Below are 57671 nucleotides of genomic sequence, written 5' to 3' on the forward strand. Positions count from 1 at the left end.
ATCAACGATTTCAAAATATTCGACCGAAAGATATGGGTTTTTATTGATTTCATCAACTACCCAATCTCTCAATTCGTTTACACTTAAATCGGCTGCTAAGTTACAAGCTTTAAATAAAGTTTCAGATATTTTAGAAGCATTTTTTCGTTGTTCTTCTGTTAGTAGTAAATTTCTGGAACTCATTGCCAAACCATCTTCTTCCCTGATAATAGGGCATGGAACGACATTAACGTTTAACTTAAGATCTTTCACCATCTGCTTAATAACAGCTACTTGTTGAAAATCTTTTTGACCAAAATAGGCATTGTGCGGTGTAACAATGTCGAAAAGTTTACTTACAACCTGGGCAACTCCATTAAAATGTCCTGGACGATTTTTACCTTCCATTACATTATCAAGGTGCCCAAAATCAAATACACGAGTATCTGGCTCAGGATACATTTCCTCAACTTCAGGAATAAAAATCAAATCCGGATTGTATCTGGAAAGTTTTTCAAGATCTTCCTCAATGCATCTTGGGTAAGTTTTTAAATCGTTAGGATTATTAAACTGCGTTGGATTCACAAAAATACTTACAACTGTAATATCATTCTCTTTTACTGATTCGGCTGTAAGTGACAAATGGCCGTCGTGTAAAGCCCCCATGGTTGGTACGAATCCTATACTTTTTCCTTCCTCTATAAACTTGCTGATTTTTGCTTTTGTTTCAGCAACAAGTTTTACTATTTCCATCCCGTTTTAAAAATCTTACAAAACCATTTCGGTTTTTGGTTAAGACTGCAAATAAAATAAATAATTAATACTTGAGAAATAATAAGTGCATATAATTGTTTTGTAGGTGCTTTAACCCTTAATAAAGATCAGGTTTGTTAAATATTTTTATTAATTTTGCGCAGATAATCTGTATTAATATTTAGCGACTATATGGAAAAGACAAAAGTATTGTTTGTTTCACAAGAAATTACCCCTTACCTTCCTGAAACTGAAATGTCTGAAATTGGAAGATATCTTCCACAAGGAATCCAAGAAAAAGGAAAAGAAATTAGAACTTTCATGCCACGTTACGGTTGCATTAATGAAAGAAGAAATCAGTTACATGAGGTAATCCGCTTGTCTGGTATGAATTTGATTATTGATGATACGGATCATCCGTTGATCATTAAGGTTGCTTCTATTCAGGCTGCAAGAATGCAGGTATATTTCATTGATAACGAAGATTACTTCCACAGAAAGCAAATTTTGACGGACGAAAACGGTGATGGATTTGCAGATAATGATGAAAGAGCGATTTTCTTTGCTCGTGGAGTTTTAGAAACTGTTAAAAAATTACGTTGGGCTCCAGATGTAGTTCACTGTCAAGGATGGTTTACTGGATTGACTCCATTGTATTTAAAGAAAGCATTTAATGAAGATCCATTATTTACGGATACAAAAGTGGTTTTCTCTATTTACGATGATGAATTCCCAACACCATTTAGCTCTGATTTCAAAGCAAAAGCGATTATTGAAGGAGTAGAAGAAGATGACGTAAAAGTATTGGAAGATGCGAATTATGTAGCTCTTCACAAATTGGCAATCGATCAATCTGATGCGATTATCATGGGTAGTGAAAATATTAATGAGGAAATTAAGGCTTATGCTGAAGCTTCAGGAAAGCCATTTATGCCTTATAAGAACAAAGAAGAATACGTTACTGCTTACTCAGAATTTTACGATGAGTTAGTGGCTGAATAGTAGGAATCTAAAATATATTTGAAAGTGCATTTAAACTTTGGTTTTTATGCACTTTTTTTATCGATATAAATTGCGGTTAAGTTTGGTGAGTAAGCTAACTTATTATATTTTTAGGAGAAATTTATTGATAATTGAAATGAAACTGTAGGTTTGAGGCTAACTTTCATAAAATTAAGCTTATAGTGTGATTTTCAATTTAGATTTATAAACCAATCTTGAGTGGTACCGAGATTGAAATTTATGTATTTATGTGTGGAATAGTTGGTTACATTGGCGATAAGGATGCTTATCCTATATTGGTCAATGGCTTAAAAAGATTAGAATATCGCGGATATGATTCTGCAGGTATTGCACTTCGAACAAACCAAACTCAAGTATTTAAGTGCAAGGGTAAGGTTAATGATTTAGAAAATCATGTAAAGGGACACGACATTTCAGGTTCCATAGGTATAGGGCATACTCGTTGGGCGACTCACGGAGAACCAAATAATGAAAATGCTCACCCTCACCGTTCAATGAATAATAAATTTGTAATTATTCACAATGGTATTATCGAAAACTACGCCTTCTTAAAGGAAAAACTAGTAAAAAGAGGTTATACATTCCAAAGTGAAACAGACACTGAGGTATTGGCAAACCTTATTGAATATATCTACCTAAAAGGTGAAGTTACTGCAGAAATAGCTGTACGTTTGGCACTTACTAAGGTAATTGGTGCATATGGATTGGTTGTTATTTGTGAAGATGAACCAAATCAATTAATTGCAGCAAGAAAAGGTAGTCCACTTGTTGTTGGTGTTGGAAACGGTGAGTATTTCCTTGCTTCAGATGCAACCCCAATTATTGAGTACACTCAAAGTGTAATCTATCTTAATGACGATGATGTTGCAATCATTAATCGTGATGAGTTGGTATTAAAAACTTTACAGAACGATAAATTAACACCTCACGTTCAGCAGTTGGATTTGGATATCGAACAGATTGAAAAAGGTGGATATGAGCATTTCATGCTTAAGGAAATTTTTGAACAAACCAGTTCGATTCATGACACCATTCGTGGTAGAGTTTCACCTCAAAATAAAGAAGTTTTCCTTGGTGGGATTAACGATGTAATTCCAAAATTAGTAAATGCACGACGAATTTTAATTATTGGTTGTGGTACTTCTTGGCATGCTGGTATGGTTGGTGAATATTTGTTCGAAGAATTTGCCAGAATCCCTGTTGAAGTAGAATATGCTTCGGAGTTCCGTTACAGAAATCCTGTAATTTTTGAAGATGATATTGTTTTGGCAATTAGCCAGAGTGGTGAAACTGCAGATACATTGGCAGCAATTAAGTTGGCAAAACAAGCAGGTGCAACCGTTTTGGGAATTTGTAATGTTGTTGGTTCAAGTATTCCAAGAGAAACTGATGCGGGTGTTTATACTCATGCTGGTCCTGAAATTGGAGTTGCTTCTACCAAAGCATTTACAGCTCAGGTTACAGTGCTTACCATGATGGCTATGTTGGTAGGTTACAGAAAAGGAACATTGCCAAAAGAAGAATATCACAAGCTAATTGATGAATTTGCACATCTTCCAGAGAAAATAGCTAAGATTTTAGAGAAGGATCAGGATATTAAAGAATTATCGAAGAGATATATTGAATCTACAAATGCACTTTATTTGGGTCGTGGCTTCTTGTTCCCAGTAGCATTGGAAGGAGCTTTGAAATTGAAAGAGATTTCGTACATCCATGCTGAGGGTTACCCTGCAGCTGAAATGAAACATGGACCAATTGCTTTAATTGATGAGCACATGCCAGTGTTTGTAGCAGCTACCAAGGATAAATCTTACGAAAAGATTGTAAGTAATATTCAGGAAGTGAAAGCTCGTAAAGGTCATGTTATTGCTATTGTTACCGAAGGAGATACTGTAATTGCTGATATGGCAGACTATGTGATTGAAATTCCGGAAACTTTAGAAGCATTAGCTCCTTTATTGACTGTAGTTCCTTTCCAGTTGATTTCTTATTACATTGCTGTATTACGCGGATGTAATGTTGATCAACCAAGAAACCTTGCAAAATCGGTTACAGTAGAATAAATTGAAAGTATCAGATATAAAAAGAGCGATGTCAATTGACATCGCTCTTTATTTTTTATCTTTTTTCGTACTGCTGTTCGTAGTACTTTTCGTAATCTCCGGAAAGGATGTTTTCCAACCAGTTTGTATTTTCAAGATACCAATCGATAGTTTGCTCAAAACCTTCTTCGAATTGAATGCTAGGTTCCCAGCCCAATTCATTTTTAATTTTGGTGGCATCAATTGCATAGCGTAAATCATGACCAGCACGATCTTTTACGAATGTAATTAGCTTCTGTGAAGTTCCGATTTCCTGATTTAATTTCTTGTCCATGATATCGCAAAGCTTTCTTACCAAATCAATATTTGTCCACTCGTTGTTTCCACCAATATTGTAGGTTTCTCCGGTTTTGCCTTTGTGATAAATCATGTCAATTGCTAAGGCATGATCTTCTACGAATAACCAGTCTCTAACATTTTCGCCTTTACCGTAAATAGGAAGAGGTTTAGAGTTTTTAATATTGTTGATTACCAATGGAATTAACTTTTCAGGAAATTGATTTGACCCATAGTTATTCGAACAATTTGATAGAACTACAGGCATGTTGTATGTGTGGAAATATGCTCTCACCAAATGATCTGAGCTGGCTTTTGAGGCAGAGTATGGACTTCTTGGATCGTATGGAGTAGTTTCCAAAAATTTACCAATTTCACCTAAAGAACCATAAACTTCATCGGTTGAGATATGGTAGAATCTCTTATCCTCCATGTTATCTTTCCAAATTTCTTTTGCAGCATTCAGAAGGTTAACTGTTCCAACAATGTTGGTAGTTATAAATGCCAAAGGGTCAGAAATGGAACGATCAACATGAGATTCTGCAGCCAAATGCAAAACTCCATCGAACTGAAAATCTTTGAACAATTCAGTTACAAACTCCAAATTGGTAATATCACCTTTTACAAAAGTGTAATTTGGTTTAGAATCAATATCCTTAAGATTTTCTAGATTACCGGCATAGGTTAAAGTATCAAGATTTACAATTTGGTATTCAGGATATTTGTTTACAAATAACCGAATAACATGAGAACCAATAAAACCAGCTCCACCTGTGATTAATATTTTCTTTTTCATGAATATAAGTTTAAGTATATGGTTTATTTTTCTTCTTGTGCCAAGATACTAACTTGCCAATTCCATGCAGAAAGTAATGTATCATCAAGTGTACTTTCCGATTTCCAACCTAATGTTTTATTCGCGAAGGAAGTATCGGCATAAATTTGCTCTACATCTCCAGGCCTTCTTTCAACAATTTTGTGTGGTACTTTTTCTCCTGTAGCTCTTTCAAACCCTTCAATAATTTCAAGAACGGAAACACCTTCTCCGGTACCAACATTAAAATATTCGTAGTTCGAATCGTTTTTATCTTGTAGCAAACGTTCAATTGCAATAACATGAGCTTTCGCCAAATCAACTACATTGATGTAATCTCTAATGCAAGAACCATCAGGAGTGTTATAATCATTTCCAAATACACTAAGTTCCGGACGTATACCAGCTACGGTTTGTGTAAGGAAAGGAATTAAATTGTTTGGAACTCCCAATGGTAATTCACCAATTTTAGAACTAGGGTGAGCACCAATTGGATTAAAATATCTTAGAGCAATTCCTTTAAGGTTTGGATGAGCTTTAACCGTATCGCGAATGATATCCTCACTAATTGATTTGGTATTTCCGTAAGGAGATTCAGCTTCTTTTCGTGGAGTTGATTCTGTTACAGGAAGTTTATCAGGTTGACCATAAATCGTACAAGATGACGAGAAAACCAAGTTTGGAATATTGTGTTCCTTCATGGCCTCTAAAATATTCATCAACGAATTTAAGTTGTTGCGATAATACATTAATGGTTTTGCAACCGATTCGCCAACCGCTTTATTGGCTGCAAAATGTATAATTGCAGATAAGTTTGGATACTTTTTGAAAAACTCAGCAGTTTCGTCTTCCTTACTAAGATCTATTTTTTCGAAGATCGGTCGAATTCCTGTTATGGCTTCAATACCATCGAGAACTTCGATTTTTGAGTTTGATAAATTATCAGCAACAATAACTTCGAATCCGCTGTTTTGTAATTCAACCGCAGTGTGAGATCCAATATATCCCGCACCACCAGCAACTAAAATTTGTTTTTTCATAATAACAATTCGTCTATCTGTTTAATAAGTAAAATTAAGTCCTTTTTAGTGAAAGGATTGAGTAATTTAATTAATTAAAAATTAAATATGGAATATGTTGATTTTTAATCGATTGGTTCTTATACGCAAATAATCAATTTGAGTGACATTTATTTTTAATTATATTTGTCTATTATGCATGAGATATCAAAATACATACAAGACTTATTGTTTGTGCACGATTGTGTGATTTTGCCTGGTTTTGGTGGGTTTGTAGCGAATTATCGTTCTGCCAGGATTGATGAAAATCAACAAATGGTTTTTCCTCCATCGAAAGATTTAGGATTCAATCGCAATCTAACACAAAACGATGGTCTTTTGATAAATCATTTGGCAGACTTGGAGAATTTAAGTTATGCCGAAGCTGAGAAAGCTGTGATGTTTTTTGTAGAAGACATTCGAGTTAAAATTCAGCGTGGAGAAAAAGTTGTGATTGATGGTATCGGTTCATTTTGGAAGGACAAGAAGCACAATTTGCAATTCGAACCTGTGGCAAACTTGAATTATTTGGTTGATAGTTTGGGGTTGGAACAATTTGAACTTCCAAAATTGCATAAGCGTGTTGAAGAAAGAATTCCTTCAATTGTGGATCATCAGGTTAAAGGATTTTTTACTACAAAGAGAGTTTGGTATGCTTCTGCAGCGGCTGCAGTATTGTTAGCTGTGGCATTATTGCCTTTGAATTCTGAACGTAATTCTGTTTTAGATTCAGCCTCGATGGGATTTTCGGGAGATAAAAATTCTTTAACAGAGAATCATGTTCAATTAAAACCACAAATTTCCCCTCCAGAAGAGTTGGTGAAGTTCGACCCGAAAATTGAAAAAAAGAAAGTCCCTGTCAAGATTTCTAAAACGAATAAAGGGAAGTTTTATTTGATTGCTGGAAGTTTTACAACTGTTGAAAATGCTAAGATTTTGCAAGAAGAGTTAATTTCGAAATCTTATCCTGCAGTGATCATTAAAAATAAGAATTTGTTTTCTGTTGCAATCAATCAATTCAGTAATAGAAAAGCGGTAGACCAATTTAAGAAAAGGGCCATTGCAGCCAATCCAAAATCATCGTATTGGGTTTTGAAAAAATAAGAATAAAACTTATCGATATAAAAAAAGCGCTTCCTTTTGGGAAGCGCTTTTCTGTTTGTATTTTATTTCTTATCTAATTTCAGAACCTGGTTTCACAGCTTGATCAGGAGAAACAAAAGATAGTTTTCCATCAGCATCTTCAGCCATTAGAATCATACCTTGCGATTCGATTCCTTTTAATTTTTTAGGCTCAAGGTTTACCAAGATACTTACTTGTTTGCCAATAATTTCTTCTGGCTTATAATGTTCGGCAATACCAGAAACTACTGTTCGTTGATCAATACCTGTATCAACAGTTAATTTCAATAGTTTCTTAGTCTTTGCAACTTTCTCAGCTTCAGTGATGGTACCAACTCTAACATCCATTTTCATGAAATCATCGAAATTGATGTTTTCTTTTGCAGGAGTAACTGGTTTATTAGCAGCTTCGTTTGCAGCTTTTGTAGCTAATAATTTATCAACTTGAGCTTGAATAGTGGCATCTTCGATTTTTTCGAACAACAATGAAGCTTTGTTAATTTGGTGACCAACTTCAATTACATTTTCGCCAATGTTCTCCCAAGCCAGAGGTTCAATGTTTAAGAACTCTCTCAATTTGTTAACAGTGAATGGCAAGAATGGCTCCATTAAAGTAGAAAGGTTGGTAGAGATCTGAAGACAAATGTTCATGATCGTCTTAACTCTTTCTTCATCTGTTTTAATTACTTTCCAAGGCTCTGTGTCTGCAAGATATTTATTTCCTAAACGAGCTAAATTCATTGCTTCTTTTAAAGCCTCACGGAAATGGTAAGTTTCCAGATTTTTCTCTACTTGTGCTTTGATTGTTGGAATTTCAGCTAATGTTTCTTTATCGAAATCATTTAATTCTCCAGCAGCAGGAACTTTTCCATCGAAATATTTATGTGTTAATACCAATGCGCGGTTCACGAAGTTTCCAAGAATTGCAACCAGTTCATTGTTGTTTCTTGCTTGGTAATCTTTCCATGTGAAGTCATTATCCTTGGTTTCAGGAGCATTAGCTGTAAGTACATAACGCAATACATCTTGCTTTTCAGGGAACTCTTCTAAATACTCGTGCAACCAAACTGCCCAGTTTCTTGAAGTAGAGATTTTATCTCCCTCTAAATTCAAGAATTCGTTTGAAGGAACATTTTCAGGTAGAATGTATGACCCTTCAGCTTTAAGCATTGATGGGAAAATGATACAGTGGAAAACAATATTGTCTTTTCCAATGAAATGAACCATTTTAGAATCTTCAGCTTTCCAATATTTTTCCCAGTCAGGAGTATGTTCTTTGGTTGCTGAAATGTATCCAATAGGAGCATCGAACCAAACGTACAATACTTTTCCTTCACCTCCATCTACAGGAACTGGAACTCCCCAGTTTAAATCACGTGTTACTGCACGTGGGTGAAGTCCATTGTCCAACCATGATTTACACTGACCATACACATTTGGTTTCCATTCTTTGTGTTCTTCAAGAATCCATTGTTTTAGGTATGGTTCATATTTGTCAAGTGGTAAATACCAGTGCTTGGTTTCTTTTAATTCTGGCTTATTTCCAGTGATTGATGATCTTGGATCGATAAGATCAGTTGCATTTAATGAAGTACCACAGCTTTCACACTGATCTCCATATGCACCTTCACTTTTACAATGAGGACAAGTTCCGGTTATGTAACGGTCAGCAAGAAATTGATTTGCTTCAGCATCGTAATATTGCTCGCTGGTTTTTTCAATAAACTCACCTTTTTCATGTAAAGTTTTAAAAAATTCTGATGCCGTTTCATGATGAACTTTGTTACTTGTTCTAGAGTAAACATCGAAAGAAATACCAAATTTCTCGAATGAATCTTTAATGATATTGTGATACTTATCAACAACATCTTGAGGAGTAATACCTTCTTTTTGAGCCTTAATAGTAATAGGTACACCATGCTCATCGGAACCTCCAATTAAAAGAACATCCTCGCCTTTCATCCTTAGGTATCTTACATAGATATCGGCTGGAACATATACACCTGCCAGGTGTCCAATATGAACAGGACCATTGGCATATGGAAGAGCTGTAGTTACAAGAGTTCTGTTAAATTTCTTCATTTGAGATATTTTTTACACATGGAACAAGAGTTATAAAAATCTGTTCCAACTATTATTTTGGTTACTTTTTTAGTTGATTAGCACCTTATTTAGCAAATCGTTGGCAAAGATAAGATAGAATTATCAAAAATATTGTTCTTGCTTTGTAATTTATTCTTAATTTGAACACAGTTTACAATAAAAACTAAATAAATATGTATCAGCCTACTGCTTTAGAAAAAGGAGATAAAATTGGGATTATTTCACCAGCAGGAAAGATAGAACCAGAGAAAGTGGGAATTGCAGTTACAATGCTTGAACGTTTGGGCTTAAAGGTAGTTTTGGGCAAACATGTGTTTGATGAGTATCACCAATTTGCAGGTAGAGATTTAAATAGATTGAAGGATTTTCAACAAATGTTGGATGATCCGGAGATAAAAGCAATACTTTGTGCAAGAGGTGGATATGGCTGCGTGCGAATATTAGAGCATGTAGATTTTGACTTATTTCTTCGCAAACCCAAATGGATTATTGGATATAGCGATATAACTGTATTTCATAGCTATTTGAATAGTATATTGGATGTTGAGAGTTTACATTCAGTAATGCCTATTAATTTTATAGATGATGAAACTGGAAAATCGGTTGAAACATTATTTAGTGCGTTGATGGGAGATTTTGAGGATTATAAAATTAAACCTCATGAATTGAATCGTTTAGGTGTTGCTGAGGGGGATTTGATTGGAGGAAATTTGTCCATTTTATATAGTTTACGTGGTACTAATATGGATTTTGAAACTCATGGTAAAATTTTGTTCATAGAAGATGTGGGTGAAGAATTGTATCATTTAGACAGAATGATGCATAACTTAAGAATGGGAGGAAAACTGTCGGAGCTTCAGGCTCTAGTGGTTGGTGGTTTTAGTGGTATGAAAGAAGGAGATCCTAAATTTGGAACATCTGCTTATGAAATTATTAATGAAGCTGTGGAAAGCTATACTTACCCGGTTGTTTATGATTTTCCAGCTGGGCATATTAATAATAACTGGACATTGCCTTTGGGAAGATATGTAAAAATAGCGGTGGACGAGAAAGAGGTAAGTTTTAATTGGTACAAACGATAATTCAATAATGGCAAAGCACAACGATTTAGGCAAATTGGGAGAAGATTTGGCTGTAAAACACTTAATGGGATTAGGTTACCAGATTCTTGATAGGAATTGGCTTTACCAAAAAAAAGAGCTTGATGTTGTTGCCTTAAAAGATGATTTTTTGATTGTTGTGGAAGTAAAATCCCGATCGACAGATTATTTTGAACATCCAGCGGATGCCATTACTTTATCGAAAATTAAATTTCTGGTAAAAGCTACACAGGCATATGTAGATTTAAAAGAAATTAAACAAGAAGTCAGATTTGACGTTGTTAGCGTAATTAAAAAAGGAGAGAATTACGTAATAGAACACATCGAAGATGCATTTATTGCGCCAGTAGATTAGTCAGTAAGATATTTGTCAATTGTTGCTAGTAACTCTTCAAAACGAATTGGTTTTGCCAGATAATCATCACATCCTGCATCTAAAATTCGTTCACGATCACCTTCCAATGCATAAGCAGTTTGAGCGATAATAGGAATTTCACTATGACGTTTTTTAATTCTTCTAGTTGCTTCGCAACCATCCATTATTGGTAAGCGAATATCCATTAAAATAACATCAACATCATCAGTAACTTCAACGATGTCAACAGCCTCTTTGCCATTTTTTGCCCAAAGCAATTCTGATTCGGTTCGACTTAGTGCGGCATCAAAGAACATGTTGTTAATTTCCTCGTCTTCAACAATGAGAATTCTCTTGTCCTTCCAGTTATATTTTTGAGTGTAGCTTACTTGATTCATGATTAAATCTACTTTTAAAAAGCGTTTTTGATGTTATAAATATACGAAAACAAGACTAGTTATAAAAAAAATCATTTTAAGAGCTCTTACTCGTATTTGTAGTCGTATGTGGTATAGCTCAGTAGATTGGGAGTGTGTGTGGCGTAGTAAATTAATTCTTAAACAAGATTTAATAAATCATAATGTTTATATGAGGAGGGCTTGTGTGGAACTTTGGTTTATGTTGATGAACAATTATCATTTCTTTGTATCCAAATGTTATCGTTTTATCAAAATTGAGAGAATTGGAAAAAATATTTTACAAATTAGAAAGTAACTAACTATTATGAGAGTAAATTTTGCCTTTATAATTTTAGATTAGAATTAAAGATATCTTTGAAACTCTTTATATTTGGATCTTAATTTGCAAAGTTTTTATAAACGATTACATTATGAATATTGAAGAGCTAAGACTGTATTGCCTATCGAAAAAAGCAGTAACAGAGAGTTTCCCTTTTGATGAAGAGACTTTGGTATTTAAGGTTTTAGATAAAATGTTCTTGCTTACGAATATCAATAAAGAATTGAGCATGAATGTAAAGTGTGAAGAGGATTTGGCAATTGAATTAAGAGAAAGATATGCTGCGGTTCTACCAGGCTATCATATGAATAAAAGATATTGGAATACTATAATGATAGATGGAAGTGTATCGGATGATTTATTAAAAGAATGGATTGATAAATCATATAGATTGGTCGTTGAGAAAATGCCGAAAAAGAAACAGTTGGAATTAGAAAATTTGTAAAAATATACCTTTAAACTTAAACACAAACAAATGAACAAATTACTCCTTACTCTATTGTTGGTTATCGGTTTGCATGTGACAAATGCACAAGAACAACAAGAAGAAAAGAAATTTACTACTGTTACAGAAGTAAAAACAACACCAGTTAAAAATCAACAAAGTACAGGTACTTGTTGGAGTTTTGCAACGACTTCTTTTATTGAAACGGAATTATTAAGAATGGGAGCTCCCGAAATGGATTTATCTGAAATGTATATTGTGCGTGAAGCTTATTCAAAAAAAGCTAAGCGATATTTTAGGTTGCATGGAAAAGGTAATTTTAGTGAGGGTGGACAAGCTCATGATGTAGTTAATGTTGTAAAAACTCACGGATTTGTGCCGGAATCCATCTATTCTGGCAATCAATATGAAGGAGATTTTCATATTCATAGAGAAATGGTGAAATCAACAAAGGCCATGTTAGATGAAATTGTTAAGAATCCTAATAAAAAAATTACACCGGTTTGGTTTGCAACAGTAAATGGGGTTTTGGATACTTATATGGGAAAACTACCAGAATCTTTCGAGTATGATGGAAAAATGTATACTCCGCAAGAATTTGCCAAAGAAATGGGATTTAATCCTTCGGATTATGTAGAGCTTACATCTTACAATCACCATCCTTTTTATTCGAAAATTAATCTTGAGATTCCAGATAATTGGTCAGGTGATTTATACTATAATGTACCAATATCCGAATTGATGGAGGTTATGAATCATGCAATAGAAAACGGATACTCTGTTTGTTGGGATGGTGATGTGAGCGAAAAAGGCTTTTCTCATAGAAAAGGATATGCTGTTTTGCCTGCTGTTAAAGAAACGGATATGAGTAACTCAGAAATTGCAAAATGGGAAGATGGTGTTGCAAATAAAACAGAAAAAAATAAAGAAAATACCAATGAGCCTAAAGTAACGCAAGAATTGCGTCAGAAAACTTTTGATAACTTCCAGACAACTGATGATCATTTAATGCATTTAACAGGTATTGTAAAGGATCAAAATGGAACGATTTACTATAAGACTAAAAATTCTTGGGCTGACGATAGTAATAAATTTGGTGGATACTTGAATATGAGTGAAGCATACGTTAAATTAAAAACAGTTGCTATTATGGTGCATAAAGATGCCTTGCCAAAGTGTTTAAAGAAAAAATTAAATTTGTAAGAGATTTCAAATTGTTAAAAGGGTGTCTGTTTTAGACACCCTTTTTTCATTGTACAACTTGCTATTTAATTGATTTATCTATATCCAAAATATGCAATTATTGAAATCAGAAATTATTTTATAATATTGTCTGTCCATTTGTAAATAAATCCTATGCCAACAACTGCCAACATATCCATCGAGAAATTCAGGAGTGGAAGCCAATCTGCTTTCAAGAGTTTGTACGATAAGTATTATGAAGCATTGTTTTTATTTGGTCAGAAATATGTGACCAACAGTGAGGTTGTTGAGGATCTAGTCCAAGAGAGTTTTATAAAGGTTTGGGAAAAAAAATCGTCCTTTTACCATGAGGCACCACTTAAAGCTTTTTTATATAAAACAGTTCGTAATTCTTGCTTAAACTATCTAGATCATCAGAAAGTTGAAAGAAATTATGAGGCTCAGACGAAAACTGATGTTTTGTGTGAGGATTATTTTTTAAACAATGTTATTGAAGAGGAAGTGAATAGAATCATTGCTGATACTGTTGGAAAACTCCCTGAATCGGCGAGAGCTATTTACTTATTAAGTTTGAGGGGACTTAAAAATGCAGAAATTGCAGAGGACCTAAATATTTCTATAAACACAGTGAAAACTCAAAAACAAAGAGCAAGTAAGTTTCTAAAAGAGAATTTAAAAGATTTATTTACAATGTTGATGTTTTTGTGAAAACATATTTTAAGAATTCAATGGTGACAAAATTTAAAGTGTTTGTCACCCTTTTTTTGAGAAAAGCTGTTATAGTACATGTAAACGTAAAAATGAAGATGAAGGATTTAAATTCAGGATTTAAAATTGCTGATTTAATCGTTAAACGATTGGAGAATCGATTAACAGAAGAAGAATATCAGTACCTGGAGGAATGGAAGCAAGCCAATAAAAAAAATGCAATTCTGTTCCAAAAGCTTTCTATGGATCCCCAGAAGCAATATCTGGATCGAGAATCAAGATTGGAGAAATCCAACAAAAGTGCAAATTGGGGTAAAATTCAGGATAAAATTAAAAAAGATAAAGTTAGAAAGTTAAATATGAACTTTCTAAAAATTGCTGCAGTACTTATTTTGGCAATAGGTTCTACTCTCTTTTTTTCAAATTTACTGGATAATAACGTTTCAAATGTTATTAACCCTGGAAAACAACAGGCTATATTGATTACAAGTGATGGTGAAAGATATGAACTGGATGAAGAAGTTACAATTAAAGATGGCGCAGTATTTATCTCAAATAAAACTCAGGAGTTAATTTATCAGAAAAAATCAAATATTACCAAATCACAATTAACCTACAATACAATTATTATTCCCTTGGGAGGTGAATATAAGTTGACACTAATGGATGGAACCAGAATCTGGCTTAATTCCAATTCGAAACTACGGTTTCCATCAGAATTTGGATCGGGGATAAGAAAAGTTGAGCTTAAAGGGGAAGCCTTCTTTGAAGTTGCTAAAGATTCTGTTCATCCATTTGTTGTCGACGTGAATAAAGCACAGGTTAGAGTACTTGGTACATCATTTAATGTAAATGCCTACTCTGATTTAAATGAAATTGTAACTACTTTAGTTGAAGGCAAAGTCGAAGTTAGTGATACTTTGTTTGGAAACAAGGTGAAATTGTTGCCAAACGAACAATATCGTTTTAATGAATCGACGGGAAAAACGATAAAGCAGATAGTTGATACTGAAATTTATACTGCTTGGAAAGATGGTAGATTTGTTTTTGAAAATGAGAGTTTGGAAGATATAATGACAAGACTTTCAAGATGGTACAATGTGGAGGTGTCTTTTATAAACGAATCTGTTAAAAAATTAAGATTTTCAGGAGATCTGACTAGATACGATAATATCGATCAAATATTAGAGTTGATTGAGATTACACAAAAAGTGAAATTCACAATAAAGGACAGAAACCTTTTGGTTGAAGAAGTGTAAAAAAAACCGAGATTTGCTGCTACAAATCCCGGTTAAAGCCAATAAACACTTTTTTCACTAAAAAGTGTAATACTAACCAAATCACAACTCAAAAATATTAAAAAAAATCGGAATTAGAGGTTTATGCAGAAAAGAAAAGAGTTTTTTGCAATAAGACTCCTGTTTTTCTTCTTTCTATTTGTGTGTTTTGGACATAAATCTAAAGCATTACCACAAGAGGAAAGGTTAGAGTTGCGAATGAAAGATTCAAGTTTGATCGAGGTTATGTCCGAGATCAAAGAAAAGACAAATTATACATTTTTGTATAATGTTGATGATATTAAGAAAATTCGCAATATTAATCTTTCTGGTATTCCTAAAAGTGTAAAGGAAATTCTTAAAGAATGTTTACTCGACTCTGGCTTGACCTACGAAATTCGTGATAAGGTAATTATTATAAAACCTGATCCTCACATTAAAATTCCCGACCCAAAACTCAATGAAGCGATTCAAAAAGTAAAAAAGCTTTATGGGAATGTTACTGATAATAAAGGAATGATTCTGCCAGGAGTATCTGTTCGGATAAAAGGAACATATTTTGGCACTTCAACCGACATTAATGGTAATTATTCCTTTGTTACATCCAAAGACCCTGATTTAATATTAGTGTTTTCGTTTATAGGAATGAAAACCAAAGAAGTGAGTGTTGGTGATTTGGAAAAAATAGATGTTGAGTTGTTTCCAACTGATGAAAAGTTAAGAGAGGTTTTGGTGACAACGGGATTTCAAAAGATTGACAGAAATTTATTTACTGGATCTGCCAATAAGCTAAATCAAATTGATATTGCCTTAAGCGGTATTGCTGATGTTAGTAGGTCATTGCAAGGTCATATTTCAGGAGTTCAAGTCGATAATATTTCGGGAACTTTTGGAATATCTCCAATCGTTCGGATTAGAGGGAAAGCATCCATTAATGGTAGTAACAAACCTCTTTGGGTAGTTGATGGTGTAGTTCAGGAAGACATTATTGAGTTAACCAATAATGATTTAACCTCAGGCAATCTTTCCACCGTTTTGAGTTCTGGTGTTGTTGGTTTAAATCCTGATGATATTGAATCATTTCAGATATTGAAAGATGCCTCGGCCACAGCTTTGTATGGTGCAAAAGCAATGAATGGAGTAATTGTTATTACCACCAAAAAAGGAAAAACAGGAAAATTAAAAGTTACTTATTCAGGAAGTGCCATTATAAGACAGAAGCCCAATTACTCACAATTTGATATATTATCTTCTGATGAGGAAATGGAAGTTTATGAAGAGTTATATGATAAGGGATGGATTGATATTGCGAAAGCATCATCAGCAGCAAATCATGGAGCCATGAGCAAAATGTTTTATGAGATTGCTAGCAATAATGTGAGTTGGGGACCCGATGGCAGTTTGAATTATCAATTCTTATCAAAGTATGCCAATTCAAATACAGATTGGTTCGATGTTTTGTTTCGCAATTCTTTATCGCAACAGCATTCTTTTAGTATCTCAGGTGGATCGGATAAAGCAAGATTTTATTCTTCTCTTGGACATTACAATGATGAAGGACAAACTGTTGCTGATAATGTTAAGAACTATACAGCATTGGTAAAAGGGGATTTTGATGTGTCGAAACGCTTGAAGTTAGGATTTAAAGCTTCAGGTAATATAAGAGATCAGAAATTACCAGGATCAAAAGATAGAAAATTTGAACCAATTGACGGGCTTTATGAGCGTAATTTTGATGTCAACCCATATAACTACGCATTGTATACTAGCAGAAGCATTAGGCCATTTAATGATAATGGTAGCTTAGAATATTTTAGAAGAAATTATGCTCCATTTAATATTTTGTATGAGCTAGATCACAATTATGTGAATGTGGATGTGGATGACCTTTTATTTCAGGGAGAGCTGCAGTTTGCAATTTCTTCTAAATTGAGATTTAGATCTACTTTTCAAGGGCGTTGGGTAAATACCTTACGAGAGCAAAAGATCCATGAAACTTCTAATCATGCCGAAGCATATAGAGCAGATGACCCTCTCTTTGTTAATAGGAATAATTTTCTTTTTGATGATCCAGATCATCCAGAAAAAGAGCCATATACGGTTTTAGATCAGGGAGGATTTTACAATACCACAAAGAATTCATTGACAAGTTATTTTATCAGAAATATAATTGATTGGAACCTGAAATCAGATCAGAATCATATTTTCAATCTTTTGTTCGGGCAGGAAATAAAATATACAAATAGAAAAGAGACTCATAACGAAATTTGGGGTTATTTATACGATAAAGGAGGAGTTAGCAATACTAATCCAATGGTTGCAAAATATCTAAAATTTCGTGATCAAACAGATTATTATAAGAGAAAAGAAAAATATAGGTTTGCGGGAGTATTTTTAACTGGAGCATACTCTTACAAGGGGAAATACATTCTGAACTCTACTTTTAGATACGATGGAGACAATAGACAAGGGAAAAATAGTGATTCAAGATATTTGCCCACATGGAATGTTAGTGGAGCTTGGAATATTCATGGCGAAAACTTTATGAATTCAATAAGCTTTGTGGATCGTTTAAAGTTAAAGGCAACTTACGGATTATCTGGAGATAATGGAATTGGGGCGAGTCCCTCTTTAATTTTAAAATCAGGAGAACCTTTGAGACCAAATGATCAAGATGGAGAAGATGTATTGTATATAGACGAGTTGGCCAATAAAGATCTTACTTGGGAAAAGTTATATGAATTAAATTTAGGTCTAGAATTGGAAGTGTTTAATGGAAGATTTTATACTGATATCGAGTATTTCAGAAGAAGATCTAAAGATTTACTTGGTTTTGTTACAACAAGTGGTATTGGTGGAATAAGAAAGAAGTATGGTAATGTTGGCGAAATGAAAATTAGTGGAATTGAGTTTACACTTAGCACTCAAAATGTAAAAACAAAATATTTCAATTGGGATACGCGTTTTACTTTTAGTTATGCCAAGGATAAAGTTACTAAATACTTTGATGAACCTAGAATTGCAGATGCAATTCAGTCGTTGGGAACCAATCTTGAAGGTTACTCTTCAAATAGTTTATTTTCGATACCATTTGCAGGATTAGACGGAAACGGAGTTCCTCAGTTTTATGGACCAAATGGTAAAATAATTCAAAAGCTTAATTTACAGAAGAGATTAGATATCTTAAAGTATCTGAAATATGAGGGACCTACAACACCTAAAGGTTTTGGTGGTTTGGAAAACATTTTTCATTACAAAAATTGGACTCTATCAATTGGTTTAAATTATCGATTTGGAAATAAAATTAGACTTGAAGATGCATTTAGTAATAGCTATGATGATTATTCAAGCCTTCCAGGTGGACTAAAGAATCGATGGAAAAAAGCAGGCGATGAGAATAGAACCAATATTCCAGTTATATTAACTCGATGGAAATCCGAAGAATTAAATGATGCAGGATTAAATCCATATCAACTTTATAATAAAAGTACGGCTCGTGTTGCAGATGGAAGTTTTGTTAGACTTAAAAATATTGGAATAGTATATAAATTGCCACAAACTTGGCTAAATTCAATGAATTTGAGTTCGGCTAGTTTAAAATTACAGGCTTATAATATTGCCTTACTTTATTCGGATAAAAAGTTAAATGGAGTTGATCCTGAGTTTTTTCAGTCAGGAGGAATTTCACTTCCTATGTCCAGAACTTACAGTTTTTCTGTTAACTTAGCCTTCTAAGTTTAAACTGCTAGCTCTTTCATGAATAGAATTTTTGGCATATTACTCATAACTGTACTTTCAATTTCTTGTGATTCTTATCTTGATGAAAATCCTGATGACAGAAAGGAGCTGAAAACCGTTAAAGATGTTGCCAAGTTAGTTGCTAATTCGTATAATGAAAGTACATATCTTTTTATCGAATGGATGACAGATAATGTGTCTGCCATTCCAGATAATACCCAAAGAGATCATATGACAGAAGCTTTTCAATGGAGTTCAATGGATTCTTATGAAGCTCAGGAGTCTACTACTTATTTTTGGGAAAATTCATATTATGCGATCGCTCATTGTAACGAGGCTTTGGCTGTTATTAATAAAGTTTCAGGTGATGATGATTTTAGAGCGGTTGTGAGAGGTGAAGCATTAATATCGAGAGCTTATAATCATTTTATATTGGTGAATGTTTTTTCTAAACATTATAAAGAGGAAACATCACAAGATGATCTTGGTATTCCTTACGTGGAAGTAGTAGAGGATGAATTGTTTAAAAACTACTCAAGAGGGTCGGTAAAAGATGTTTACGATAAAATTGAAAGAGATTTAATTACTGGACTCTCTTTATTAAAGGATGATTATTTTATTGGATCCAAAAAATATCACTTCACAAGAAAAGCAGCGTACGCCTTTGCTGCACGATTCTATCTCTATAAAAAAGATTACTCAAATAGTTTAAAGTACTGTAATTTGGTTCTTGGTGATGAACCCAATGCTTATGTGAGGGATTTATTTAAAATTTACCAAGGGACTACTTTTGATGAAATGGCGGCTAAAAATTCAGATGTAAAAGAAAAATCCAATTTAATTGCAATACGAAAAGAATCGTTTTATGCCAGAGCTAATTATGGCTATAGGAGTGATAAAAAGATTTTCAATAGCCTTTTTAATAATAATATTCAAAATGAATTTGATGTTAGGGATCAGAGGTGGAATTATAGTACTGGAGCTATTGTCGCCCCTAAATATCATGAACTATTCCGTTATACAACTTCCAATACTGGTTTTCCATATTTTATTCAGAGCGAATTGAAAGGGGAAGAGGTGCTATTGAGTAGAATGGAATGTTACGTTATGCAAGGAGAATATGAACTTGCATTAAATGATTATCATACTCTTGCGGCAAAAAGATATTTGAATGGAGGTAGACTGGATTTGAATAAAATAAAAGAACATTATTCTCTGTCAGATACAAAAAATGCCATGAAACTTTTTTTATTGGATGAAAGAAGAAAAGAGTTTTTAGATGAGGGATTAAGGTGGATTGATATTAAAAGATTTGAACTTTCGATTACTCATGTAGACATTCAGAATAATACCTTTCAACTTATTCCAAATGATATAAGGACAGCAATACAAATTCCACAATCTGCTATAATAAATGGTTTATTACCTAACCCAAGATAGAGATGATATACAGGAACTTTAATATTGGATTTTTTTTAACTGGTATTGTAATAGCAATTTTTATTACAGCATGCAATAAATCAACAGATGTCGAATATAAAGCCCCGGACGTAGAATTGTCTAACCATCCAAATGATATTTACATAAGGGAGAATATTCTTAACAGATATGGAACTGCAATAAGATGGGAGTGGGATCAACGATTTTTGAATAAAGATCAGACTGCAGATCCAATTAAGGAAGATTTGGTTATTCCAGTAACTAAATTGATAGAGGAGCTATGGATAAAACCTTTTCTTGTATTATCTGAAGACTCAAAAATATTCATTGAGGAATATATGCCGAAAGAGTTGGTATATATAGGATCATATATCTATGAAAGTGAAGGGGAAAGAATGTTGGGTTATGCCGAAAGTGGTGCCAGAGTTAGTTTAATAAACTTAAATGCTTTTGATTTGGATGATCGAATTTGGTTAGAAAATCAATTGATAACTATGCATCATGAATTTTCCCATATTGTTCGCCAAAAAAAAGGGGTGCCCATTGGGTACAATAATGTATCACCCACAGGATATATAGGGGAAGGTTGGCGAAATGGTGTGTCTTTATCAGATGCGATTAAGAGAGGGATGGTGAGTGCTTATGGTACAAAAAATCAATTTGAAGACTTTGCTCAACTTACATCTCATTTTTTTATTCAGGATACTGTATATTTTAATTCAACTTACCTAAAAGATTGGAATTGTGAGGATTTTTCTGACCCTAATACTTGTGAGGAACTAAATATGGGGAAGGAATTAATCAGAAGAAAGTTGGATTTGATCAGGAAGTTTTATTCAGAGGAGTTTAGTATTAATATTGATGTGCTTAGAGATACGATTCAAAGTAGAATGTCAGCTTACAAGAATTAATATAGAATCTTTCATCTACCATACTGGTTCGTATCAGTTGGGAAATTGTTACCTTTGTATTTATACGCATGCAAATAAATACAATTAAGATGCCTTCTAAAATATTTAATGTAACTACTGATTCGGGCATTCCGAAATACAAACAGCTAATCAACTCTTTACTACAATCTATTGATAAAGGACTTGTAAATGTTGGGGATCGGATACCTTCGATTAATGCAATTTGTAAAGAATTTGGTTTATCCAGAGATACTGTTCTTGTTGCATATAATGAGTTAAAAATTCGGGGAGTAATATCTTCAGTTCCTGGCAAGGGTTACTACTTGGCAAGTACCTCAACTCGATTTAAGAAGAATATATTTCTACTCTTCGAAGAATTTAATGTATTCAAGGAGATATTATACAATTCATTTATTGAGAATTTGAACGATAAGGCAAATGTTGATATTTATTTTCATCATTTTAACCGTAAAGTTTTTAAAGAGTTAATTGATAACAATAATGGCAAGTATACTTCTTATATAGTTATGCCTGCAAAGTTTAATGATGCATACAATGTATTACAACAGCTGCCTGAAAATGAAGTTTATATTCTTGATCAAACTAATGCTGCGTTAAAAAAACATTACCCTGCGATTTATCAAAATTTTGAAAAGGATGTATTTAATGCGTTAGAATCTGGACTAAACCTGTTGGAAAAATATAAAAAAATCTATTTTGTTTATCCTGGAGGAAAAGAACCAATTGGACAATTGAAAGGCTTTAAAAAGTTTTCTACTCATTATCAGGATAAGTGGGAATTTGAAGTAATTGAAACTCTAGAAAGTCATGAAATTACAAAAGGTGAGGTTTATATAGTTCCTAGCGATAATGATTTGGTGACACTTGTAAAGGAAGCAAAGTCTGAGAAATTAAAAATAGGTTCGGACATAGGTATAATTTCGTATAATGATACGCCATTAAAGGAAGTCGTTGCTGATGGCATTACTACAATTAGTACTGATTTTAAAGAAATGGGAAGGTTGTTGGCTGATATGGTTATTAATTCTAAAAATGAGTTGATAGAAAATCAGTCTAAGTTGATAAAAAGAAATTCCTTGTAAAAAATAATTAAACAAGTTGTGAAGCTCTGATTCTAAAGAATTAGAGCTTTAATTTTTTTAGATCGTTTGTATTTATATAAAAAAGATTTAAATTTGCCTACCAGTACCAACCAGTAAGAAAATAATATGCAAGTTAAAGAATTAAAGGCTGAGTTTGAAAAATTGTATGGGCAAGGTGTTTGTCATGTGTATTTTTCTCCGGGTCGTGTAAATTTAATTGGAGAACATACAGATTATAACGGAGGATTTGTTTTTCCATGTGCATTGTCATTTGGAACCTATTGTTTGATTAGGAAAACAGACAATAATTATATCCAACTTAGATCTTTAAATCAGGATAAAACCTACAAATTATTACTTGAGGAAATAAATAATCCATTAGAAAAAGGAAATTGGGCTAATTATGTTCTTGGTGTAATTGCTCAATTCAAAAAAGATGGATTAATTCCTGACTGCGGTGCTGATGTATTATTCTGGGGAAATGTTCCAAATGGAGCTGGCTTATCATCATCAGCTTCTTTAGAGGTTGTTACAGGAGTTGCAATTAACGAGGAGTATAATTTTGGTAAAGATCAGTTGAGTATAGTAAAATACAGTCAAAAAGCTGAACATGAATTTGCTGGTGTAATGTGTGGTATAATGGATCAATTTGCTTCAGGAATGGGACAAAAAGATCATGCCATATATTTGAATTGTGATAATCTTGAATACGAATTGGTACCTGTAAATTTAGAAGGTGCTAAAATAGTTATTGGAAACACCAATAGTCCTCATAGTTTAGATGAAGGAAAATACAATGAAAGAGTTGCTGAATGTCGGGCAGCAGTAAAAGCAATCTCTCCCTCCAAAATGATTGCTAATCTGGGTGAATTGTGCCCGGCAGAATTCAACTCATTGAAAAACCTTATAGATGATGATGTGATTAGAAGAAGAGCACGTCATGTTATTAATGAAATTGAAAGAACACAGAAAGCTGTAGTAGAACTTAAAAAAGGAAACTTAAAAGAGTTCGGACAGTTAATGAATGGTTCTCATGATTCTCTTCGTGATGATTACGAAGTTACAGGCCATGAATTGGACACTATGGTTGATGCAGCCAGAAAAATTGAAGGAACAATTGGTTCCAGAATGACTGGTGGAGGTTTTGGAGGTTCTACAGTTAGTCTTGTAAAAGATGAATATGTAGAAGACTTTATCGAGAAGGTAGGTAAGGAATATACTGAAAAAACCGGTATTGTTGGAGAGTTTTATGTTGCTGAAATTGGTGACGGAGGAAAAAGAATAGAATAATCTAGAAAGTATTTCAGATGACGAAATTTGATTACATTGAAAATCCACATCGCAGATATAATCCTTTAACAGGTGAGTGGATATTGGTATCACCTCACAGGTCGAAAAGACCATGGCAAGGTCAGGTTGAGAAAGTAGTTGAGGAGAAAAGACCTGAACATGATCCACAATGCTATTTGTGTCCGACTAACGAAAGAGTGGGAGGAGAAAAAAATCCAAATTATGAGGACGTTTATTCATTTCAGAATGATTTTAGCGCCTTGTTACAAGATACTCCTGAAGGAGAATTCTCTGATGGTGATTTGTTTAAAGCAGAAAGTGAATCTGGAATTTGTAAAGTAATTTGCTTTAGCCCAAACCATAGTTTAACGGTTCCTGAAATGAAGGTGGAAAATATCCGTAAAGTAGTTGACCTTTGGTGCAAGGAATACCAGGAATTAGGAGATAGAGAGGATATTGGCTATGTGCAGATATTTGAGAACAAAGGTTCTATTATGGGATGTTCTAATCCACATCCTCACGGGCAAATTTGGGCTTCTAAATTGGTGCCTCTAGAAACTTCAAAAGAATCTGAAAATCAATTGGCTTATTTCGAAAAACATGATAGAACTATGTTGTCGGATTATCTAAAATCGGAATTAGAGAAAAAGGAAAGAATTTTGGTTGAGAATAATTCTTTTGTAGCTTTAGTACCGTTTTGGGCAGTTTGGCCTTTCGAAACGATGATTATTAGCAAAAGAGCAGTATCAAGTCTACTGGAACTGACAGATGAGGAGAAAACAGATTTGGCTGATGTTTATAAGAAATTAACGATTATGTATGACAACTTGTTTGAAGTGTCGTTTGCATATTCGGCAGGATTGCATCAAGCTCCAACTGATGGAGAAGAACATCCTGAGTGGCATTTACACATGCATTTCTATCCACCTTTGTTACGCTCGGCTAGTGTTAAAAAATTCATGGTAGGATATGAAATGCTTGGTACGCCACAACGTGATATTACTGCCGAAGGCGCAGCAAAGAGATTGAGAGAACTATCAATAACACATTATAAATTGAGGTAATAATAAAGGTGAAATGGATGGGAAGTAGATTATTCATATTTCTAGCTTCAACTTCTAATAAAACCTTAATCTCAACTAAAATCAAATACAATGGCTAATACATTTTCTTTTCTCGATTATGTGATTTTTATCGTTTACGGTATTGTAATCGTGGGAGTAGGTTTATGGGTGTCGCGCGATAAAGAAGGACATCAAAAAAATGCAGATGATTATTTTTTGGCATCAAAATCTTTGCCTTGGTGGGCAATTGGCGCTTCCTTGATCGCTGCTAATATATCTGCCGAGCAATTTATCGGTATGTCAGGATCTGGTTTTGCAATTGGGTTGGCAATTGCTTCTTATGAGTGGATGGCTGCTTTAACTTTGATAATTGTTGGTAAATACTTCCTACCAATTTTCATTGAGAAAGGACTGTATACAATTCCAGAATTTGTAGAGAAGCGTTATTCAAAAAACCTAAAAACCATATTGGCTGTTTTCTGGATTGCATTGTACGTCTTTGTAAATCTTACCTCTGTCTTGTACTTGGGAGCTTTGGCTCTTGAAACCATTATGGGTATACCAATGATTTACGGTGTATTAGGATTGGCTTTGTTTGCTGCTAGTTATTCATTATATGGTGGTTTATCTGCTGTAGCATGGACCGATGTAATTCAAGTTGTTTTCTTGATTTTAGGTGGGTTGGTAACTACTTACCTTGCATTAGATACTGTTTCAGGAGGAGAAGGTGTACTTGCAGGGTTTAAGCACATCTACGAAGCAGCTCCAGATAGCTTTCATATGATTTTAGATAAGGCACACGATCAATACAAAAATCTTCCGGGGCTTGGAGTAATTGTTGGTGGAATGTGGGTTGCTAACCTTTATTATTGGGGATTTAACCAGTATATCATTCAAAGAACTTTAGCAGCTAAGTCATTGCAAGAATCTCAACGAGGGATTGTATTTGCTGGATTCTTGAAGTTAATCATTCCTTTGATTGTTGTAATACCTGGAATTGCTGCATATGTAATGGTGAACGATGGAACAATTATGACATCTTTAGGAGATGCTGCTCAAAATAATGTTCCTACAATGGAATCTGCTGATAAAGCATATCCATGGTTGTTACAGTTCTTGCCAACAGGATTAAAAGGTGTGGCGTTTGCAGCATTGGCAGCGGCTATAGTATCGTCATTAGCATCTATGCTGAATTCTACATCAACCATTTTTACAATGGACATTTACAAACCGTATTTTAATCCTAATGCAAGTGATAAACAAACGGTAAATACTGGTAGAATTTCTGCTGCAGTTGCATTATTAATTGCAGGATGTATTGCTCCTCAATTGGCAGGTTTAGATCAGGCTTTCCAATTTATTCAGGAATACACAGGAGTAGTTAGTCCGGGTATTCTGGCCGTATTTATGTTGGGATTATTCTGGAAAAAATCAACAAATAAAGGTGCTATTGCAGGGGTGTTGGCATCTATTCCAATTGCCATGTATTTTAAAGTGGCTCCTAATGGATGGGTAGCTGGTACAAGTCTTGAATCTATATTTGTTAATGTTCCATTTATGGATCAAATGGGATATACAGCAGTTCTTTCGGCATTGGTTATCATGTTGGTTAGCTACCTACAGAACAAAGGAGCTGATGATGAGAAAGGGATAGAGATTAGCAGAAAAACATTTGCAACAGGCAAGGTATTTAATATTGTTGCTTATACCATCTGTATTTTATTGGTTGCATTGTACGCAATCTTCTGGTAGAGAAAAAATAAAACAAAATATTGTGATGACACACTTTTGCTAATATAAGTGTGTCATTGTTGTAAAGTATTGAACTATAAGGATGAAAAAAAAGGTTATAGTTACTGGAGGAACTGGTTATATAGGTTCTCACACTGTTGTAGAATTGCAAAATAGTGGATTCGAAGTTGTAATTGCTGATAATCTCTCAAATTCAAAGATTGAAGTTTTGGATGGAATCGAAGTCATCTCAGGCATTCGACCATTGTTCGAAAAAATCGATTTAAGTGTAGAGTGTGAATGCAATGAGTTCTTTAAAAAGCATACAGGAATTGATGCCATTATTCACTTTGCAGCATCAAAAGCTGTAGGAGAATCGGTTGAAAAACCTTTGCTGTATTATCGCAACAACTTAAATTCGTTGATGAATATTTTGGAAGCGATGAAAGAGAACAATATACCAAATTTGGTTTTCTCATCATCATGCACCGTTTATGGACAACCTGATAAACTGCCCGTAACTGAATCGACTCCACGAAAAGAGGCCGAATCTCCTTATGGAAATACCAAATCAATTTGTGAAGATATTATTCGAGATACAACAAAAGCTCATCCTGAACTGAAGGGAATTGCTCTAAGATATTTTAATCCAATTGGAGCTCACCCTAGTTCAAAAATTGGTGAATTGCCATTGGGTGTTCCTAATAACCTTATTCCTTTCTTAACACAAACAGTGGCAGGCATTCGCCCAGAACTTAGTGTTTTCGGAAATGATTACAACACAACTGACGGATCGTGCATAAGAGATTACATTAATGTGGTAGATTTGGCTAAAGCACATGTGGTAGCCATTGAGCGTTTGTTGCAAGATAAGAATACATCGAACTACGAATATTTTAATGTTGGAACAGGATCTGGTGTTTCTGTACTTGAAATTATAGAATCATTCGAAAGATCAACAGGTGAGAAAGTTCCTCATAAAATAGTTGGAAGAAGAGCTGGAGATATTGAGCAGATTTATGCAGATACTTCATATTCTAATAGAGAGTTGGGATGGCAATCGGAAAAAAGTCTTGATGAAACTTTGCTTTCGGCCTGGAATTGGCAGAAAACATTGTAAGCTTTCGCAATATTAAAAGATAATCATGCAGGTTTATACACTCAAAAATAAAAGTATAGAGATTGATTTTATTGCTCGTGGCGGTCAAATCATTTCAATTAAAGTTCCTGATGCAAAAGGCAATGTTGCCGATGTTGTGGTGGGGTACGATACCATTGAGGAAACCCTTAATGGCGATGCGTATTTTGGCGCCCTTTGTGGTCGTTATGCCAACCGCATTGTAAATGGCGAATTTGAAATTGAGGGAGAAAAATTTCAGTTGGATTGCAATAACGAAACCAACCATTTACATGGTGGTGTGGATGGATTCAATCAAAGAAATTGGAACGTAAGTGCTGTTGATCTTGATAGATATGTACAGGCCTATCAATTAAGCCTAATTAGTGAAGATGGCGATCAGAATTATCCAGGAAAATTGGAGGTTTCAGTAATATATGGATTGACTGGTGATAATCAATTTGTTATTGAATATGAGGCTGAAACATCAAAACCAACAGTTATTAATTTAACAAGTCATGCTTATTTTAATTTGAATGGTGCAGGTAATGGATCGGCAATGAATCATGAATTGCAATTAAATGCTTCAAATTATACACCTATATCTGCGGGTTTGGGGACTACTTCAGGAGAGATTGCTTCGGTAAAGGATACGCCATTCGATTTTACAATTGAAAAAACAATAGAATCAGCATGCGAAACAGATCATGAACAGATCAGGATGTTTGATGGTATTGATCACAATTTTGTATTGGATGATTTCGATGGAACGGTAAAATTGGCAGGAGTACTTTCAGATCCTGAATCGGGGCGAAAAATGGAAGTGTATACCGATCAGCCTGGTATTCAAATTTATACTGCTGCACATTTCGATGGCTCGGATATAGGTAAAAAAGGTGCACCAATTGTGCAGTGTGCAGGTATTGCAATGGAAACGCAGATTTTTCCAAATTCTCCCAATTATGAGCATTTTCCGAATGCAATTTTAAAGCCAGACGAGAAATACAAGCATGTTTGTATTTATAAGTTTTGCTAAAGAATAATTTAAAAACGAATCGAAAATAAAAAGTAGTTGTATTGTTTAACGACATTGTACAATTAAAACTCAATAAATAAATAGTGTAACAGGCTAATTTCCTTTAATAAAAGGATGATTAAAACATCAAACAGAGTGGTTTACATTCATTTAATCTCTGTTTGGTGTTTTTTTATTTACTGATTTTGAGGATTAATAGATTAACTATAATTTTTTGATTTAGGAAGGGGTGTTTTTGAGTTTTTAATGGGTAGAAGATTGAAATTCATGCCTTTTTTGGAAAATAGCATGAGTTTAATATTGATTTTCAAGCCTTGAAGTTTGAATTTGATGGGTTTATCATCGACAATCAATCCTTTAGTTTTGAATTTGATCAATTTAGCTTTGATTTTCAATCTTAGAAGCATGAAAAATGAGCTTTTAGCTGTGAAATTCTATCCTAAAGGAGATAAAATCTTGGGTAAAGGGATGCGAATTAAGCTTTAAGCATTGTTTTTCAATCTTCGAGTTAAGCCGATCAATACTTTTAGGGGGTGAAAAACTGATTTATTCGTTTATCAGTAGATTGCAACCACGAATATCAGAATGGTCGAATCGTCCAAGAATTTCAAAGCTTCCATTTTCGTGAATTTTACCAAGATCCTGTGTTTCTATAAATGAACAGGAGTGTACATTGGCCAAATCGATCACATTCACACCACCTGTTCTTCCAGTTTTTTCATAGCTGAATGGATCGTATGCATCACGAATCATGATTTTCATCCAATGGGGAGTCTGGAATAGGCTATGACCTTTAGAATACGCTTGCGAAAGCAATTCGGTCATTCCATATTCAGAATGGATTTCACTTACACCCAATCGAGAACAGAGAAATGCATGCAACTCTTCACGAGTAATTTCTTTTCTTCGGCCTTTCATTCCACCGGTTTCCATGATGATTACATCGGAAAGGTTTAGGGTATATTTTTCAGCCAAATCGAGTAGAGCAAAGCTAACCCCAAGCAACAGTATTTTATGATTCGATTTTTTCAAATCAGCAATGCACTCAATCAATTCCTCATGATTGTGCAGGTAAAATCCACTTTTAGCATGATTGCTATCTTTAATAAGGTGTTCCATCATGTAGATTAAAGATGAACCTTCACGTTCTAGATAAGATGGAAGCAGAGCCAGAACACAGTAATCTGTTATTGGTCCATAAAAATCTTCGAATCCTTTCTTAAAGCTCTCTTCGTAAATGCTGATATCGGGAACAAAGTGCCTGCTGGTTAAGTTACCAGTTGTTCCGCTGCTAGTAAAAATTTCCTTTGCAGGATCGTTGGAAGAAACCACCTTTCTGGATTTAAAAAACTCTATGGGAAGAAAAGGAATATCTGTAAGCTTAGTAATTTGATTGATATCCTTTTTCAAATGTTGAAGAAATTCACGATACACCTCGTTATTTTCCGCTTGATAACGAAAAATTTCCAGCGCTACTTGTTCAAATTCAAGTTCATTGTTAATCGAAAATATCTTGTTCTTCCAGTTCATTTAATCTTTTCTCTAATATTAAGGCTGCAAATTTAATTCATTTTTAATTGGCTTTTGGTTCTTAATTAAAACTAAGTAGTGTCTCTTTTTGAAAATTATTCTTGGAAAAATATTCCAATCGGACTTGGAGTGTCAGTTATTGTCATGGTAATTTCGCTACTCTGTGCAGAACATCCTAAATTGTCAATGGCTTCAGCTTTTATTTTATCACCATCAGCAAGTGTACTGATAGTAAAAGTATTTCCTGTAACTCCTGAGTTTTGCTCTACATTATTTACATAGAACTTGTAGGTATAACCAGGATTTCCATTCGATGCATTTGCTGTAAAAATAAGCTCTTCTCCTTCACATCCTTGACTTCCTGAAGGTCCGGAAATTGTTGCACTTAAATTTGATGTAACACTTATTTGTACAATGTGAGTAGTAATATTGTTGTGAATATCTTCTATGGTCCAAGTTACATTTGTTATTCCATCGGGGAACGATTCTCCATTAAGACTTGTTCCTCCTCCATTGTAGTTGTGAGTAAGTGATAGAATTCCACAATTATCTGTTGCGGTAATATCAAAGGCTGTGCCACTAACCAGATATTCACACCCTGTGGTGTTAGGATTTAAGTTACGATCTGAAGTATTATTTAAAGTTGGTTTTTCATCATCTGTTACGGTAACTGTGAAACTTGATTGAACGGGAGTATTTCCTGAAGCATCTGTATATTCATAAGTTACTGTAGTAATTCCAACCGGAAAATTCGAACCACTTGACAATCCAGAAATTAGAGTTCCACTTTGATCTCCATCACAATTATCAGTGAAGACAGGACCAGTATAATTTACTTTGGCTCCACAAATGCCTGATTCTGCTGTAATGGTAATATTATCTTGAGCAGTTTTTACGCTTGGTGGGCTGTTATCAACAACGGTTATATTTGTTGCACAAGTTGTACTTGATAGGTCTTCATCAGTTACGGTTAATGTTACGGAGACAGTTCCTTTATCTGTACAGTCAAATGTGTTTGGAGCAACCGATAATGTTACGGTTCCACCATCATTATCATCGTTTGAGCCATTGTCTATTTCTGTTGGATCAAGTGTGTAATTACCGGTTGCATCTAAATAAATTGTAACATTACTTTTGCAAATTGCAACCGGAGGATCGTTGTCAACAGTAATACTAATGGAAACAGATGCTTCGTTTGATTCTGCACCGGAATTATCTTTAATTGTGTAGGTAAAGTTATCCGATCCGGTGTAATTGTTATCAGGAGTATAAGTAACTTCTCCAGTAACAAAATTTTGAGATAAAGACCCATTGGATGGACCAGATTTGATTAACACACTTGCCTTGTCTATGGTTTGGTTTCCATCAATGTCGGAATCATTAGCCAAAACATCAATGGTAACTGCCGTATCTTCGTTAGTTGAAGTATTATCATCTACCGCTACAGGTGCTGCATCATTATTGAAAACAACGGTTATGTTTGCACTTGCCTGAACAGCATCACCATTGCCATCTGTTATTTCATAGGTAAACCCATCAGTTCCAAAAAATTCAGAATTTGGCATGTAAGAAAACGTACCATTAGCATTCAGAGTTAATGTTCCATTACTTACATCGCTCACAATGCTGTATGTTATCGGTAAATCGAAAAGGTTATTGTCATTAGAACTTACATCATTATTTAGTTGCGTGTCTTCAGGAGTTGAATATGTATCATTGCTAGCAACAGGAACATCGTTAATTGGGTTTACGGTAATTGTAACTGTTGCGCTTGATTGATCACCATCAACATCCTGGATGGTATAGTTAAATGTGTTGGAACCGTTAAAATTTGGATCTGGCGTATAAGTAAAACTACCATCGTTATTAAGTGTCAAACTACCATTTGATGGATTTGTATTGCTAACAACAGTAACCGGAGGATCACCAAGCCCAAGATCATTTGTCATTACATTCTCGCTTAAAGCGACATCTTCATCTATTGAAAAATTATCGTCTCTTGCATCAGGGGTATCATCATCATCAATAATAGTTCCTGTAGCTGTACTAATTCCAATGTCAACTTTTGAAGGAGGATTGCCGATTTCAATAGCAAAATTTTCATTGCCTTCTTCGTCGGTATCCTGAACTGTATTAATACTAAGGTTTATATTAGTTTGGTTGGCTGGAAGTGTAATAGAAGTCCATCCAGTGCCATTAAAATCGGCTGGGGAATTTGCTGTTCCATTTGTTGTTCGATATTCAAAATTAATATCGGTACTTCTTACCGGACTTACAGTAATTGTAAAATCTATCGAGTTTCCTTCTGTTGCTGATGCATCGGATATCGATAATGTTGGGTTTCCTTCATTATCGAGTATTGTACCAATAGCTGAGGTATTAACCAATGAAGCATTATTAACTGATGAGAAGTTCACAACAAACTCTTCAGTTTGCTCATTGGCATTATCATCTTTGGTTACAAAAATTGGGAAATCAGCACTTGTTGAACCTGCAGGAATAGTTATAGTTCCTGTGGAAAATGTAGTAAAATTTATAAAATCATTTTGTTTGGCATTTCCAGGTCCATTACTTAAAACTGTTTGATAATCAAAAGTTACATCAACAGCAGAAGGATGGCTTAAAATTGCCTGGAATTCAATGTTGGTACCTTCAATTTCACTTGCATTAGAAACTGTAATTGTTGGCAATACTTCATTATCGATAATTGAGATTGTTGCATTGGTATTTCCTGCTGCGGCATTTGATAAACTGCTTAGTTGTACATTAAATGATTCATTTGATCCAGGTTCGTAAATGTTGTCATCAACAATCGAGATGCTAATGTTTTTGTCTTTTTCTCCAGGATTGAAACTGATTGTTCCAGAGTAATTGGTAGCTGAGTAATCTTCTGGCTGTGTTGCAGTATTGTCAACAATATTATAGTTGACACTCACTGTTTTACCACTTTCCGTATTTAAACTAACTTGCAAACTTATTGTTCCAGCATCTTCATTAAAAGTTTGATCATTTACTGAGATTGTTGGCAGGGCATCATTATCCTGAATGGTCGCTGTACCCGAAACAATACTTTCAACTGCTTCAATTACATTAGTAATCGATAAGGTAAAATCTTCATCAGTTTCATTTAGAATATCATTTGTGATTGGCACTGAAATGTCGACAAATGAATCACCCGAAGCAATTGTTGCTGATCCGGTAGTTGGACTAAAATCCTGACCACTGGCTGCAGTTCCAGCAGTTGTATAATAATCGAAAGTAACATCAACATTATCTTCTTCTAACCAAGGGTGAGATAGTTCAACCCTAAATACTGCATTTAAGTCTGTTCCCTCTGTAACGGTAATGTCTGTGCTAGTTACTGATAAACATGGCAATATCCGAATTTCGTTTGAAGGGAAAGACTCTGTATTTGAATCGCCACAAGGAGATAAGCCTGTTACTTTGTACCTTCCCGGACTATTGGGTTGGTAAGTTGAATTGTTTTCATCTGCTATTAGGCCTCCATCTTTATACCAATTATAAGATGTAAACCCAGATGCTGTTAGAACAACATTGTCGCCACATAAGCCTTGTTCGGCAATGTCAGGACTCTGGTTTACTTGAGGAATGTCTCCAAATCCCGAGAAGTAACCACCTCCACCAACATTTCCACTTTGCACGGCAAGCATTGCATTTAATGCCCCTGTTGATGAAACTTTATAGATTTGATCTGAACCACCATTATATACCAATCTTTGAAGCTCCGATTTAGGAATATTATAGGATTCCCAATGGGTATTATTTGGTACATCTCTACGGTAATTGTTTACATTTTGAAGATCAACCCCATTTAATTGTATCTGTGACCCGCTTTGAGTAACCAGTTTTAGCACAGGACTAACAGTTAAACTGGAAAGTTTATCAGCATATGCAATTGTTACTTCTTTGTCAGCTGTACACTTTAAAGGGGGTATAAAACAAAGTCCGGCAGTTTGATTTTTATCTGCTCCTGAAAGAGTTTGATAAACAAAAATTTTCTTGTTGGCGGTAATATATAAGTTTTTATCTACTGAACTAACAAATTCATTGTGTCCTGTAAAGTAGTAACTACCAGGAGAATTCAATGTTTTGGTTTTTGTAATGAGCCTAATGGACCCATTACTCCTACGTTTATTATAGTAATAAGTAACAGTAGTATTAGCTTCTGTGGCTACAATTAAAGCTCGTTCATTGTATTTAGGACCTGTACTAACGCCTTCACCTTTAATCAAAATATATTCTTGTCCAACAACATCAGTTGGAACCAGTTGGTCAAATCCAATATCACGTCCGTTTCCTTGAGCTTTCAAATGACCAGTTGCACACCAGGAACCTGAACTTACTGCTATGGGTTTGTTTGAACTGATATGAGTACCATTTACATGATTTAAGTTTTTATTCTGATTTTTAAGCTGGTTTATACTTACCCCAATTACAACAGACTGTCCTTTCTGAAGACTTTCTGTAAATGTATTTTGAGACCTGTTTGAAAATTTAACTCGTGGATTACTAAAGGTAATATTTGTATTATTTTCAGTAGCCATAACAGAAATAAAATGACCATTGTAGTTGTCGTAAGTTCCTGTTTCTGAGCGCATGTGTCCACTGTAAAAATCAGTCCCCAAACCAGTGGTTCCTTTGGATGTTAGTAAATCTCCTTGAGCACCAGATTTTTGTTGAATATTAACAAAGAATTTTTTTGGCCCAGATACGATTAAACCCTCGGTATCCAAAATTTGATTTAGCTGTGAAGTTCCTATAACACCTTGGGAATTAAGTCTTCTTCCTGCTGTTTGAGTAGATGAGGTATAGACAGAGAAATTTAGACTTATTTTTTTAGGCGATGTATTTGATAAACCAGTTACAGTTCTAACAAAAGTTCCATTGTTATTTGTAATGGTTACGTCAAAAGGATCGCTTTCAGTAGTGGTAAGTACCATTTGGTGATCGTCAACATCTGAACTAGATGATGTAAAAGAACACATTGGCGGAATATAGTGTAAACTGTCAACTTGTGCTTTTGATTCTTGAAACATCAAAACAAGAGACGAAGTAAGAACAATATGAAAGAGTAGAGGTAGAAATCTTTTCATGGTTACTATTTAGGGAATAATATTAAGATGCTACGAAAATTAATACAAATTGTTTAAGTTTTGTTAAGATAAAAAAAAAGCAGCCTCGAAAGACTGCTTTAAGAATCCCTGAGAAGGGAAATATTATGGATCGTTAATTACCCTCTAATAGCTGCAACACCTGGCAATTCTTTACCTTCGATGTACTCTAAAAGAGCACCACCACCAGTTGATACATAGCTTACTTTGTCAGCCAAGTTGTACTTGTTGATCGCTGCAACAGAGTCACCACCACCAATTAATGAGAAAGCACCTTTTTCAGTAGCTGTTACAATTGCATCAGCAATTGCTTTGGTTCCTTTAGCGAAAGTATCCATTTCGAATACTCCAACAGGACCATTCCAAAGAATTGTTTCTGATTCTTCGATAACTTTCTTGAAGTTTTTGATGGTTTCACCAGCAACATCTAATCCCATCCAATCAGCTGGAATTTCTGAAACGTTACATTCTTTAGTGTTAGCGTCGTTAGAGAAATCGTCAGCGATTAATGCATCAACTGCCAAGTGAAGTTTTACATTGTTTGCTTCTGCTTCACTCAAAATTTCTCTTGCGATATCTAACTTATCATCTTCAACCAATGAGTTACCAATCTTACCACCCATCGATTTAACGAAAGTGTAAGTCATACCACCACCAATAATCAAGTGGTCAACTTTAGGCATTAAAGTTTTAATGATATCGATTTTTGAAGATACCTTAGCACCACCCATGATTGCAGTTAAAGGACGTTTAGAGTCTTTCAATACTTTATCAACGCTTGATAACTCACCTTCCATTACGTAACCAAACATTTTGTCGTTAGGGAAGAATTTAGCGATAACAGCAGTTGAAGCGTGAGCACGGTGTGCAGTACCAAATGCATCGTTAATCCAAAGGTCAGCCAAGTCAGCTAATTTTTTAGCGAAAGCTTCGTCACCAGCTTTTTCTTCACCGTAAAAACGAAGGTTTTCTAACAATAGAACTTCACCTTCTTTTAGGTCAGCAGCCATTGTTTTAGCACTTTCACCAATACAATCATCAGCAAATTTCACATCAACACCTAATTTTGCAGAAAGGTGAGCAACGATGTGTTTCAATGAGAATTTTTCATCAACACCTTTTGGTCTACCAAGGTGAGACATCAAAATAACTGATCCGTTTCCTTCTAATACCTTTTTGATAGTTGGAAGTGCAGCACGGATACGTGTGTCATCAGTAATTTCGAACTGATCGTTCAAAGGCACATTAAAATCTACTCTGATAATCGCCTTCTTTCCTGAAAAATTGTATGAATCAATTGTTTGCATTGGAATATGTCTTTATATTTTTTTCTTCCAAACAAAGGTATGTTTTTATTCAAATTGCTGCAAAAAAGAAAGGAAATTCACTTTTAAACATCACGAAATCAGATGTTAATAGCTTGTTGATCTTTGACTTTGAAACGATTGCATAAATTTTCCTTATTGCAAATTAATGGTCAAAACGTCATTTTTTCCTCAAATGGCTTTGATCTTAAGCTATAATGATAAAGCTCTCCTTAATTTTTTTAACTTTGGATACCCCGATGTACCTTTGCACCACATTCGGGATTAAATGATTTTTGATCAGCAGATGAGGTTTAACCTTATCTGTTCGAAACCATTTCATATTGAAAATTCATGCAATTTAAAGATATAATTGGCCATAAAGAGGTCAAACAGCGTTTTATTCAAACCGTTAAAGAAAACAGAGTTAGCCATGCACAATTGTTGATTGGTCCCAAAGGAGTTGGGAAACTATCGATGGCAATTGCATTTGCTCAGTTTGTTTCCTGTTTAGATAGAAAAGACAACGATTCGTGTGGGCTTTGTTCATCGTGTAAAAAATATGCGAAATTGGTTCATCCCGATCTTCATTTTGTTTTTCCGGTTGTTAAAGGGAAAGGATTTACCAATCCAGTGAGCGATAATTTTATTGAATTGTGGCGTTCGCAATTCGAGAGTGATTCTTATTTTGACATTGGAGATTGGTACAGAACCCTTGGAGTGGATAATTCACAAGGGATGATTTATTCGGGCGAAAGTAACGAGATTATCAGGAAACTGAGTTTAAAAACTTACGAATCGGATTATAAGGTAATGATCATTTGGTTGCCTGAAAAAATGCATACTTCATGTGCCAATAAGCTTCTGAAAATGATTGAGGAGCCACCGTCAAAAACTTTGTTTTTTATGGTGTCAGAAGAGCCTGATAAAATACTTCAAACCATATTGTCGCGAACACAATTGATTAAAATTCCAGCAATTGATCAGGAATCATTATCTGTTGCGGTTAAAAGTGAATTCAGCCTTAACGAGCAGGAATTAAAGAATGTGGTTCGTTTATCGGAGGGAAGCTACCGCAAGGCAAGAATCCTTATTCAGAATTCGGATGAAAATGCAGAGAATTTCGAGAATTTCATAGCCATTATGAGAAGGTGTTATGCCCGTAATGTAACCGACATTATGGAATGGGCCGAAGAGATTGCGACAATTGGCCGTGAACGCCAGAAAAGTTTCTTGAATTATGCGGTTAGAATGATACGTGAGAATTTTATTCTAAACCTAAAGCAGCCTGAGATGGTTTATTTAAGTGGCGAGGAGATGAATTTTTCGCAGCGCTTTTCTCCTTATATCAATGAGGATAATGTTTGGATGATTTCAGATGAGCTTTCGAAGGCTTATACAGACATTGAAAGAAATGCCAACGCAAAGATCGTTTTTCTTGATTTGGGTTTAAAACTGGTTAAATTATTACGTCCCTAATCACCAATAATTTCTCGAAATAGTTACCTTTAAAGGTTTGTAAAATAAATTAGCTAATTTTGCGGTCGATTATCGACTAATAATCAATATATATATGACAGAAAATAAGGAACCAAAAGGGAAATGCGCAGGCTGCGCATCCAATAAAAGAGACCATCGTCTTCTGGCTGGTAAGCTCGATGTTTACGATTGGTTGCAAGATGTTCCTGAAAGTGCACAATGTCCAGATGTTGTTGAAATAAAATTTAAGAATACCCGTAAGGGATTCTATTCAAATACAAATCAATTAAGATTACAAAGAGGTGATGTGGTAGCAGTTGAAGCATCACCAGGACATGATATCGGTATTGTATCCTTAACAGGCGATTTGGTTGTGGAGCAAATGCGCAAACAAAAGCTTGATCCGAATACATACGAGGCAAAAAAAGTCTACAGAAAGGCAAAGCCTGTTGATATCGAAAAATGGCATGAAGCTATTGCACTGGAACACAAAACAATGATTAAAGCTCGCCAAATATCTGCTGAACTGAAGCTAGATATGAAAATTGGCGATGTTGAATACCAGGGAGATAAAACAAAAGCAATTTTCTACTATATCGCTGATGATAGGGTTGACTTTAGACAGTTGATTAAAGTATTGGCAGAGCAATTCAAAATCAGAATCGAAATGCGCCAGATTGGTGCAAGACAAGAAGCTGGACGAATTGGAGGAATTGGCCCTTGTGGTAGAGAGCTTTGTTGCTCAACCTGGATTACCAACTTTGTTTCGGTAACAACAAATGCTGCTCGTTATCAGGAGATTTCCTTAAATCCTCAGAAACTTGCAGGACAGTGCGGAAAACTGAAATGTTGTCTGAACTTTGAGTTGGATTGTTATATCGATGCTCAAAAGGATTTCCCGAATACAAGCATTCCGTTGGAGACCAAGGATGGAACAGCTTATCATCAGAAGACAGATATTTTCAAGAGACAAATGTGGTATTCATTCGATAAATTCAATTCGATGAATATGGTACAGGTTTCTGTTGATAGAGTGAAGGAGATTATCCGCTTGAACAAGAAAGGAATCAAGGTTGATAAATTGATCTCTGAAAAATCAATTGACAACAAAAAATCTTTGGACTACGAAAATGTTGTAGGCCAGGACAGCTTGAATCGATTCGATAAGAAGGAGAATCCAAATAAACGAAAAGGGAAAAGAAAATTCCGTCGTAAACCAAGAAAACCAAACAAGCCAACAAAGTCATGAACAAATTGATTTGGATTTTTTGCGTGGCAGTAATTGCACTGGCAACACAATCGTGCGATTCCAATCGTGTTTATGAAGAGTATAAAGAAATTCCGGATTATAGTTGGAACATGAACAATACTCTTCGCTTTGAAGTTGATGTAACCGATACCATCAGTGTTCACAATTTGTATATCAATATTAGGAATACTGGTGGATATGCCTACAGCAATTTGTGGCTGTTTGTGAAGAGAACTTCGCCGGATGGAAATGTACTCGAAGATAAGTTCGAATGCAGTTTGGCTACCGAAAAAGGAAAATGGTTCGGTAGCGGATTTGGTGATATTTTCGATTTAAGAATTCCATTCAAACAGAATGTGGTTTTTCAAAAATCGGGAATATACGTATTCGAAATTGTGCAGGGAATGCGCGATGAGGAATTGAAAGAAGTAGTGAATATTGGCTTAAGACTTGAGAAAGCAAATCAATAAAATTTTTAGCGTTTAGTCGTGGGAAAGAATAAATTACAGCGTTTTGCTGAGATGGATACATTTGATAATGTTTTTCAACCAACACATAAAGAGGTTTGGGAGACAAATTATCATTTGAAAGGAAAGTGGAATAAAGAAGTTTTTAAAAACGATAATCCAATTGTATTAGAAGTTGGATGTGGAAAAGGAGAATATACCGTAGGTTTAGCTCGTAAATTTCCGAATAAAAACTTTATTGGGATTGATATAAAAGGCGCAAGAATGTGGCGCGGTGCCAAAACGGCTATCGAAGAAGGCTTGGGTAATGTAGGATTTATCAGAAGCAAAGCAGAATTGCTTGAGTCGATTTTTGAATCAGGCGAGATTTCTGAGATCTGGATCACTTTTCCTGATCCACAAATGAAAAAGGAAAGAAAAAGACTTACTGGAACACGCTTTCTGAAACTTTACTCGAACTTGTTGACCAAGGATGGAATTATTCACTTGAAGTCGGATAGTAATTTCTTGTATGAATATACTTCATACGTGATCAAGGAAAACTCTCTTCCAGTGGATGTTGATACCAATGACTTGTATAACTCAGGAAAGGCTGATGATATTCTTTCGATCAGAACATTCTACGAACAGCAATTTCTTGACAGGGGAATTCCGATTAAGTATTTAAAATTCATGCTTGATGGAAAAACCGAATTTGTTGAGCCGGATGTTGAGATTGAATTGGATTCGTACAGAAGTTTCGGTAGAGAAAAGCGCAAACAGTAAATGTCTGATCTCTACGATAAAATTTACGAAGTAGTTCGGCAAATTCCTGCCGGAAGAGCTACCAGTTATGGTGCAATTGCCAAGTTTGTAGGATCTCCCAGAGGTTCGAGAATGGTTGGCTGGGCCATGAATCAATCACATGCTAGCGAAGCATATGTGCCAGCCCATCGGGTTGTAAATCGTTTGGGCATGTTGAGTGGAAAGCATCATTTTCCTGGCGAAAACTTAATGCAAGAACTTCTCGAAAATGAAGGAATTGTTGTGATTGATGACCAAATACAAGACTTCGACAAAATATTTTGGGATCCCATGAAAGAACTTGATTGGGATTCTATTTAAATTCAGTCTAAATATATACCTTTGTTGGTATCTTATCGAATTCAATATCAAATTGAAAGGAATTCGATTCAATACCGATTTTTAATCAGTAAAAGTCATTTATTCGTTTTTTCTCTAAATGACTAACAGATTATATATCGGCATTTCAATTTAATATTTCATCGTTTCGCCAGTGGCTCACGCTGAGAGTTAAATTGGTTAAAAATATTTTAAAGAATTAATATTCATAAATCATGAGTTACACTCAAAAGCAAATTACGGACGCTTTAAAATTGGTTCAATATCCTGGTACCGATAAGGATATCATGGGGTTGGATATGGTTCGTAATATTAAAATTGAAGGAAAGAAAATTGGTTTCGATTTGGTATTCCAAAAATCAGACGATCCTAATATCGTTCCATTGAAAAAAGCCTGTGTTTCAGCCATTCTAAAATTTGTTGATAGAGAAGCTGAAATTAAAGGAAACATTAAAGTAAAGGCAATGCATGTGGTTGAAGAACCAAAAGTTTTGCCAAAAGTTAAAAATATTATTGCTGTTGCATCGGGTAAAGGTGGTGTTGGAAAATCAACTGTATCATCGAACCTGGCAGTTGCATTGGCAAAAGCTGGAGCAAAAGTAGGTTTGATTGATGCCGATATTTATGGTCCTTCGGTACCATTGATGTTTGGCGCTGAGTCAGCTCGTCCTAACCTGGTTAATGTTGATGGTAAGGATTTGATTGAACCACACGAAGCTTATGGTGTAAAAATGCTTTCTATTGGTTTCTTTGTTGATCCTGCTCAGGCAACTGTTTGGCGTGGACCAATGGCTTCCAATGCATTAAAGCAGATGATTGAAGAAGGAAACTGGGGAGAGTTGGATTACGTATTAATCGACTTGCCACCAGGAACCAGCGATATTCACCTTACTTTGGTACAAACTGTTCCTGTAACTGGCGCCATTGTGGTAAGTACGCCACAAGAGGTTGCTTTGGCTGATGCCGTTAAAGGAATTAGCATGTTCGAAGGACCAGGTGTTAATGTTCCTGTATTGGGAATGGTTGAAAATATGGCTTGGTTTACGCCAGCTGAATTGCCAGAAAATAAATACTACATTTTCGGTAAAGATGGATGTAAAAAACTTGCTGAAGAAAAAGGAATCGAATTGTTGGGACAAATTCCAATTGTTCAAAGCATTCGCGAAGGTGGTGATAGCGGTAAACCTGCTGCCGTGAACGAAGATTCTGTAGTTGGTATGGCTTTCGCCGATTTGGCAGCTAAATTGAATGCAGCGGTTGATGCTAGAAACCAAAAATCAGCACCAACTGAACGTGTGAAAATTACACGATAAGGATATAAAACCATATAATGAGTAAAGGAGCATTTATTGCTCCTTTTTTTATTCCTTGAATAGAACTATTTTTAGATTTTATTTAATAAATTTCAGCTTTTAGAATAATAAAAATCAATAGATAGCAGTTATACCATTTTGGGAATCTAATAAACTCAGAATAATATCGGTAGCCTTGGTGTTTTAAACACTAAGATTACGGTGTTATCAAACAAAACATTTAGCCTTGACTCGTAAAACAATTCAACAAGCCTTAACGATAATAGCCATTCTGATTTTTGCATATGCATGTTCTAATCAGAAAAATACTTTCATGAGCCGTAAATATCATGCTCTTACCACACATTACAACGTTTATTTTAATGGTAAAGAGAGTTTGAAAGAAGGCCAGCAGAAAATTAAAGACGGACTTCAGGAAAACTATACCATTTTGCTGCCCGTTTTCGAATATCAGGATCCAGCTGCGAGATCTCTGTCTTTTTCTAGCATGGATAGAGCTTTGGAGAAAGCAACAAAGGCAATTAAAGTTCATTCCATTACTCGTAAGCCGAAACGTAAAAAAGGAAATCAATCAGACAAATACAAAGAGTTTCGTAAAAAGAAAGAATACAACAATTGGATTGATGATTGTTACCTGCTGATTGGGAAAGCCCAATTTTACAAGGGAGAATATCACGTTGCCGAGAAAGCTTATGATTTTATCATGAGAGAATATCCTGAGTCGGATTTGGTTCCAGAGGCTAAACTTTGGAAAGCAGTTAGTTTAATTGACAGAGGAGAATTTATTGCAGGTGGTGAAATTTTGGAGAGGCTTTCGAATGACAACAACTTGTCGAAAGATGATTTGGTTCGAATTGAAGCTTTGCATGCCGATGCTGCAATAAGACAAGAGCAATTCGAAGATGCCATTCCTGCATTGGAAAGATGTATTGCCATATCGAAAGATAAACACTCAAAATCAAGATATTACTATTTGTTGGCTCAAATTCACCAAAAGCTAGGTAACCCGAGCGAGGCATCTAGAGCTTTTCAACAGCTGATTGATTTGAATGCAAACTATGAAATGACTTTTAATGCAAAAATCAGCCGTGCTTTGTCCTACACAGGTGCCGAAAATGGAGAAGAAATAAGAAAAGGCTTGCGCAAAATGTTGCGTGATGAGAAGAACAAGGAATACAAAGATCAGATTTACTATGCAATGGCCGAAATGGATGTTGTTGATGAGAATATGGAATCTGCAATTACCAATTATTGGGAATCAACAAAAGTGTCTTTGTACAATGAGAATCAAAAGGCAATTTCGTTCTTAAAGTTGGGTGATTATTATTTTGGAGAGGAAACTTACCCGAAAGCTCAGATGTGTTACGATAGTTCGATGACCTATTTAGGGAGCGATTATCCAAACTACAGAAAAATATCCGAAAGAGTTGGGAATCTTACCGAATTGGTGAATAATCTGAATATGGTTGTTCGCGAAGATAGTTTGCAAAGAGTTGCTTTAATGAGCAAGACTGATAGAGACAAGTTAATTAATAGCTTGATCAAGAGGATTAACGAGAAGGAGAGAGAACAGCAATTAATGGAAGCTGAAGCGCAATCCGATAGAGCTTTCTTTGCTCAAAATAACATGCTGGGAAATAACAATTTCAACAGAAATCAAAGTCAAGGGAATTGGTATTTCTATAATCCAACCAATATAGGTCTGGGTAAATCGGAATTTCAACGCAAGTGGGGACGAAGAAAGTTGGAAGACAACTGGAGAAGAAAGAACAGATCCAATTCATCCATTGAGGATATTGAAATTGCATTAGAGCAAGAGTCGGGCGATGGAATTAGTTCGCAGTCGCAGAAGAAAGATCCTAAGAGCAAAGAGTATTATTTGATGAACTTGCCAATGACAAAGGCGGCTATGGTAAAATCCGACGAGAGAATAATGAAAGGGTTGTACCAGGCTGCATTGGTGTATGAAGAGAAACTGAATAATGAAGAGAAAGCACTTGAAAGTTTGGAAACCTTGTTGGAAAGATTTCCAGAAAATCCATATTTGCTTTCAACCTACTATCATTGTTATGCAATTAATAAATCACTAAACAGATATTCTAAATCGGATTTCTACAAGAATAAAATTTTAACAGAGTTTAAAAATAGTGAGTATGCTAAAGCTTTGAGTGATCCTAATTACCAATCAAAATTGGATGCTAAATATCAAAGAGCACATCAGCTTTATGCTCAGGCTTATGAGGATTTCCAAAACTACTACTATTTTAGAGTGGTTAAGGCTTGTAATGAAGGTCTGTTAAGATATCCGGAAAGTGACCTTCGTCCAAGATTCTTGTTCCTAAGAGCATTGTGTGTTGGAAGAACACAAGACGTTAACGTGTTCAAACAATCACTTGAACAGGTGTTGGAGGCTAATCCAACCAAAGCAATCACCCAAACGGTTAAAGCAATTCTTGCCGGATTGGAGAAAGGAGCTACTCCTGTTATTTACACAGCAAAAGATATGGAATTGGCCCGTCAGAATAGGTTGCTTCGAAACTGGCGACTTGAAGATGAACAGGCTATGGTTGAGCTTAAGGATGATAAACCTAAAAAAGAAAAACCAAAAAGCTTGTACAAGTTTAAAGCTGATGAGGAGCATTATTTTGTGCTGATGTTTTCTAAGCAGGATGGGGATCCGAACAGATCACTGTTTAATGTATCAAGATATAATGCTGATGCCTACAACAGTCGTACTTTTAAAGTAGATCGTTTGTCTTTGGATAAGGATCATATCATGATCATGGTAAAAGGCCTGAAAGACAAAGAAGATGCATTAAATTACTTTAACGGAATTATCACCAGCAATAAGGCGTTTAGTGGACTAGAGGATGTTGATTACAGAAACTTTATCATTTCACAATCGAATTTTGAGATGCTGAAACAAAGCAAAGATGTCGATCAATACCTGAATTTCTACACAAAAAGCTATTTTAATGTAGAACGAAAATCAAAGCAATCTACGGTTAAGAAGGAAGGAAAATTGGTAGCTGTAAACAACAATTCAGATTCTACAGCGTTTGTATTTAATCCGGCAGATAATCACAAGTTTATTCTTTTGGTTCCGGCACGTAAAGTAAATATCGGTAAGTTGAAAAATGACATTTACAATCATGACAAAGATTATAGCGTGCTAAGAGAGCAATACGATGCGGATTTAAATATGATTGTGGTGAATAACATTGGTTCGAAACTTGATGCAATGAACTACTTCAGAAGTTTGGTTTCGAATGATGCAATTTATGCTCAGCTTGAAAAAGTTGATTTCCGAAATTTTGTGATTAGCGAGGAGAATTTCAATAAGTTTTATGTGGAGAAAGCTTTGTTTCCATATTTGGATTTCTTTAAAAAGAATTACCTGGATGCGAAGGATGTTGCTCCGGTTAAGAAAGAGAAGAAAGTTGTTCAAGATGGAATGTATCAGTTCAATGAAAAATTGCCACATTATTTCGCCTTGATTTATACAAGAGAGAATGTGAACAAGAAACAATTGTTTTCAGGAATTAAAAGATACAATACCGGACCATTAAAAATTGAAGTTCGTGAGCTGGATGATAAACGTGATGTGCTATTGGTCGTGAACATGAGAAGCAAAAAGCAGGCAATGATGTATTTCCGAGCTATTGTTACCAATCGCGATTTGTTTGCACCTGTGGAAAAAGTGGGATATCGCAATTTTGTGATTTCCGATGAGAACTTTAAGGTATTTGAGAAAGATGGAGATACGGCAAAATATCTTCAGTTCTTCAAAAAATACTATTTGAAATAGATTTTTGGGTTGATTTAATTGTGTAAGCGTGAAAGAGAATACGATACTTTGGGTTGATGATGAGATAGAGTTGTTAAAACCTCATATTATTTTTTTAGAGGAAAAAGGATACGAAGTGGTATCGTGTAACAATGCTTACGATGCGCTCGATTTGGTAAAAGAATCGCACTTTGATTTGGTATTATTGGATGAAAATATGCCAGGAATGAGTGGACTGGAAGCGCTAAGTGAAATCAAATCGATTGATTCAGCCTTGCCTATTGTAATGATTACAAAAAGCGAGGAAGAAGACATTATGGATGAGGCAATCGGTAAACAAATATCCGATTACCTGATTAAGCCTGTAAACCCAAAGCAAATTTTGCTTACACTTAAAAAGCACATCGATAAAAAGCGATTGGTTTCTGAGAAAACCACCATGGCCTATCAATCGAAGTTTGGGCAAATGGGAATGGAAATTAACGATTGTCGCAATTTTGATGATTGGATGAAGATGTATCGAAAGTTGGTGTTTTGGGAATTGGAACTATCCAACATCGAAGATTCTGGGATGGATGAAATTCTAAGAATGCAGAAAACCGAGGCCAATAATCTGTTCGCCCGCTTTGTAAAGAAAAATTACCTTTCCTGGATGGATCCGGATGAAGAGGACAAACCATTGCTTACACCCAATGTATTCAAAGAAAAAGTTTATCCATTGCTGGATCAGGGACAAAAGGTAGCCTTTATCTTAATTGACAACCTGCGTTACGATCAGTGGCAAACCTTGTATCCAGTAATCAGCGATTATTTTGTGTTGGAAGATGATTCGATGTATTATTCTATTCTTCCAACGGCTACTCAGTATGCGCGTAACTCAATGTTTTCTGGTTTAACTCCTTTAGAAATTAAAAAAAGGCATCCGCAACATTGGATTGATGAGGACGAAGAAAGCAGCAAGAACATTCATGAGGAAGATTTTATTGGATTCCAATTGAAGCGTCATTATAAGGATTACACCTATCATTACGAGAAAATTAACAATGAAAAAATGGGAGCAAAGGTTTTGGATAACCTAAAGTCCATTTTAAATTCTCAATTAAGTGTTTTCGTATACAATTTTGTTGACATGCTTTCTCATGCCAGAACCGAAAGTGAAATGATTCGAGAACTGGCAGCAGATGAGGCGGCATATCGATCATTAACCTTATCATGGTTCGAGCATTCGATGTTGCTAGAGTTGATTAAAAAGTTATCGGAACAGAATATAAAGCTCGTAATTACTACCGATCATGGTTCCATTCGTGTGCAAAATCCGGTAAAAGTAATTGGCGATAGACAAACCAATACCAACCTGCGTTATAAGCAAGGAAAGAACCTGAATTATAAGTCGAAAGAGGTTTTTGAGGTTACAGAACCACGAAAAGCGAACTTACCGCAAGTAAATGTTAGTTCTTCTTATATCTTTGCATTCGGAGAGGACTTTTTGGCTTACCCGAACAATTTTAATTATTACAGCTCTTATTATCGAAATACTTTCCAACATGGAGGAATTTCTTTGGAAGAGATGATTGTTCCGCTGGTTACTTTAAGTCCTAAGAAAAATTAAAACACAAAGATTTAGCAGGAAATGACGGAATTAAAAATCAATTCGCTGGAAGAAATTAACTCTGTTGCAGCTGAATTTATTAAGCTGGTAGGAGATAAAAGAATTTTTGCAATGCATGGAGCTATGGGTGTTGGTAAAACAACATTTGTAAAAGCCATTTGCGAAGAAATGGGTGTTCAGGATACCATTAATAGTCCTACATTTGCTATCGTAAATGAATATCATACAGCTAAGGAAAATATCATTTATCATTTCGATTTTTATAGAATTGATGATGTTCAGGAAGCTTATGATTTTGGGTATGAGGATTATTTCTATAGTGATGCCATGTGTTTTATTGAGTGGCCTGAAAAAATTGATTCAATTTTACCAAATGATACTGTAGAAGTTCACTTCACAGAAGAGTCGGATGGTACTAGAAGTATTCGCATACATTAAGATATCATTTTCGATTCCATTTATCGAAGTTTGATATTGATTATACTAAAGCATTATAATGGTTGTTTTTTAGCGACCATTTTTTTGTGCCTTTCGCAAAAAGTTGCGAACACTTCCGAAACAATTTGCGAACGCTTCCGCAACTTTTTGCGGACACTACGTTTTTATAGCCGGAACAGTAGCATTTAATTTTGCATACAGTACGTCAGAATTGATTCGTACCGTGAAAGACATTAAATTAAAATGTAATTGTTGTGGATATCATATCGGCTGAACTAAAAAAAGCCAAAATTTTCTTAAATTGTAAGGGCTTACTTAAAGTAAGTGTTCTATTAAATTACAAGATAGCATATGGCGCCGTTAAGTGAAGGATCAAAGAACTTTCCACTAGGTCATGAATTTTATCAGCCTAAGGAAGAAATGTTGGAATTAGAACGCCGACGCAAGCAATTGGTTATTGGTATACCCAAAGAGGAATACCGAGGTGAAAATCGTGTTTGCCTTACTCCGCAATCAGTGGAGTTGTTGGTAAACAATGGCCATGAAGTGGTTCTTGAGCGAGGAGCTGGTTTGGCATCGAACTATACCGATAAAGAATACAGCGAAAACGGTGCACGTATTGTTCTTGAAAAAAAGGAAGTGTATCAGTGCGATACTGTAATGCAGGTTTCTCCATTTTCAAGTGCTGAAATTGATATGCTACGAGGCAATCAAATTTTATTTTCGGCTCTTCAAATCAAAAGTCAATGTGGCGAGAATGTTCGCAAATTGATGCAGAAAAAAGTAACTGCAATTGCTTTAGAGTTGGTTAAAGATCGAGACAATTACTATCCGGTTGTGCGATCAATGGCAGAGATTGCTGGTATTTCATCCATTATGATTGCAGGAGAATATTTGAGTAAGGCACATGGTGGAAAAGGGGTAATGCTGGGCGGAATTACAGGAATTACACCAACCGAGGTTGTGATATTGGGCGCAGGTACTGCTGCTGAATATGCTACTCGAGCAGCTCTTGGTTTGGGGGCAATGGTTAAGGTCTTCGATGATTCCATTTATCGCTTGCGCAGATTGGAAGATCATTTGGGACATAGAGTATTTACTTCCATTTATCATCCGCAAGTACTTGAAAAGGCTTTGGCTTCGGCAGATGTTGTAATTGGTGCCATTCGAAACCATAAAGAACACATAGGTTATATGGTAACCGAAGAAATGGTGGAGAAAATGAAGGCAGGTTCAATCATTATCGATTTAAGCATTGATCAGGGAGGATGTTTTGAAACTTCGATGCTGACCAATCACAAAGACCCGGTTTATAAGAAATATGGTGTGCTTCACTATTGTGTTCCTAACGTACCATCACATGTAGCTCGAACAGCGTCCTTGGCACTGAGTAACATTTGTGCTCCATTATTGCTGAATATTGGACAGAATGGCGGCGTTCACAAATTCATAAAGAATGATATGGGGCTTCGAAAAGGTACCTATGTGTATCGCGGTATTTTAACCAATAGGAGGTTGGGAGATACCTTTGGAATCCTGGCAAAAGATATTGATTTGCTATTGGCAGCGATGTAAGTTTCTAAGCATTGTTCTTTACGGAGCATTCACTTAATACTTTCTCCACGGCTATGGCAAAACCATCTTTAATTACACTTTCAGTTACCTGATATTTGTCTTTTAATTCAAGTGGAGCATTGTCAACTACATAGCTGTGCTTTCCCCATTCTAAAAGATCGATGTCATTGTAGTCATTGCCGATTACGAAGGAATCACTTGCATTTATTTTTAAACGCTGGCACAACCATTCGCAGCCATGTCCTTTCGAAATGTGCAAAGGGAAAATTTCCATCCAAATGGATTCATGATCCAATGGAGAGGTCGCTCTTATGATTTTAATGTTATCAAATTTGGTTTTAAGCTCTTCAAACCAAGCTTCCTTGTTAGGCAGAATTGCCAAGATTTGGCAAGCATCTCGCTTTGTATCCTGAATGTTACCAACAGGCGTAGAAAATTGTTTGTACAGATTTAATCTTCTGTCGAAATCGGAATTTTTATTTCCCGTTTTGTAATACCAGAATTGGTGATTGTTTGGAATAGGATCCAGAATCATAAAATCAATTTCATGATCAACTAAGATTTTGGAAAGTTCCAGAACTTCATCAGCTTCAATTTGCTGAGAATAGATCAAATCTTTGCTTTTCCAGTCCATAATTCCGGCACCAGAAGAGAAAATCAGGTAATCGATAGGAAAATCTTCAGGTAAAACAGCCATTGCAGAATATAGAGTTCGACCTGTGGCAATTACTCTTGTAATTCCCGATTCTTTAAGTTGTTGCAAGCATTCATAATTTCTAGTGCTAACCTCACCCATTGATGGCAACAAGGTTCCATCTAAATCGCTTACTACAATTCTAATCTGATCTGTCATACATTCTCGTTTTAGCCAACAGCTAAAATTACATTTTTAAGTTGAAAGATAATTACAGAATTGGGTTAAATTAAAAATAAGCTCTCAACTCCATGCTGCCAACATGTATGGTTTTTCCTCCTTCACTCTGACGCCCGTTATAAGATATATTCATTTGGAATACTTTGGATAATTGTTGGTTGTACCCCAAGTTCCAGGTTGAGTTGTTGCCAGGTAAAAATCCTTCCAACATTTCGTATGCGATTGAAGTATTTGAATCGGAATTGTATTCCAGATTAAGGAAGTTGATTGCAGCCTGAAGTTTTCCTGTTTTTGTAAGTGCATATTGACAATTGGCACCCAGGTTGTGAGTTTTTGATTTCTCAGTAGCTAATTTGTTATCTTTTTGTTGATAGGTGTAGCTTAATCCAAATTGAAACACAAGACTGGTTTGGAATTTTAATTGGAGCTCGTTTTTGATCTCTTTTAAGCGATAGTTTTGATTGGTAAATCCTTCCTGGTAAAGGCTTTTGGTGCCGAAATCTATACGGTTCGAAATTTGACTTGATTTGCCAATGTTCCAGTTGTAACGGAATCCGTTTTGTTCTAACTTTCGTCTTTCAACCCCTTGTGTAAGTAGCTGTTTGTTTCTGCTGCTTAAATGAATAATATCCCAATTGGTTTTCGATTTTGGTTTTCGGTAGGAGAAAGTATTCTGAAAGCTGGAATTCACAGTAATTAAATTCTCGTCAGAAGCATAAGATTGGAAGGGGTTGGCATAAAGATTAAAATCATTATCCAAACTTTTCTTAGATAAACGATAAGCAAAACGGTTGCTAAATCGGGAAATGAACGAACCAAAGCTCGATTTTGTTTTTAAACGCCTAAGTCGCAAATTAAATACCTGTCTAAAATCGCTGGTATAAACTTTATTGTAATTGTTCGTGTTGGTAGCAATTCTAATGTAGTTGGCTTCGTCTTTAAACGAGGCGATTTCGAATTCATTCAATTCTTTTACATCATTGTTATTGTAATCGGTCCAGCGGTAAACGCCTCTTCCATCATTTACTTCAAAATATGAAAATTCCTTTTCACTTTCTAATCCTGAACCCAATTCGTAGTAAGTAGAAGTTTGCAACAATCCTTTTTTAACTTTGGCCTGATGTTCCAGCTTTCCAAGGAAGGTATTTTCCGGTTTTTCGTTGCCAATAGCATTTTCACTAATCTTTAATCGACGGTAAATACTTTCGATTTTTAGTTGGTGCTTCCTGTTCTTTTTAAGCCAGATTTTACCCCCAAAATCCTCTGATTCACTTTGGGTTTTTAACTCATTATCCAATGGAAGAAAATCTTTTCGTTTGCGATAATAGGCTTGAAATTGATTTTCAGTAGAATCCTGATTTTCGATATATAATTTATAAGAATAAAAGGAGAAGCTACTCGCCAATAGATTTTTGTTTTCAGAATTTTCAATCTGATTGTTTTCATTTTCTGTTTCAAGTCCGATTTTGGCAATTTTTGTTGAGTATGCAGCATTTAATGTGTGTCGATAAAATTTGCTTTCCAGATTTTTCTGATCGGTACTTAATAAATTGCCATTGAACTGTATAGAGTGCCTATTTTTCTGATAATCGAAGTTTAAATTTTGATTAACACCTCTGTAATCAGATTCTCTTTTTAGTACAGATATATTATGAGTAATTGAACCCCAATTTGCATTGATGAATTGATTTACCAAGGCAATGTGGTTTTCATTGTTCTTATTGGCACTTTCTTCAATATTCCAATCTCTATTGAATTCAACCGACCTAAAATTCTCTATTTGCTCAAAGTTTTTCTGCATAAAATGCATGTTGAGTTGAGTGTTCAAAAACTTAGTTGTGTCAGCAATCAAAGTTTTTTTAGCCAAGGAAAATTCTGCTGCAATTCCTTGATTATCGCCATCATCAATTGAAGAGAATGTGTTTAAATCTTTATTGCTTAAGGCAATTTCAAATCGAGAATTGAATGTATCGGATAGCTTATAATCGGCTCCTAAGCTTAGCATTTGTTGCTTTTGTGGAGTGATTAATTTCGATACTGGAGCATAATCGCCTTGCGAGATTCCATCTATTGGATCAACCCATTGATAAATTCTACCATTTGCTACGCTATTAACTTGAATGTAATTCCCTCCATTGCTTCCTACAAAAGAGAAATTCACCCTGTATATTGCTTCTTCAGGTGTTGTAGAGTATTCGTATATCGAGTAAGCTACTTCGCCCACAGTTTTGGAAACTTTTCGATACAGAACAAAATCATTGGAATATTCAACTACCTCTTCGTTTGGTACCAAGGCCAAATCAAGATTATCGCCAATATTGCTTAATAGCTGTTTATCTTCCTGGCTTAGGGTTTGATCCAATGGTTGATTCTTGCTATCCTGTTCATGGTAAATGTTGAACCAAATTTTCCCTTTTTGGGTTTTGTACTCATTGGCATTAAAAATCAGGTAACGAGAATAGTTCTTTTCGGAATATTCAAATTCCACAACTATTCGAGAGTTTCTTGTTATTGGTTGTTGAGTGGTAAAACTCAATTCTGCGGTATTGTAATTGATCACATAATCGTAGTTTTCTCCACGCATTAATTTTTTGCCATCCAGAAACACTTTTTCCGAACCCGCGAGAACTACAATATAGCTTTCATTATTCACACCAGTTAATCGGTATGGACCTTGAATTCCTTCCGACCCGGGAATTTCCATTCTTCTGAATTTCCCTTTGGCAATTGAAGCGCTAATTGTTGATTTCAACTCGTTGCCGTTCTTGTTTCTGCTGATTAAACCGGAAAACTTCCCTCCTTGAACCTTTTTATAGAAGCGCATAAAATTTCCTTCCGGCGATTCAATTTCGTAGTCACCAAGAGTAAGTTCCTTGGTATCATCAAAAAGCTTGATGTAAATTCTATCAAAATCCTGAATGGATTGCGTATTTCCATCGGGCTGAATAGGAATGTTATTGTCAGAAATGGCAGCAAGAATATTGACATCATCACTCAATTTTCCTGATAACTGAAGGTTTAAATTGGAGTTGGTAACTACATCCTGATTGTTTCCATATGAAATGCCCCTGGAATAATTTCCTTGTTTTTGCAACTGACTATCGTTGAGAATACCTCTGTTGCTATAATTTCTTACCGTTGAAAATACTCTTGGTCTTGCATCTCCAGCCAGGTTAATTTCGGATAGATTTCTTGTGTATATTGGCTTACTGATATTGTAATTGTATATTCTATATTTAATAAGGATTGAATCACTGATTTCCTTTAGTTTTGGATTGGGGATCAGTTCTCCTTTTGCTGAATTAATTTGATACCAATCTTTTTGTATTTCTTTCTTATTATGGAAGAGCTTTACGGTAGCTGGTAAAATAATTAAGGAGTCTAGCTGTATGGTATCTCGATTGACTAAAATTCTTTTTGATCTTAGATTGTTTTGAGAGAGCCCGATCTGCTTAAGACCAAAACAAAGAAGTAATATGATGAAAATCCGAAGTTTCAATAGAAGATATTCTTTAAGCTGACTTTAGGTATAAAATGATTCGCTTCATTAATAACGAAATCTGATCTTTAAAATTATTAGTTTTGCAGAGAATAAATATAGCGAAGCTGTTCCGTTAAACATTAATTTTTTTCAAATATGGTTCTTTTTTACAACCTGTCGATTCGATTGTATGTTCTTTTAATTAGAATTGCTGCATTTTTTAATCCCAAAGCCAAACAATGGGTTGTTGGTAGAAAGGGCGTATTTAAGAAGCTTCAAGAGGCAATTCGTGGTGAAGAAGATATTATTTGGTTTCATTCTGCCTCATTGGGAGAGTTTGAGCAAGGAAGACCAGTTATTGAAAATTTTAAGGAGAAGTATCCTAACAGTAAAATTCTGCTAACATTCTTTTCTCCTTCGGGTTATGAAGTTCGTAAAAATTACGAAGGAGCTGATTATGTTTTTTATTTGCCCCCGGATTTTGCAGGAAATGCAAAGCGTTTTATGGACATTGTAAATCCTAGGATGGCATTTTTTATCAAGTATGAGTTTTGGCATCATTATTTGAAAGAGTTGAAGAAAAGAAATGTGCCGACTTATATTTTCTCAACGATTTTCAGACCAGATCAGTTGTTTTTTAAAGTGTATGGAGCTTTTCACAGGAGAATGCTAAGTGCATTTACCCATTTGTTTGTGCAGAACCAGGAATCGGTTGATTTATTAAATAGTATTGGCCTTTCGAATGTAACACTTACTGGTGACACCCGATTTGATCGTGTATATACAATTGCAACTGGTTCTAAAACTTTACCAAAAGTAGAGGGCTTTGCACAAGGTAAGGAAGTGCTTATTGCGGGTAGCACCTGGCCAAAAGATGAAGAGAATATCATCAAATATTTAAATGAGACTAAAAATTCCTACAAGTATATTATTGCTGCGCACGAAGTAGATGAAGATCATATCAACAATATTACTTCTAAAATTCAAAAAACATGGGTGAGATATACCAAGGCAACAAAAGAAGAAATTGATGCTGCAGAAGTATTGGTGATTGATTGCATTGGAGTTTTATCTTCATTGTATCGATATGGAACGGTTTCCTATATCGGAGGAGGATTTGGAAGAGGAATTCACAACACTTTGGAGGCAGCTACCTTTGGATTGCCCGTAATATTTGGACCAAATTATCACAAATTTCAAGAAGCAAAAGATCTTATTGAAATAGGTGCTTCAAAATCTTATGAAAACTATTCTGAATTGAAAAATCTTCTTGATAACTTCTACGAAAATTCAGAAAAAAGAAATTATTCAGGGCTTCAATCTAAAAATTACGTAGATAGAATGCGTGGAGCTAGCGATAAAATTTTATCTGAAATTCAGGTCTGATTTCATTGTCTTTTTTGAATGCTCAGGTTTTACTGGGGGTGCCACGTTTTTGACATTGTAATTTTATAAATCGCCTTAAAATGGTGATGAATGGATTTGTTTAAATCGAGAAGTTTTATTATCTGAGAAGAGGCGTTAGTTTTTCTTTTTGGACAACTTTTCAAAAAAATAAAAAAGTTAAAGTTTGCCAAATCAATAAATTAACATGTTTTTGTGGATAACTTTTCATTAAAAAAAGATTTTGTTGTTGTACGGTAAGGGTGCTTTGTGTAACTTGCATATTACAAAAATGGACCGGGTAAAGCCGGTCATTTTGCTGATATATAGAGACAAGTTATTCGCAGTAAGAACCACTTTTTTGAGAACCTGAATGGAAGTTAAAGAGAAGCAACAACAAGGAGAAAAAATGAAAGAGACTTTCAACCCTGAAGAAGCCTTTCAAGCGTCTTTTAAATATTTTAATGGTGATGAGTTGGCAGCACGTGTTTGGTTGAACAAATATGCACTGAAAGATTCGTTCGGAAATATTTATGAAAAGACCCCGGATGATATGCACCACAGAATTGCAAGTGAAATTGCAAGAATTGAAAAGCGTTATCCGAATCCGCTAAGCGAAGAAGAAATTTTCGCTGTACTTAAAGACTTTAAATATATCGTTCCACAAGGAAGCCCTATGTCTGGAATTGGTAACAAATTCCAAATAGCATCTTTGTCTAACTGTTTTGTGATTGGTAATGATGGAGACTCCGATTCATATGGTGGAATCATGAAGATCGATCAGGAACAAGTTCAATTGATGAAACGTAGAGGTGGAGTTGGACACGATTTATCTCACATCCGTCCTAAAGGTTCACCGGTTAAAAATTCAGCTTTAACTTCAACAGGAGTTGTTCCTTTTATGGAGCGTTATTCAAACTCAACAAGAGAGGTTGCACAAGACGGTCGTCGTGGAGCTTTGATGTTAAGTGTTTCTGTAAAGCACCCAGATTCGGAAGAATTTATTGATGCTAAAATGGAGCAGGGTAAGGTTACCGGAGCAAATGTTTCTGTGAAAATTCATGATGAGTTTATGCAGGCAGTATTGGATGGTAAACCATACACTCAACAATACCCTATTAATGCAGAAAATCCAACTTATAAAAAAGATATAGATGCAGGAAAGCTTTGGAACAAAATTGTTCACAATGCTTGGAAATCTGCAGAGCCAGGAATTTTATTTTGGGATACTATTGAAAATGAATCGGTACCTGATTGTTATGCTGATCTAGGTTACAGAACTGTTTCTACAAATCCTTGTGGTGAGATTCCTTTGTGTCCATACGATAGCTGTCGTTTGTTGGCAATTAACTTGTACAGCTATGTTGAGAATCCGTTTACTAAAAAAGCGAAATTTAATTTCGATTTGTTCAAGAAACATGTAGCTCTTGCGCAAAGAATCATGGATGATATCATCGACTTGGAATTGGAGAAAATTGATGCAATTATCGAAAAGATTGATTCAGATCCAGAAGGAAGTGATATTAAAAGAGTAGAAAAAGATCTTTGGACCAATATCAAAACCAAAGCGAACGAAGGTAGAAGAACAGGTGTTGGTATTACTGCTGAAGGTGATATGATTGCAGCTCTTGGAATGCGTTATGGTAGCGATGAAGCTATTGATTTCTCAGTAGAAGTTCACAAAACTATTGCTGTTGAAGCTTATCGTTCATCTGTTTATTTGGCTAAGGATCGTGGATCTTTCGATATTTTCGACATCAAGAGAGAAAGTAAAAACCCATTTATTTTGCGTTTGAAAGAGGCTGATGAGAGTCTTTATGCAGATATGCAAAAATATGGTCGTAGAAATATTGCTTGTTTGACCATTGCTCCAACAGGAACAACAAGTTTGATGACTCAAACTACTTCAGGTATTGAGCCGGTATTTATGCCTGTTTACAAGCGTAGAAGAAAAGTAAATCCTAACGATAAAGATGTAAGAGTTGACTTTGTAGATGAGGTTGGTGACAGCTGGGAAGAATTTGTTGTATTCCACCACAAATTTGTGACTTGGATGGAAGCAAACGGAATAAACGCAGCACAGCACTTCACAAACGAGGAAGTTGATGAATTGGTGAAAAAATCACCTTACTATAAAGCTACTTCGAACGATGTGGATTGGGTACAGAAAGTGCGCATGCAGGGTAGAGTACAGAAATGGGTAGATCACTCGATTAGTGTAACTGTAAACTTGCCTTCAGATGTGCCAGAATCATTGGTTGGTGATTTGTATGTTGAAGCATGGAAGAGCGGTTGTAAAGGTTGTACAGTATACCGTGACGGATCTCGTTCAGGCGTATTGATCTCTAATGATAAGAAAGAAGAAGAGGCTAAAGTTGTACCAGAAAAACGTCCTGCTGAATTGGAAGCAGAAGTTGTACGTTTCCAAAATAACAAAGAAAA

Annotated in this window: 40 protein-coding genes (2 of these 40 cut by a window edge); 30 read left to right on the forward strand and 10 right to left on the reverse strand. The window is 35.2% G+C overall.

Translation table 11 applies throughout. The features are described 5' to 3' along the window. Positions 1 to 732, reverse strand: partial view of a pantoate--beta-alanine ligase gene (gene panC, locus DF185_RS17515; protein WP_110362061.1) — the 5' portion only. Its footprint begins 108 nt before the window's first position; 732 of the gene's 840 nt are visible here — the first part of the coding sequence; it begins with the start codon at positions 730 to 732; its stop codon lies beyond the left edge, outside the window. Positions 733 to 924: 192 nt separating this feature from the next. On the opposite strand from panC, the gene DF185_RS17520 reads away from it, so the two are divergent. Further along, positions 925 to 1734 carry a glycogen/starch synthase gene (locus DF185_RS17520; RefSeq protein ID WP_110362062.1) on the forward strand — a complete coding sequence of 270 codons (810 nt, stop codon included), beginning with the start codon at positions 925 to 927 and terminating at the stop codon, positions 1732 to 1734. A 248-nt stretch (positions 1735 to 1982) separates the two neighbouring features. After that, complete coding sequence (glmS, locus tag DF185_RS17525) at positions 1983 to 3818, forward strand: glutamine--fructose-6-phosphate transaminase (isomerizing) (RefSeq protein WP_110362063.1); 1836 nt, start codon at positions 1983 to 1985, stop codon at positions 3816 to 3818. Positions 3819 to 3873: 55 nt separating this feature from the next. On the opposite strand, the gene rfbB is transcribed toward glmS, so the two are convergent. Then, positions 3874 to 4929 carry a dTDP-glucose 4,6-dehydratase gene (gene rfbB, locus DF185_RS17530; protein WP_110362064.1) on the reverse strand — a complete coding sequence of 352 codons (1056 nt, stop codon included), beginning with the start codon at positions 4927 to 4929 and terminating at the stop codon, positions 3874 to 3876. 23 nt (positions 4930 to 4952) lie between these two features. Continuing rightward, positions 4953 to 5987: a UDP-glucose 4-epimerase GalE gene (galE, locus tag DF185_RS17535; RefSeq protein WP_110362065.1), complete on the reverse strand. Its 1035-nt coding sequence runs from the start codon at positions 5985 to 5987 to the stop codon at positions 4953 to 4955. Positions 5988 to 6161: 174 nt separating this feature from the next. Between galE (DF185_RS17535) and DF185_RS17540 the strand changes: the two genes are divergently transcribed. Then, complete coding sequence (locus tag DF185_RS17540; RefSeq protein WP_110362066.1) at positions 6162 to 7109, forward strand: HU domain-containing protein; 948 nt, start codon at positions 6162 to 6164, stop codon at positions 7107 to 7109. 69 nt (positions 7110 to 7178) lie between these two features. Here the strand turns inward: DF185_RS17540 and metG are convergent, their stop codons facing one another. Continuing rightward, positions 7179 to 9209, reverse strand: a complete 2031-nt coding sequence (gene metG, locus DF185_RS17545; protein WP_110362067.1) for a methionine--tRNA ligase — start codon at positions 9207 to 9209, stop codon at positions 7179 to 7181. Between the two features lie 194 nt (positions 9210 to 9403). On the opposite strand from metG, the gene DF185_RS17550 reads away from it, so the two are divergent. Then, complete coding sequence (locus DF185_RS17550; RefSeq protein ID WP_110362068.1) at positions 9404 to 10312, forward strand: S66 peptidase family protein; 909 nt, start codon at positions 9404 to 9406, stop codon at positions 10310 to 10312. 7 nt (positions 10313 to 10319) lie between these two features. Next, positions 10320 to 10685 (forward strand): YraN family protein, encoded by a 366-nt coding sequence (locus DF185_RS17555; protein ID WP_110362069.1) that lies wholly within the window; start codon positions 10320 to 10322, stop codon positions 10683 to 10685. Here the strand turns inward: DF185_RS17555 and DF185_RS17560 are convergent. After that, entirely contained in the window at positions 10682 to 11083 is a 402-nt protein-coding gene (locus DF185_RS17560) for a response regulator (protein ID WP_110362070.1), read from the reverse strand. The genes DF185_RS17555 and DF185_RS17560 overlap by 4 nt on opposite strands. A 431-nt stretch (positions 11084 to 11514) precedes the next feature. Here DF185_RS17560 and DF185_RS17565 point away from each other — a divergent pair, with 431 nt between their 5' ends. From DF185_RS17565 to DF185_RS17625, 13 genes are all read left to right on the forward strand, one after another. Next, positions 11515 to 11868, forward strand: coding sequence for an MmcQ/YjbR family DNA-binding protein (locus tag DF185_RS17565; RefSeq protein WP_110362071.1), 354 nt, complete (start codon positions 11515 to 11517; stop codon positions 11866 to 11868). A gap of 30 nt (positions 11869 to 11898) precedes the next feature. Continuing rightward, entirely contained in the window at positions 11899 to 13071 is a 1173-nt protein-coding gene (locus DF185_RS17570) for a C1 family peptidase (RefSeq protein WP_110362072.1), read from the forward strand. A gap of 219 nt (positions 13072 to 13290) precedes the next feature. Further along, a complete protein-coding gene (locus DF185_RS17575; RefSeq protein WP_165836062.1) occupies positions 13291 to 13779 on the forward strand; it encodes an RNA polymerase sigma-70 factor in 489 nt (162 codons plus the stop codon). A gap of 98 nt (positions 13780 to 13877) precedes the next feature. Next, positions 13878 to 15038 carry a FecR family protein gene (locus tag DF185_RS17580; protein WP_165836063.1) on the forward strand — a complete coding sequence of 387 codons (1161 nt, stop codon included), beginning with the start codon at positions 13878 to 13880 and terminating at the stop codon, positions 15036 to 15038. A 123-nt stretch (positions 15039 to 15161) separates the two neighbouring features. Continuing rightward, positions 15162 to 18791 (forward strand): SusC/RagA family TonB-linked outer membrane protein, encoded by a 3630-nt coding sequence (locus tag DF185_RS17585; RefSeq protein ID WP_110362075.1) that lies wholly within the window; start codon positions 15162 to 15164, stop codon positions 18789 to 18791. 21 nt (positions 18792 to 18812) lie between these two features. After that, positions 18813 to 20234 carry a RagB/SusD family nutrient uptake outer membrane protein gene (locus tag DF185_RS17590; RefSeq protein ID WP_110362076.1) on the forward strand — a complete coding sequence of 474 codons (1422 nt, stop codon included), beginning with the start codon at positions 18813 to 18815 and terminating at the stop codon, positions 20232 to 20234. Between the two features lie 2 nt (positions 20235 to 20236). Continuing rightward, entirely contained in the window at positions 20237 to 21145 is a 909-nt protein-coding gene (locus tag DF185_RS17595) for a substrate import-associated zinc metallohydrolase lipoprotein (protein ID WP_110362077.1), read from the forward strand. Between the two features lie 89 nt (positions 21146 to 21234). Further along, entirely contained in the window at positions 21235 to 22248 is a 1014-nt protein-coding gene (locus tag DF185_RS17600) for a GntR family transcriptional regulator (protein ID WP_110362078.1), read from the forward strand. A 126-nt stretch (positions 22249 to 22374) separates the two neighbouring features. Next, positions 22375 to 23538 (forward strand): galactokinase, encoded by a 1164-nt coding sequence (locus DF185_RS17605; RefSeq protein ID WP_110362079.1) that lies wholly within the window; start codon positions 22375 to 22377, stop codon positions 23536 to 23538. 17 nt (positions 23539 to 23555) lie between these two features. Next, on the forward strand, positions 23556 to 24602 hold the full coding sequence (locus DF185_RS17610) for a UDP-glucose--hexose-1-phosphate uridylyltransferase (protein WP_110362080.1): 1047 nt from the start codon (positions 23556 to 23558) through the stop codon (positions 24600 to 24602). A gap of 90 nt (positions 24603 to 24692) precedes the next feature. Further along, positions 24693 to 26354 carry a sodium/sugar symporter gene (locus tag DF185_RS17615; RefSeq protein WP_110362081.1) on the forward strand — a complete coding sequence of 554 codons (1662 nt, stop codon included), beginning with the start codon at positions 24693 to 24695 and terminating at the stop codon, positions 26352 to 26354. 82 nt (positions 26355 to 26436) lie between these two features. Then, the gene (galE, locus tag DF185_RS17620; RefSeq protein WP_110362082.1) at positions 26437 to 27453 is read left to right on the forward strand and encodes a UDP-glucose 4-epimerase GalE; all 1017 of its coding nucleotides are present in this window, start codon (positions 26437 to 26439) and stop codon (positions 27451 to 27453) included. Positions 27454 to 27478: 25 nt separating this feature from the next. Further along, positions 27479 to 28486 (forward strand): aldose epimerase family protein, encoded by a 1008-nt coding sequence (locus DF185_RS17625; protein WP_110362083.1) that lies wholly within the window; start codon positions 27479 to 27481, stop codon positions 28484 to 28486. A gap of 546 nt (positions 28487 to 29032) precedes the next feature. Here DF185_RS17625 and DF185_RS17635 read toward each other — a convergent pair. From DF185_RS17635 to DF185_RS17645, 3 genes are all read right to left on the reverse strand, one after another. Further along, positions 29033 to 30016 carry a LuxE/PaaK family acyltransferase gene (locus DF185_RS17635; RefSeq protein ID WP_110362085.1) on the reverse strand — a complete coding sequence of 328 codons (984 nt, stop codon included), beginning with the start codon at positions 30014 to 30016 and terminating at the stop codon, positions 29033 to 29035. Positions 30017 to 30111: 95 nt separating this feature from the next. Beyond that, a complete protein-coding gene (locus tag DF185_RS17640) occupies positions 30112 to 35130 on the reverse strand; it encodes a cadherin-like domain-containing protein (RefSeq protein WP_110362086.1) in 5019 nt (1672 codons plus the stop codon). A gap of 137 nt (positions 35131 to 35267) precedes the next feature. Further along, positions 35268 to 36455: a phosphoglycerate kinase gene (locus tag DF185_RS17645; protein WP_110362087.1), complete on the reverse strand. Its 1188-nt coding sequence runs from the start codon at positions 36453 to 36455 to the stop codon at positions 35268 to 35270. A 351-nt stretch (positions 36456 to 36806) separates the two neighbouring features. On the opposite strand from DF185_RS17645, the gene DF185_RS17650 reads away from it, so the two are divergent. The 10 genes from DF185_RS17650 to DF185_RS17695 all read left to right on the forward strand — a co-directional run bounded on the left by DF185_RS17650 (position 36807) and on the right by DF185_RS17695 (position 49491). Further along, on the forward strand, positions 36807 to 37931 hold the full coding sequence (locus tag DF185_RS17650) for a DNA polymerase III subunit (RefSeq protein ID WP_110362088.1): 1125 nt from the start codon (positions 36807 to 36809) through the stop codon (positions 37929 to 37931). Positions 37932 to 38025: 94 nt separating this feature from the next. Beyond that, the gene (locus tag DF185_RS17655) at positions 38026 to 39180 is read left to right on the forward strand and encodes a PSP1 domain-containing protein (protein ID WP_110362089.1); all 1155 of its coding nucleotides are present in this window, start codon (positions 38026 to 38028) and stop codon (positions 39178 to 39180) included. Beyond that, a complete protein-coding gene (locus DF185_RS17660) occupies positions 39177 to 39650 on the forward strand; it encodes a gliding motility lipoprotein GldH (RefSeq protein WP_110362090.1) in 474 nt (157 codons plus the stop codon). The genes DF185_RS17655 and DF185_RS17660 overlap by 4 nt, the downstream gene beginning before the upstream one ends. Before the next feature lie 18 nt (positions 39651 to 39668). Continuing rightward, positions 39669 to 40412: a tRNA (guanosine(46)-N7)-methyltransferase TrmB gene (trmB, locus tag DF185_RS17665; protein ID WP_110362091.1), complete on the forward strand. Its 744-nt coding sequence runs from the start codon at positions 39669 to 39671 to the stop codon at positions 40410 to 40412. After that, positions 40413 to 40751, forward strand: coding sequence for an MGMT family protein (locus DF185_RS17670; protein ID WP_110362092.1), 339 nt, complete (start codon positions 40413 to 40415; stop codon positions 40749 to 40751). Positions 40752 to 40984: 233 nt separating this feature from the next. After that, positions 40985 to 42082 (forward strand): Mrp/NBP35 family ATP-binding protein, encoded by a 1098-nt coding sequence (locus tag DF185_RS17675; protein ID WP_110362093.1) that lies wholly within the window; start codon positions 40985 to 40987, stop codon positions 42080 to 42082. A 226-nt stretch (positions 42083 to 42308) separates the two neighbouring features. Continuing rightward, a complete protein-coding gene (porW, locus tag DF185_RS17680) occupies positions 42309 to 45890 on the forward strand; it encodes a type IX secretion system periplasmic lipoprotein PorW/SprE (RefSeq protein WP_133250077.1) in 3582 nt (1193 codons plus the stop codon). A 28-nt stretch (positions 45891 to 45918) separates the two neighbouring features. Beyond that, the gene (porX, locus tag DF185_RS17685; RefSeq protein ID WP_110362095.1) at positions 45919 to 47478 is read left to right on the forward strand and encodes a T9SS response regulator signal transducer PorX; all 1560 of its coding nucleotides are present in this window, start codon (positions 45919 to 45921) and stop codon (positions 47476 to 47478) included. Positions 47479 to 47499: 21 nt separating this feature from the next. Then, on the forward strand, positions 47500 to 47916 hold the full coding sequence (gene tsaE / locus DF185_RS17690) for a tRNA (adenosine(37)-N6)-threonylcarbamoyltransferase complex ATPase subunit type 1 TsaE (RefSeq protein WP_110362096.1): 417 nt from the start codon (positions 47500 to 47502) through the stop codon (positions 47914 to 47916). Between the two features lie 351 nt (positions 47917 to 48267). Further along, positions 48268 to 49491: an alanine dehydrogenase gene (locus tag DF185_RS17695; protein ID WP_110362097.1), complete on the forward strand. Its 1224-nt coding sequence runs from the start codon at positions 48268 to 48270 to the stop codon at positions 49489 to 49491. A 4-nt stretch (positions 49492 to 49495) separates the two neighbouring features. On the opposite strand, the gene DF185_RS17700 is transcribed toward DF185_RS17695, so the two are convergent. Both DF185_RS17700 and DF185_RS17705 read right to left on the reverse strand, forming a co-directional pair. Then, on the reverse strand, positions 49496 to 50344 hold the full coding sequence (locus DF185_RS17700; RefSeq protein WP_110362098.1) for an HAD family hydrolase: 849 nt from the start codon (positions 50342 to 50344) through the stop codon (positions 49496 to 49498). 70 nt (positions 50345 to 50414) lie between these two features. Then, complete coding sequence (locus tag DF185_RS17705; RefSeq protein ID WP_110362099.1) at positions 50415 to 53864, reverse strand: DUF8818 domain-containing protein; 3450 nt, start codon at positions 53862 to 53864, stop codon at positions 50415 to 50417. A gap of 138 nt (positions 53865 to 54002) precedes the next feature. Here DF185_RS17705 and DF185_RS17710 point away from each other — a divergent pair, with 138 nt between their 5' ends. Both DF185_RS17710 and DF185_RS17715 read left to right on the forward strand, forming a co-directional pair. Continuing rightward, the gene (locus DF185_RS17710; RefSeq protein ID WP_110362100.1) at positions 54003 to 55232 is read left to right on the forward strand and encodes a 3-deoxy-D-manno-octulosonic acid transferase; all 1230 of its coding nucleotides are present in this window, start codon (positions 54003 to 54005) and stop codon (positions 55230 to 55232) included. Positions 55233 to 55602: 370 nt separating this feature from the next. Next, positions 55603 to 57671, forward strand: the 5' portion of a protein-coding gene (locus tag DF185_RS17715; protein WP_110362101.1) for an adenosylcobalamin-dependent ribonucleoside-diphosphate reductase. It continues 484 nt past the right edge of the window; 2069 of the gene's 2553 nt are visible here — the first part of the coding sequence; its start codon is at positions 55603 to 55605; the stop codon falls past the right edge of the window.

It is taken from the genome of Marinifilum breve (assembly GCF_003202155.1).
Lineage (GTDB): Bacteria > Bacteroidota > Bacteroidia > Bacteroidales > Marinifilaceae > Marinifilum > Marinifilum breve.

What these genes read in the sequence shown, in the direction of transcription:
- DF185_RS17655 (WP_110362089.1), top strand. Translation starts at nt 38,026, where the DNA reads ATGACAGAAAATAAGGAACCAAAAGGGAAATGCGCAGGCTGCGCATCC.
- DF185_RS17625 (WP_110362083.1), top strand. Translation starts at nt 27,479, where the DNA reads ATGCAGGTTTATACACTCAAAAATAAAAGTATAGAGATTGATTTTATT.
- DF185_RS17570 (WP_110362072.1), top strand. Translation starts at nt 11,899, where the DNA reads ATGAACAAATTACTCCTTACTCTATTGTTGGTTATCGGTTTGCATGTG.
- DF185_RS17605 (WP_110362079.1), top strand. Translation starts at nt 22,375, where the DNA reads ATGCAAGTTAAAGAATTAAAGGCTGAGTTTGAAAAATTGTATGGGCAA.
- DF185_RS17555 (WP_110362069.1), top strand. Translation starts at nt 10,320, where the DNA reads ATGGCAAAGCACAACGATTTAGGCAAATTGGGAGAAGATTTGGCTGTA.
- DF185_RS17550 (WP_110362068.1), top strand. Translation starts at nt 9,404, where the DNA reads ATGTATCAGCCTACTGCTTTAGAAAAAGGAGATAAAATTGGGATTATT.
- tsaE (WP_110362096.1), top strand. Translation starts at nt 47,500, where the DNA reads ATGACGGAATTAAAAATCAATTCGCTGGAAGAAATTAACTCTGTTGCA.
- DF185_RS17540 (WP_110362066.1), top strand. Translation starts at nt 6,162, where the DNA reads ATGCATGAGATATCAAAATACATACAAGACTTATTGTTTGTGCACGAT.
- DF185_RS17675 (WP_110362093.1), top strand. Translation starts at nt 40,985, where the DNA reads ATGAGTTACACTCAAAAGCAAATTACGGACGCTTTAAAATTGGTTCAA.
- DF185_RS17640 (WP_110362086.1), bottom strand. Translation starts at nt 35,130, where the DNA reads ATGAAAAGATTTCTACCTCTACTCTTTCATATTGTTCTTACTTCGTCT.
- DF185_RS17520 (WP_110362062.1), top strand. Translation starts at nt 925, where the DNA reads ATGGAAAAGACAAAAGTATTGTTTGTTTCACAAGAAATTACCCCTTAC.
- DF185_RS17560 (WP_110362070.1), bottom strand. Translation starts at nt 11,083, where the DNA reads ATGAATCAAGTAAGCTACACTCAAAAATATAACTGGAAGGACAAGAGA.
- DF185_RS17610 (WP_110362080.1), top strand. Translation starts at nt 23,556, where the DNA reads ATGACGAAATTTGATTACATTGAAAATCCACATCGCAGATATAATCCT.
- DF185_RS17595 (WP_110362077.1), top strand. Translation starts at nt 20,237, where the DNA reads ATGATATACAGGAACTTTAATATTGGATTTTTTTTAACTGGTATTGTA.
- DF185_RS17615 (WP_110362081.1), top strand. Translation starts at nt 24,693, where the DNA reads ATGGCTAATACATTTTCTTTTCTCGATTATGTGATTTTTATCGTTTAC.
- DF185_RS17700 (WP_110362098.1), bottom strand. Translation starts at nt 50,344, where the DNA reads ATGACAGATCAGATTAGAATTGTAGTAAGCGATTTAGATGGAACCTTG.
- DF185_RS17565 (WP_110362071.1), top strand. Translation starts at nt 11,515, where the DNA reads ATGAATATTGAAGAGCTAAGACTGTATTGCCTATCGAAAAAAGCAGTA.
- DF185_RS17710 (WP_110362100.1), top strand. Translation starts at nt 54,003, where the DNA reads ATGGTTCTTTTTTACAACCTGTCGATTCGATTGTATGTTCTTTTAATT.
- galE (WP_110362082.1), top strand. Translation starts at nt 26,437, where the DNA reads ATGAAAAAAAAGGTTATAGTTACTGGAGGAACTGGTTATATAGGTTCT.
- rfbB (WP_110362064.1), bottom strand. Translation starts at nt 4,929, where the DNA reads ATGAAAAAGAAAATATTAATCACAGGTGGAGCTGGTTTTATTGGTTCT.
- DF185_RS17600 (WP_110362078.1), top strand. Translation starts at nt 21,235, where the DNA reads ATGCCTTCTAAAATATTTAATGTAACTACTGATTCGGGCATTCCGAAA.
- DF185_RS17585 (WP_110362075.1), top strand. Translation starts at nt 15,162, where the DNA reads ATGCAGAAAAGAAAAGAGTTTTTTGCAATAAGACTCCTGTTTTTCTTC.
- DF185_RS17635 (WP_110362085.1), bottom strand. Translation starts at nt 30,016, where the DNA reads ATGAACTGGAAGAACAAGATATTTTCGATTAACAATGAACTTGAATTT.
- metG (WP_110362067.1), bottom strand. Translation starts at nt 9,209, where the DNA reads ATGAAGAAATTTAACAGAACTCTTGTAACTACAGCTCTTCCATATGCC.
- DF185_RS17590 (WP_110362076.1), top strand. Translation starts at nt 18,813, where the DNA reads ATGAATAGAATTTTTGGCATATTACTCATAACTGTACTTTCAATTTCT.
- DF185_RS17650 (WP_110362088.1), top strand. Translation starts at nt 36,807, where the DNA reads ATGCAATTTAAAGATATAATTGGCCATAAAGAGGTCAAACAGCGTTTT.
- DF185_RS17670 (WP_110362092.1), top strand. Translation starts at nt 40,413, where the DNA reads ATGTCTGATCTCTACGATAAAATTTACGAAGTAGTTCGGCAAATTCCT.
- DF185_RS17695 (WP_110362097.1), top strand. Translation starts at nt 48,268, where the DNA reads ATGGCGCCGTTAAGTGAAGGATCAAAGAACTTTCCACTAGGTCATGAA.
- DF185_RS17645 (WP_110362087.1), bottom strand. Translation starts at nt 36,455, where the DNA reads ATGCAAACAATTGATTCATACAATTTTTCAGGAAAGAAGGCGATTATC.
- DF185_RS17580 (WP_165836063.1), top strand. Translation starts at nt 13,878, where the DNA reads ATGAAGGATTTAAATTCAGGATTTAAAATTGCTGATTTAATCGTTAAA.
- glmS (WP_110362063.1), top strand. Translation starts at nt 1,983, where the DNA reads ATGTGTGGAATAGTTGGTTACATTGGCGATAAGGATGCTTATCCTATA.
- DF185_RS17660 (WP_110362090.1), top strand. Translation starts at nt 39,177, where the DNA reads ATGAACAAATTGATTTGGATTTTTTGCGTGGCAGTAATTGCACTGGCA.
- galE (WP_110362065.1), bottom strand. Translation starts at nt 5,987, where the DNA reads ATGAAAAAACAAATTTTAGTTGCTGGTGGTGCGGGATATATTGGATCT.